This is a genomic window from Brevundimonas sp. (assembly GCF_046295775.1).
GTDB lineage: Bacteria > Pseudomonadota > Alphaproteobacteria > Caulobacterales > Caulobacteraceae > Brevundimonas.
Genome location: NZ_JBKBML010000009.1, coordinates 1 through 55,684, shown reverse-complemented (window position 1 = coordinate 55,684; position 55,684 = coordinate 1). Strand labels below are relative to the sequence as shown.

51 protein-coding genes and 3 tRNA genes (1 of these 54 cut by a window edge) are annotated in these 55,684 nt (G+C 67.3%); 27 read left to right on the top strand and 27 right to left on the bottom strand.

What is annotated here, in order from left to right:
* A protein-coding gene (locus ACK4I0_RS07505; RefSeq protein ID WP_409609548.1) for an ABC transporter ATP-binding protein crosses the window boundary here: on the bottom strand, window positions 1–1,826 show its 5' portion. The gene continues 4 nt to the left of window position 1, outside the view; only the first 1,826 of its 1,830 coding nucleotides appear in the window; its start codon is at window positions 1,824–1,826; the stop codon falls past the left edge of the window.
* A 78-nt stretch (window positions 1,827–1,904) separates the two neighbouring features.
* Here ACK4I0_RS07505 and ACK4I0_RS07500 point away from each other — a divergent pair, with 78 nt between their 5' ends.
* Complete coding sequence (locus ACK4I0_RS07500) at window positions 1,905–2,570, top strand: fused DSP-PTPase phosphatase/NAD kinase-like protein (RefSeq protein WP_409609547.1); 666 nt, start codon at window positions 1,905–1,907, stop codon at window positions 2,568–2,570.
* 3 nt (window positions 2,571–2,573) lie between these two features.
* On the opposite strand, the gene ACK4I0_RS07495 is transcribed toward ACK4I0_RS07500, so the two are convergent.
* From ACK4I0_RS07495 to ACK4I0_RS07440, 12 genes are all read right to left on the bottom strand, one after another.
* Window positions 2,574–2,795 carry a hypothetical protein gene (locus tag ACK4I0_RS07495; protein WP_409609545.1) on the bottom strand — a complete coding sequence of 74 codons (222 nt, stop codon included), beginning with the start codon at window positions 2,793–2,795 and terminating at the stop codon, window positions 2,574–2,576.
* Window positions 2,792–3,010 carry a hypothetical protein gene (locus tag ACK4I0_RS07490; protein ID WP_409609543.1) on the bottom strand — a complete coding sequence of 73 codons (219 nt, stop codon included), beginning with the start codon at window positions 3,008–3,010 and terminating at the stop codon, window positions 2,792–2,794. The genes ACK4I0_RS07495 and ACK4I0_RS07490 overlap by 4 nt, the downstream gene beginning before the upstream one ends.
* Before the next feature lie 58 nt (window positions 3,011–3,068).
* The gene (locus ACK4I0_RS07485; RefSeq protein WP_409609541.1) at window positions 3,069–3,314 is read right to left on the bottom strand and encodes a DUF4170 domain-containing protein; all 246 of its coding nucleotides are present in this window, start codon (window positions 3,312–3,314) and stop codon (window positions 3,069–3,071) included.
* An 86-nt stretch (window positions 3,315–3,400) separates the two neighbouring features.
* Window positions 3,401–4,222, bottom strand: a complete 822-nt coding sequence (locus ACK4I0_RS07480; protein ID WP_409609539.1) for a 3'(2'),5'-bisphosphate nucleotidase CysQ — start codon at window positions 4,220–4,222, stop codon at window positions 3,401–3,403.
* Window positions 4,219–5,559, bottom strand: a complete 1,341-nt coding sequence (locus ACK4I0_RS07475) for a TldD/PmbA family protein (RefSeq protein ID WP_409609537.1) — start codon at window positions 5,557–5,559, stop codon at window positions 4,219–4,221. The genes ACK4I0_RS07480 and ACK4I0_RS07475 overlap by 4 nt, the downstream gene beginning before the upstream one ends.
* Window positions 5,560–5,602: 43 nt before the next feature.
* A complete protein-coding gene (locus tag ACK4I0_RS07470) occupies window positions 5,603–6,031 on the bottom strand; it encodes an MAPEG family protein (RefSeq protein ID WP_409609535.1) in 429 nt (142 codons plus the stop codon).
* Window positions 6,028–7,857, bottom strand: a complete 1,830-nt coding sequence (locus ACK4I0_RS07465) for a M14 family metallopeptidase (protein WP_409609533.1) — start codon at window positions 7,855–7,857, stop codon at window positions 6,028–6,030. The genes ACK4I0_RS07470 and ACK4I0_RS07465 overlap by 4 nt, the downstream gene beginning before the upstream one ends.
* Window positions 7,858–7,912: 55 nt before the next feature.
* Window positions 7,913–8,251, bottom strand: a complete 339-nt coding sequence (locus ACK4I0_RS07460) for a hypothetical protein (protein ID WP_409609531.1) — start codon at window positions 8,249–8,251, stop codon at window positions 7,913–7,915.
* Between the two features lie 77 nt (window positions 8,252–8,328).
* Window positions 8,329–9,873 (bottom strand): UbiD family decarboxylase, encoded by a 1,545-nt coding sequence (locus tag ACK4I0_RS07455; protein ID WP_409609529.1) that lies wholly within the window; start codon window positions 9,871–9,873, stop codon window positions 8,329–8,331.
* Window positions 9,874–9,883: 10 nt separating this feature from the next.
* The gene (locus ACK4I0_RS07450) at window positions 9,884–10,543 is read right to left on the bottom strand and encodes a Pr6Pr family membrane protein (protein ID WP_409609645.1); all 660 of its coding nucleotides are present in this window, start codon (window positions 10,541–10,543) and stop codon (window positions 9,884–9,886) included.
* Window positions 10,544–10,574: 31 nt separating this feature from the next.
* Window positions 10,575–10,805, bottom strand: coding sequence for a ribbon-helix-helix domain-containing protein (locus ACK4I0_RS07445; protein WP_409609527.1), 231 nt, complete (start codon window positions 10,803–10,805; stop codon window positions 10,575–10,577).
* Window positions 10,802–11,215: a YbaY family lipoprotein gene (locus tag ACK4I0_RS07440; protein WP_409609525.1), complete on the bottom strand. Its 414-nt coding sequence runs from the start codon at window positions 11,213–11,215 to the stop codon at window positions 10,802–10,804. Before ACK4I0_RS07440 ends, ACK4I0_RS07445 begins: the two co-directional genes overlap by 4 nt.
* Window positions 11,216–11,318: 103 nt before the next feature.
* On the opposite strand from ACK4I0_RS07440, the gene ACK4I0_RS07435 reads away from it, so the two are divergent.
* Window positions 11,319–12,239: a DMT family transporter gene (locus ACK4I0_RS07435; protein WP_409609523.1), complete on the top strand. Its 921-nt coding sequence runs from the start codon at window positions 11,319–11,321 to the stop codon at window positions 12,237–12,239.
* On the opposite strand, the gene purF is transcribed toward ACK4I0_RS07435, so the two are convergent.
* The 3 genes from purF to radA are packed head-to-tail and all read right to left on the bottom strand — an operon-like array spanning window position 12,229 to window position 15,720.
* Window positions 12,229–13,734 (bottom strand): amidophosphoribosyltransferase, encoded by a 1,506-nt coding sequence (gene purF, locus ACK4I0_RS07430; protein ID WP_409609521.1) that lies wholly within the window; start codon window positions 13,732–13,734, stop codon window positions 12,229–12,231. The genes ACK4I0_RS07435 and purF overlap by 11 nt on opposite strands.
* A 53-nt stretch (window positions 13,735–13,787) precedes the next feature.
* Window positions 13,788–14,348: a CvpA family protein gene (locus ACK4I0_RS07425; RefSeq protein ID WP_409609519.1), complete on the bottom strand. Its 561-nt coding sequence runs from the start codon at window positions 14,346–14,348 to the stop codon at window positions 13,788–13,790.
* A gap of 4 nt (window positions 14,349–14,352) precedes the next feature.
* Window positions 14,353–15,720 carry a DNA repair protein RadA gene (gene radA, locus ACK4I0_RS07420; protein WP_409609517.1) on the bottom strand — a complete coding sequence of 456 codons (1,368 nt, stop codon included), beginning with the start codon at window positions 15,718–15,720 and terminating at the stop codon, window positions 14,353–14,355.
* A gap of 142 nt (window positions 15,721–15,862) precedes the next feature.
* On the opposite strand from radA, the gene gltX reads away from it, so the two are divergent.
* Complete coding sequence (gene gltX / locus ACK4I0_RS07415; protein WP_409609515.1) at window positions 15,863–17,212, top strand: glutamate--tRNA ligase; 1,350 nt, start codon at window positions 15,863–15,865, stop codon at window positions 17,210–17,212.
* 64 nt (window positions 17,213–17,276) lie between these two features.
* Here gltX and ACK4I0_RS07410 read toward each other — a convergent pair whose 3' ends face one another.
* Window positions 17,277–17,567, bottom strand: a complete 291-nt coding sequence (locus ACK4I0_RS07410) for a CC_3452 family protein (protein WP_409609513.1) — start codon at window positions 17,565–17,567, stop codon at window positions 17,277–17,279.
* A gap of 133 nt (window positions 17,568–17,700) precedes the next feature.
* Window positions 17,701–18,297 carry a TIGR00730 family Rossman fold protein gene (locus ACK4I0_RS07405; protein ID WP_409609511.1) on the bottom strand — a complete coding sequence of 199 codons (597 nt, stop codon included), beginning with the start codon at window positions 18,295–18,297 and terminating at the stop codon, window positions 17,701–17,703.
* Between the two features lie 77 nt (window positions 18,298–18,374).
* On the opposite strand from ACK4I0_RS07405, the gene ACK4I0_RS07400 reads away from it, so the two are divergent.
* Complete coding sequence (locus tag ACK4I0_RS07400) at window positions 18,375–19,094, top strand: hypothetical protein (RefSeq protein WP_409609509.1); 720 nt, start codon at window positions 18,375–18,377, stop codon at window positions 19,092–19,094.
* Between the two features lie 116 nt (window positions 19,095–19,210).
* On the opposite strand, the gene ACK4I0_RS07395 is transcribed toward ACK4I0_RS07400, so the two are convergent.
* A complete protein-coding gene (locus tag ACK4I0_RS07395) occupies window positions 19,211–22,612 on the bottom strand; it encodes an EAL domain-containing protein (RefSeq protein ID WP_409609507.1) in 3,402 nt (1,133 codons plus the stop codon).
* 117 nt (window positions 22,613–22,729) lie between these two features.
* Here ACK4I0_RS07395 and ACK4I0_RS07390 point away from each other — a divergent pair, with 117 nt between their 5' ends.
* Window positions 22,730–23,206 (top strand): response regulator, encoded by a 477-nt coding sequence (locus tag ACK4I0_RS07390; RefSeq protein WP_409609505.1) that lies wholly within the window; start codon window positions 22,730–22,732, stop codon window positions 23,204–23,206.
* Between the two features lie 10 nt (window positions 23,207–23,216).
* On the opposite strand, the gene ACK4I0_RS07385 is transcribed toward ACK4I0_RS07390, so the two are convergent.
* The 3 genes from ACK4I0_RS07385 to ACK4I0_RS07375 all read right to left on the bottom strand — a co-directional run bounded on the left by ACK4I0_RS07385 (window position 23,217) and on the right by ACK4I0_RS07375 (window position 26,176).
* Entirely contained in the window at window positions 23,217–23,537 is a 321-nt protein-coding gene (locus tag ACK4I0_RS07385; RefSeq protein ID WP_409609503.1) for a TonB family protein, read from the bottom strand.
* 111 nt (window positions 23,538–23,648) lie between these two features.
* On the bottom strand, window positions 23,649–25,751 hold the full coding sequence (locus ACK4I0_RS07380) for a catalase (RefSeq protein WP_409609501.1): 2,103 nt from the start codon (window positions 25,749–25,751) through the stop codon (window positions 23,649–23,651).
* Between the two features lie 350 nt (window positions 25,752–26,101).
* A tRNA-Asn gene (locus tag ACK4I0_RS07375) sits at window positions 26,102–26,176 on the bottom strand.
* A gap of 58 nt (window positions 26,177–26,234) precedes the next feature.
* Between ACK4I0_RS07375 and ACK4I0_RS07370 the strand changes: the two genes are divergently transcribed.
* Complete coding sequence (locus tag ACK4I0_RS07370; RefSeq protein WP_409609499.1) at window positions 26,235–27,053, top strand: TrmH family RNA methyltransferase; 819 nt, start codon at window positions 26,235–26,237, stop codon at window positions 27,051–27,053.
* 20 nt (window positions 27,054–27,073) lie between these two features.
* On the opposite strand, the gene ACK4I0_RS07365 is transcribed toward ACK4I0_RS07370, so the two are convergent.
* A tRNA-Cys gene (locus tag ACK4I0_RS07365) sits at window positions 27,074–27,147 on the bottom strand.
* Window positions 27,148–27,282: 135 nt separating this feature from the next.
* Between ACK4I0_RS07365 and ACK4I0_RS07360 the strand changes: the two genes are divergently transcribed.
* From ACK4I0_RS07360 to ACK4I0_RS07340, 5 genes are all read left to right on the top strand, one after another.
* Entirely contained in the window at window positions 27,283–27,909 is a 627-nt protein-coding gene (locus ACK4I0_RS07360; RefSeq protein ID WP_409609498.1) for a protein-L-isoaspartate O-methyltransferase family protein, read from the top strand.
* Window positions 27,910–28,035: 126 nt separating this feature from the next.
* Window positions 28,036–29,568: a TolC family outer membrane protein gene (locus ACK4I0_RS07355; RefSeq protein WP_409609496.1), complete on the top strand. Its 1,533-nt coding sequence runs from the start codon at window positions 28,036–28,038 to the stop codon at window positions 29,566–29,568.
* Window positions 29,569–29,695: 127 nt separating this feature from the next.
* A complete protein-coding gene (locus tag ACK4I0_RS07350) occupies window positions 29,696–30,277 on the top strand; it encodes a DUF2497 domain-containing protein (RefSeq protein ID WP_409609494.1) in 582 nt (193 codons plus the stop codon).
* Between the two features lie 102 nt (window positions 30,278–30,379).
* The gene (locus tag ACK4I0_RS07345) at window positions 30,380–33,199 is read left to right on the top strand and encodes a valine--tRNA ligase (RefSeq protein WP_409609492.1); all 2,820 of its coding nucleotides are present in this window, start codon (window positions 30,380–30,382) and stop codon (window positions 33,197–33,199) included.
* Window positions 33,196–33,927, top strand: coding sequence for a TlyA family RNA methyltransferase (locus ACK4I0_RS07340; RefSeq protein WP_409609490.1), 732 nt, complete (start codon window positions 33,196–33,198; stop codon window positions 33,925–33,927). The genes ACK4I0_RS07345 and ACK4I0_RS07340 overlap by 4 nt, the downstream gene beginning before the upstream one ends.
* On the opposite strand, the gene metC is transcribed toward ACK4I0_RS07340, so the two are convergent.
* Complete coding sequence (metC, locus tag ACK4I0_RS07335) at window positions 33,924–35,093, bottom strand: cystathionine beta-lyase (protein WP_409609488.1); 1,170 nt, start codon at window positions 35,091–35,093, stop codon at window positions 33,924–33,926. The genes ACK4I0_RS07340 and metC overlap by 4 nt on opposite strands.
* 75 nt (window positions 35,094–35,168) lie before the next feature.
* Here metC and ACK4I0_RS07330 point away from each other — a divergent pair, with 75 nt between their 5' ends.
* The 3 genes from ACK4I0_RS07330 (at window position 35,169) to ACK4I0_RS07320 (ending at window position 39,426) form a co-directional block, all read left to right on the top strand.
* Window positions 35,169–36,272: an amino acid ABC transporter substrate-binding protein gene (locus ACK4I0_RS07330; protein ID WP_409609486.1), complete on the top strand. Its 1,104-nt coding sequence runs from the start codon at window positions 35,169–35,171 to the stop codon at window positions 36,270–36,272.
* A gap of 41 nt (window positions 36,273–36,313) precedes the next feature.
* The gene (locus ACK4I0_RS07325; RefSeq protein ID WP_409609484.1) at window positions 36,314–37,642 is read left to right on the top strand and encodes a dicarboxylate/amino acid:cation symporter; all 1,329 of its coding nucleotides are present in this window, start codon (window positions 36,314–36,316) and stop codon (window positions 37,640–37,642) included.
* A gap of 62 nt (window positions 37,643–37,704) precedes the next feature.
* Window positions 37,705–39,426, top strand: a complete 1,722-nt coding sequence (locus tag ACK4I0_RS07320; protein ID WP_409609482.1) for a tetratricopeptide repeat protein — start codon at window positions 37,705–37,707, stop codon at window positions 39,424–39,426.
* A 55-nt stretch (window positions 39,427–39,481) separates the two neighbouring features.
* Here ACK4I0_RS07320 and ACK4I0_RS07315 read toward each other — a convergent pair whose 3' ends face one another.
* A complete protein-coding gene (locus ACK4I0_RS07315; RefSeq protein WP_409609643.1) occupies window positions 39,482–42,655 on the bottom strand; it encodes an autotransporter domain-containing protein in 3,174 nt (1,057 codons plus the stop codon).
* A gap of 256 nt (window positions 42,656–42,911) precedes the next feature.
* Here ACK4I0_RS07315 and ACK4I0_RS07310 point away from each other — a divergent pair, with 256 nt between their 5' ends.
* Window positions 42,912–44,159, top strand: a complete 1,248-nt coding sequence (locus tag ACK4I0_RS07310; RefSeq protein WP_409609480.1) for a glycosyltransferase — start codon at window positions 42,912–42,914, stop codon at window positions 44,157–44,159.
* Window positions 44,160–44,271: 112 nt separating this feature from the next.
* Here the strand turns inward: ACK4I0_RS07310 and ACK4I0_RS07305 are convergent.
* Window positions 44,272–44,348, bottom strand: a tRNA-Asp gene (locus ACK4I0_RS07305).
* 87 nt (window positions 44,349–44,435) lie between these two features.
* Entirely contained in the window at window positions 44,436–46,028 is a 1,593-nt protein-coding gene (locus ACK4I0_RS07300; protein ID WP_409609478.1) for an AbgT family transporter, read from the bottom strand.
* A gap of 202 nt (window positions 46,029–46,230) precedes the next feature.
* On the opposite strand from ACK4I0_RS07300, the gene ACK4I0_RS07295 reads away from it, so the two are divergent.
* The 12 genes from ACK4I0_RS07295 to nuoI form a co-directional block, all read left to right on the top strand.
* Window positions 46,231–46,608: an NADH-quinone oxidoreductase subunit A gene (locus ACK4I0_RS07295; protein WP_409609476.1), complete on the top strand. Its 378-nt coding sequence runs from the start codon at window positions 46,231–46,233 to the stop codon at window positions 46,606–46,608.
* Window positions 46,578–47,222: a NuoB/complex I 20 kDa subunit family protein gene (locus ACK4I0_RS07290; RefSeq protein WP_409609474.1), complete on the top strand. Its 645-nt coding sequence runs from the start codon at window positions 46,578–46,580 to the stop codon at window positions 47,220–47,222. Before ACK4I0_RS07295 ends, ACK4I0_RS07290 begins: the two co-directional genes overlap by 31 nt.
* Window positions 47,219–47,869, top strand: a complete 651-nt coding sequence (locus ACK4I0_RS07285) for an NADH-quinone oxidoreductase subunit C (RefSeq protein WP_409609472.1) — start codon at window positions 47,219–47,221, stop codon at window positions 47,867–47,869. The genes ACK4I0_RS07290 and ACK4I0_RS07285 overlap by 4 nt, the downstream gene beginning before the upstream one ends.
* A 29-nt stretch (window positions 47,870–47,898) precedes the next feature.
* Window positions 47,899–49,128 carry an NADH-quinone oxidoreductase subunit D gene (locus ACK4I0_RS07280; protein ID WP_409609641.1) on the top strand — a complete coding sequence of 410 codons (1,230 nt, stop codon included), beginning with the start codon at window positions 47,899–47,901 and terminating at the stop codon, window positions 49,126–49,128.
* Window positions 49,125–49,793, top strand: coding sequence for an NADH-quinone oxidoreductase subunit NuoE (nuoE, locus tag ACK4I0_RS07275; protein WP_409609470.1), 669 nt, complete (start codon window positions 49,125–49,127; stop codon window positions 49,791–49,793). The genes ACK4I0_RS07280 and nuoE overlap by 4 nt, the downstream gene beginning before the upstream one ends.
* Window positions 49,793–50,059, top strand: a complete 267-nt coding sequence (locus ACK4I0_RS07270) for a hypothetical protein (protein ID WP_409609468.1) — start codon at window positions 49,793–49,795, stop codon at window positions 50,057–50,059. Before nuoE ends, ACK4I0_RS07270 begins: the two co-directional genes overlap by 1 nt.
* Complete coding sequence (gene nuoF / locus ACK4I0_RS07265; RefSeq protein ID WP_409609466.1) at window positions 50,059–51,372, top strand: NADH-quinone oxidoreductase subunit NuoF; 1,314 nt, start codon at window positions 50,059–50,061, stop codon at window positions 51,370–51,372. The genes ACK4I0_RS07270 and nuoF overlap by 1 nt, the downstream gene beginning before the upstream one ends.
* Before the next feature lie 3 nt (window positions 51,373–51,375).
* Window positions 51,376–51,873, top strand: coding sequence for a hypothetical protein (locus ACK4I0_RS07260; RefSeq protein WP_409609464.1), 498 nt, complete (start codon window positions 51,376–51,378; stop codon window positions 51,871–51,873).
* Window positions 51,873–53,918 (top strand): NADH-quinone oxidoreductase subunit NuoG, encoded by a 2,046-nt coding sequence (gene nuoG, locus ACK4I0_RS07255; protein WP_409609462.1) that lies wholly within the window; start codon window positions 51,873–51,875, stop codon window positions 53,916–53,918. Before ACK4I0_RS07260 ends, nuoG begins: the two co-directional genes overlap by 1 nt.
* 3 nt (window positions 53,919–53,921) lie before the next feature.
* Window positions 53,922–54,998 carry an NADH-quinone oxidoreductase subunit NuoH gene (gene nuoH, locus ACK4I0_RS07250; protein WP_409609460.1) on the top strand — a complete coding sequence of 359 codons (1,077 nt, stop codon included), beginning with the start codon at window positions 53,922–53,924 and terminating at the stop codon, window positions 54,996–54,998.
* On the top strand, window positions 54,998–55,198 hold the full coding sequence (locus tag ACK4I0_RS07245; RefSeq protein ID WP_409609458.1) for a hypothetical protein: 201 nt from the start codon (window positions 54,998–55,000) through the stop codon (window positions 55,196–55,198). The genes nuoH and ACK4I0_RS07245 overlap by 1 nt, the downstream gene beginning before the upstream one ends.
* Window positions 55,198–55,684 (top strand): NADH-quinone oxidoreductase subunit NuoI (gene nuoI / locus ACK4I0_RS07240; protein WP_409609456.1); only part of this gene is annotated, 487 nt, incomplete at its 3' end. The genes ACK4I0_RS07245 and nuoI, both read left to right, overlap by 1 nt.

Sequence of the window (55,684 nt, the reverse complement as noted above, 5' to 3'; positions counted from 1 at the left end):
GTCAGGCTCGCCACGTCGTCACGCTCGCCGTCCAGAGACTGCTGCCGGGCAAGGCGGGAATAGAGGCCGCCGCGCGACACGAGGGCGTCGTGCGAGCCCTCTTCGACCACCCGGCCAGCGTCCAACACATAGATGCGATCAGCCTTGCGCACGGTCGACAGACGGTGGGCGATCAGCAGGGTGGCGCGGCCGTCCATCAGCCGCTCCAGCGCCGCCTGGACCAGGGCCTCGCTCTCGGTGTCGAGTGCGCTGGTGGCTTCGTCCAACAGCAGGATCGGCGCGTCCTTCAGGAAGGCGCGGGCGATGGCGATGCGCTGGCGCTGGCCGCCGGACAGTCGCAGGCCGGCTTCGCCCACGCGGGTGTCGTAGCCCTGCGGCAGGGCGGTGATGAAGTCGTGCGCGGCAGCGGCGCGGGCGGCCTGCTCGACCGCATCCTGGGAGGCGCCGTCACGGCCGTAGGCGATGTTGGCGGCGATGGTGTCGTCGAACAGGAAGGGCTCTTGGGTCACCAGGGCGATGTGTGCCCGCAGATCGACCAGGCTGAGATCGCGAATGTCGCGCCCGTTCAGGGCCACTCGCCCGCCGGTCACGTCGTAGAAGCGCGGCAGCAGCGACAGGACGGTGGACTTGCCTCCGCCTGACGGGCCGACCAAGGCGACCGTCTCGCCGGGTGCGACGTGAAGCGAGACGTTCGACAGCGTGACGGCCGAGCCGCCATAGCTGAAGTCCACGCCTTCCAGCGCCACGGTCGCCGGACCGGGCTGGATGCGCTCGACCGACGCCGCCTCGCGGATCTCGGGCTGGATGTCGAGGGCGCGAAACAGACGGCGCGAGGCGGCAAAGCCTTCGGACATCACGGTCGCCAGATTGGTCACCTGGCGCAGCGACTGACCGGCCAGCATGACCAGGGCGATGAAGGCGGCGAAGGCGCCGACGGTCATCTGGCCCTGGCTGGCGCTCCAGCCCGCATAGGCCATGACGGCCGCGACGATGACATAGGCGACGATGTCGCTGGCTGGACCGGCAAAGGCGCGCGAATCGGCGCCCTTGATGACGTGGCGCTGGCGCCGATCGATGACGGCGGCGACACGCGCCTCCTCGGCGGCCTCGCGGTTCTCGATCTTGATGACCCGCACGCCGTCCAGGCTTTCCATCAGGGCGCTGGAGAGGGTCTCGGTTTCTGCCATCGCCCCGCGCGCGGCCTTGCGCGACTTCTTGCCGAAACGCCGGATGATCCAGTTCACCGCCGGGATGCCCAGAAGCACGATCAGCGTCAGCGGCAGATCGATGAAGCCCATGGCGATGATGACGCCGACGAGTGTCAGGCCGTGCTGGGTGTAGTTCACGACCCCCGTGGTGAACGCCTCGCGCACCAGATTGGCGTCGAACAGCACCGATGAGACGAAGCCGCCTGAGTGCTGGCTGCGCAGTCTGGCCAGGTCGGCCCGCACCATGCCCGAGAACAACTGCTTCTGGATGTCGCCCACCACCCCGTGACCCAGACGGTTCACCAAGGCCGACTGGCCCGCCATGGCGAAGGAGCGGATCATCGACAGCACGACGATGATCAGGGGAATGATGATCAGGGCCTGGTCACGTGGGACGCTCAGCACGCCCCAAATCCGCTCCGGCTGGGGGGCTGTGGTGAACAGGATGTCGATCGCCGGTTCCAGGAACTTGAGCAGCAGCGCCGTCAGGCCGCCGGCCAGGGCCGCCAGCGCCATGGAGGCGTAAAGGGCGGTCTGATGATTGGACAGATAGTCGCGCCAGATGCGCCGCAACAGCGGGCGCAGCGGCTCTCGATCATCGTCGGCGGGCGTCGTCATCGGACGGAGGTCGGACGGCGCGGCCCCCAAGTCAAGCGCGCCGGTGACGAGGGCGGTCCGCGCCTCTATGAAGCGGACATGGGGCGATACGATCTGACCACGCGCGCCGGGCGCTTTAAGGCGCACTGGGACTATGTCTGGAAGGATCATGCCTTCCTGCGGCGCTTCTTCATGAACGCCCACTGGCTAGGCCCGGACCTGGTCAGAACCAACCAGCCGTCGCCCCGTCAGCTGGCCTATTGGAAGGCGCAGGGCGTCAAGACGGTCATCAATCTGCGCGGCGTGCGCGACGAGGCCTATTATGCGCTGGAGAAGGACGCCTGCGCCCGGCTGGGCCTGACCCTGATCGACGCGCCCCTGGACTCACGCGACCCGCCCCAGCCGGACCGGGTCAGGCGCGCGCGGGACCTGTTCCGCACCATCGAATATCCGGCCCTGATCCACTGCAAGTCTGGCGCTGATCGGGCCGGCATGATGGCGGTGCTGTATCGCCACTTCCATCTTGGCGAGCCGATGTCGATCGCCATCAAGCAGCTCGACAAGAAGTACCTGCACCACCGCGAGGGCCTTACTGGGGTGTTGGACTATACGCTGGAGAAATATCTCCACGAGGTCGAACCGACGGGCGTGTCCTTCGCCGAATGGATCGACAGCGACGCCTATGATCCCAAGGCCATCCGAGCCGAGTTCAAGGCGCAGTGGTGGGGCAGGCTGCTGACAGAACGGCTTCTGAAGCGCGAATAAGCTTCAACCCCAGGGGCCGCGTGGTCCGCGATGCTGGTCCTGATCGCTGCGTTCGCCGGCGATCTCCGCTTGCCGTCGAGCTTTGCGGTCGGCCTCCCACTGGCTGAACCAGCGCGCATAGCGACGCTCGCGGCCCAGCACCATTATCCAGAAGGCCAGCAGCAACAGCATGCTGACCAGGCCCATCATCTGCTGGGCGTCGAAGGTCTGTCCGAAAAGGGTCAAGGGCGCGGGGCTCCAGGTCGATCGGAGGGCGTATCGACGGGCTGCGGCGGGATCGGATCGACTGCCGGCTGTTCCGCCGAGTGAACGGGATCGTTCCAGGCGGTGTCCTGCTCAAGGCGCTCGTCAGGCGTACGGTCGGTTTTCCTGCGGCTGATCCAGACGATGACGCCGACGGCGACAGCGCCTAGCGCCAGGATGATCAACAGAGTTTCCATGGTCGTCTCCCTCGCGAGCCTATGTCGAAGCAGCGCGCGAGGAAAACGCCGGTTCCGCTCAGGCGTGCGGCGCGTCGCCGCGCGGGTCGATCAGCTTGTGCGCATGCAGGATGAAGAAGCGCATGTGCGCGTTGTCCACAGTCGCCTGGGCCCGCGCCTTCCAGGCCTTCTTGGCCTCATCATAGCTCCCGAAGGCGCCGACGAATTCGACCTGCGACAGGTCGCGGAAGACAGGCGTGTCCACGGCGCGCAGTTCGCCGCCGATGACGAGATGAAGCAGTTGCGGGTCTTGGGCGTCGGCCATGGACGTCTCCGAAAGGCGAGCAAAGGGTATGCGGCAGCGCATTAGGCCGTGCGGGCCTCAGGATCAACCGCACCCTTGGTCGCCGCCTACAGTCCCAGAGGGATGGAGGCGCAGCGTTTCAGGATCAGGGAATGCAGGGCGGGGGCCGAACAGACCAGACTGGCCTGGCGCGGATCGGCGCGATTGAAGCGCCACGGGCGGCCGTGATGGTCGCTGACTAGAGCACCAGCCTCCTCGGCGATCAGGGCGCCGGCGCAGACGTCCCAGTCCCATTTGGGCGACAGCGCGATGGCGGCGTCGAACGCGCCGGCGGCGACCAGGGCCATGCGGTAGGCCAGGGCGTTGCGCTTCTCCAGCCGCATGACCGGCCACGGTTCGGGCCAGTGCGGCCCCTCCATCAGCCGGGCGTCAGCCAGAACCGAGGCGTCGTCCAGCGTCTCGGTGTCCGATGCGGTGATCGGCCGGCCGTTCAGCCGCGCGCCGCCGCCCAGCACGGCTTCGAAGGTCTCGTTCAGAGCCGGCGCATGGATGACCGCCGCGACCGGCCTCCCGTCCTCGACGACCGCAATCGGAATGCACCACCACGGCTTGTTCTTCATATAGGCCACGGTGCCGTCGATGGGGTCGACGACGAAGATCCGGCGGGCTTCGAGCCGATCGGCGCTGTCGGCCGTCTCTTCGGACAGCCAGCCATAGTCGGGGCGGGCGCTCAGTAGGGCTTCGCGCAGCAACTGATCGACCGCCAGATCGGCGTTGGTGACAGGCGAGCCGCCGCTCTTGGACCAGACCTTCAGGCCCGCGTCCCGCTCGGTCAGGGCGCGTTCGCCGGCGACCAGCACTACGGTGCGGATCAGCTCCAGGTCGGCGCGTCGATCCAGCAGGTCCTGCGCGGCGGCGGCCTCGGTCATTTGCCCGCGATGGCGACCGCGTCGAACAGAAGCGACGGGCTGTTGAACGACCCGCGGAACTCCAGGTCGGAGCCGCGCTGCAGCCGGGCATAGAGGTCGATCAGCTTTCCGGCGACCGTGACTTCGCTGACCGGATAGGCGATCGCACCGTTTTCGAACCAGAAGCCCGACACCCCGGCCGACCAGTCGCCGGTGTTGGGATTCAGCGACGGCCCGAACATCGAGGTGACCAGAAGACCGGTTCCGGCGTCGCCCATCAGGGCCGCCAGGTCGCGCTCGCCGGGCTCAAGATGCAGATTGTGCGTCGAGACGCCGGGCGGACCGGCGAGGCCGCGCGAGGCGTGGCCGGTCGAGGCCAGGCTCAGCTGGGCTGCGGCGGCCGAGTTCAAAAGCCATGTGGTCAGCCGTCCATCCTGGACCAGGGCGCGCCGTTCGACCGCCACGCCTTCGTCGTCGAACGGGGTCGAGCCCATGCCGCGCGGCCGGAAGGGGTCGTCGATCAAATCGACGCCGGCTGGCAGCACCAGCTGGCCCATCCGGTCCTTCAGGAACGAGCTGCCGCGCGCGATCGACGGGCCGGAGATGGCGCCGACCATAGGCGACAACACCTGGGTCGCTACGCGATTCTCGAAGATCACGGGGGCGGTGGTCGAGGCGATCTTGCGCGGGCCCACGCGCGCCACGGCGCGGCGTCCGGCCTCGCCGCCGATCTCGTCGGCGCCGGGCAGGTCCGACAGGTGTCGGGACGAGCGGTATTCACCGCCGCGCTCCATGGCGCCGTCCTTCTCGGCGATGACCCCGGCGCCCAGCGAGAAGCCGCTGCCGCGATAGACGCCCTCGAAACCGTGCGAGGTCAGGTGACGCCAGGCGCTGGTCGACCACGAGGCGTGACCGCCCTCGGACTTGGCCACGCCTTCGACCGCCAAGGCGGCGGCCTCGGTCTCGGCGGCGGCGGCTTCAAGCTCGGCGGCCGATCGTTCGGAGGCGTCGTACAGGTCAAGGTCGGGGTAGGGGCCGTGCGCCAACCGGTCCTCGGGGGCCAGGGCGGCGTAGGGATCTTCCGGTGCGAGCCTGGCCATGGCGACCGCGCGTTCGACCAGCCGCGTGCGGGTGGCGTCAGACAGGTCCGAGGCGGACACGGAGGCCTGACGGCGGCCGATGAAGACGCGCAGGCCCAGGTCGCGCGCCTCTTCCCGTTCGACGTCCTCGAGCTGGCCATTGCGCACGCCTACCGACAGGGCCTGCCGCTCGGAGGTGACAGCCTCGGCGGCGTCGGCGCCGGCCTTCAGCGCGGACTGGATCAGATCGGACAGCAGGTCGGGGAGGGCTTCAGTCATGCCCCGATATGGCGGACGGGGCGGGGCCTCGCAACCGCGCGGCTCAGATGACGGCGAAGGCGATCAGCGCCACGGCGGCCGTGAGCAGGGCCAGCCACGTCAGCAGCATGCCCAGCACCCGGCCCAGGGACGGCCCCTTCTGAAACAGCAGGCCCGCGGCATGGACGGCCCGCCCGACCAGCAGGGTCGCGCCCAGAGCATGGATCATCCACACCGGCGAACCGACCAGGGCCAGAAGGATCAGCGCGACCAGGCCGGCCGGCACATATTCCGTCGCGTTGCCGAAAGCGCGCGCGGCCGCCGTCATCTCGGGATGGCCGCCGTCCCCGAACGCCACCAGATGCCGCCGCCTGCGCCTAACCACCAGACCGGACAGGCCCAGCAGGAACAGGATCAGAAGACCCGCCCACAGCGCCGCCGCGTGCAGCGCCAGATCGACGCCGTGGATGGCCTCCAGAACGTCGACGTTCATTGCTCGCGGCCCACGGGATACAGGCGGAACCGCTGATCGTAGAAGGGCGTGCGCTCATAGAACCAGGCGAGGCGGGCGTCGGCGTTGGCCGCGAAGTCCGGCTCGGCCGCCAGCTTGGCGTCGAACTCGGCCTTCAGCGCCGGATCGGCGTCCAGCATCCGATCGGCCAGAGGCGCGATGGCGTAGGCTTCGATGTATTCGACGCGGCTCAGCACTTCGGGGAACAGGCCCCAGGCGAAGAAGCTTTCGGTCGACTGCGGCTCCAGCAGCAGGACCACGATGTCGCCCAGCGGCTGGTCGGTCGGCACGCGAACGGAACCCTTGGGGAAGGTCCAATCCATGCGCTCGGCCTCGACGCCCGAGACGGTGACGCCGACGTGTCCCTCGTTGGCGCGCGACGCCAGACGGGGCTCCTGCAGGCGCAGCATCTCGACATCGGCCACGCGCGGCTCGGACAGAACCTCCATCTGCACACCGTGCGCGCGCAGGCGCTCGATGATGTCGGGGCGGTGGCCCGGCACCCAGTAGGCGGTCGGGCGCTTAAGCGTCAGCGTCGGGCTGGAGCCGTAGAAGGGCACCTGCCACACCTCCGGGTCGGCCTGACCGAGCCAGCGGATCTCGCGGCGACCGGACGACGGGCTGTCATAGTGATCGTACAGGATGCCCGTGAAGGCGCGAGTCGACGACGGCTGGTTGTCGGCGACGAAGTTAGTCGGGATCTCAGTGGGCCGAAGAGCCTGATCGGCGGCGATGGCGGTGCGCAGCGCGGCGCCGTCCCGAGCCAGGCGGCGCATCGATTCCTCGATCAGCACATAGGTGCCGAGCACGCGCTGCTCATAGGGTTTGAGGCTGTGGTTCTCGATCAGGACCGTGGGCACGTGGGCCGCCGAACCCCAGCCGTTGGAAAACCGCTCGCCCAGGCCGCCGTCGGACAGGCCCTTCTTCGGATCCTGATCGTCCAGGCCAAAGACCAGTTCGCCGGGGATGTGGCCCTGGGCCTCCAGCGCGTCATTCATGGCCGGCTTGAACACATCGTCCAGCCAAGCCGAAATGGCCGGGGAACGGGTGAAGGTCCCATTCTCGCCGTTGAAGCCGAAAGTGACGTCGTACTGGTAGTCCATGCCGTCGGTGACGTGGATGTCGAGATAAAGGTCCGGCCGATATTTCAGCACCAGGCCGCGCACGGCGCGCATCTCAGCCTGATCCATCTTCAGATAGTCGCGGTTCAGGTTCTGATTGGTGGCGGTGTTGCGCCAGCCCTGGATGCGTGGCCCGCGCTGATTGGGGCGCGAGTAGGCGCTGGCCCGCTCGTGACCGTCCACGCTCAGGATCGGGATCAGGATCAGGTTGACGCGGTCCAGCAGATCCGACTTGCCGTAGAAGGCCATGTCGCGCAGCAGCATCATGCCCGCGTCCTTGCCGTCGATTTCGCCGGGGTGGATGCCGGCCTGGGCCAGCAGCACCGGCTTGGACGGATCGAACTGGGCGCCGTCCTTGGAGGCGATGACGGCGTAGATCGGACGGCCTTCGGGCGAGACCCCGAACTCCTCGATGCGGATCAGGTCCGACGCCTGATCCAGTCGGTGGAACCAGGCGCGCGTGTCGGCGTAATCCGGGCTGAAGTCGAGGGCGGGGTCACGCTCGAAGTCGGTCGCCCAGCGATCACCGGGCTCACGCAGCAGGGCGCGGCTGGCTCCGTTCCATTCCGGCGCCGGCGGCAGGAAGGCCTGATCCCAAGGCGCAGCGTTGGGCACGGAATGGTCCTGGGACATGGCGGGGCTCGCTGCGAGGGCCGCGAGGGCGGCGATCAGTGACGTGAGGCGCATGCGCGCGTTCATCCGCCCTCTCGGCGCGCGTGGCAAGCCACGTCAGGTCTGAAGATCAGCCCCCCAGCTGCTGATTCAGGCGTTCGACCTCACGCTGTTCGCGCTCACGGCGCTGATTCAGTTGCGAGAGTCGACGTTCCTGAGCGGGGGTCAGAACCGCGCCGCCTTCGCGCGCGGTTTCCAGCTCCGAGATGGAGCTTTCGAGTTCCATGAGGCGATCCTCGGCCTCGTAAAGGCGGTTCTGAAGGCGCGTCTCGCGCGTCTCGCGCGGCGGCTGTGAGTTGGCGCGCGCGGCGTTGCGGCCGGCGAGGACCTGAGCCTCTGCAGTGACGGGGACGGACACGACCGGGGCGGCGAGGGTTAGAGCCAGTACGGTGGCGGCGATGCGGATCATTAAACTACTCGGCTTTGCGGCTGGGAGCGGAAGCCGAGTTCAGATTACATCGCGGTCATGTGCAAGCGCCTTTTTTGTCACAATTTCTTTTTCGAGGGCCAGATAGGGCTGGCGTCGCCGGGAAGACCCAGGCGATCCCATATCTCCGACACTCGCTCGATCACGCCCTCGTCCATGCGGATTTCCTCTCCCCATTCGCGCTTGGTCTCGGGCTCCCACTTGTCTGTAGCGTCCAGACCGATCTTGGAGCCCAGGCCGCTCTCGGGGCTGGCGAAGTCGAGGTAGTCGATGGGCGTCGACTCGATCACTGTGATGTCGCGCGCCGGGTCCATCTTGGTCGAGATGGCCCACATGACGTCCTTCCAGTCGCGGGCGTCGATGTCGTGGTCCACGACGATCACCCACTTGGTGTACATGAACTGGCGCAGATAGCTCCAGACGCCCAGCATCACGCGCTTGGCGTGGCCCGGATAGGCCTTCTTCATGGACACTACGGCGATGCGGTAGCTGCAGCCCTCGGGCGGCAGCCAGAAATCGACGATCTCTGGAAACTGCTGGCGCAGCAGGGGAATGAAGACCTCGTTCAGCGCCTCGCCCAGCACCGAGGGCTCGTCCGGCGGGCGGCCGGTGAAGGTGGTCAGATAGATCGGGTCGCGGCGCATGGTGATCGCCGTCACCTGAAACACCGGGAAGGTTTCGACCGAATTGTAGTAGCCCGTGTGGTCGCCATAGGGGCCTTCCGCCGCGTGTTCGTTCAGCAGCACATGGCCCTCCAGCACGATCTCGGCGTTGGCCGGCACCATCAGCGGCACCGTCTTGCAAGGGACCAGCTCGGCCTTGGCGCCGCGCATAAGGCCAGCGAACTGATACTCGGAAAGCGTGTCCGGCACAGGCGTGACCGCCGCCAGAATGGTCCCAGGATCAGCCCCCAGCACGACCGCGCAGGGCAGGGGCTCGGTTGGCCGGGCCTTCTTGTGCCGGGCGTAGTGCTGCGCCCCGCCGCGATGCGCCAGCCAGCGCATGATGGCCTTGTCCTTGCCCAGCACCTGCATCCGATAGATGCCCAGGTTGAAGTCGTCCTCTCGGTCGTCGGACGGCCCCTTGGTCACGACCAGGCCCCAGGTGATCAGGGGCGCCGGCTCGCTGGGCCAGCAGCCCTGGATCGGCAGGCGGGTCAGATCGATCTGATCGCCGGTCAGCACGACCTCCTGCACCGGCGCCTTCTTCACCGTCTTGGGGCGCATGGCCATGACGGTCTGCATCAAGGGCAGCATCTCCATGGCGTCGCCCAGGCCGCGCGGCGGCGTCGGATTGCGCAGGAAGGCCAGCAGTTCGCCGACCTCACGCAGCTCGGCGGCGGTGGTGCGGTTCTTCTTCTCCAGCGTCACGCCCATGGCGACGCGCTTCACCGTGCCGAACAGGTTGGCCAGGCAGGGGATGGGGCTGATCGAGCCGTCGGGCATAATCGGCTGTTCGAAGATGACCGCCGGGCCGCCGTTGCGCAGCAGCCGGGTCTGGATCTCGGTCATCTCCAGATGGGTCGAAACGGGCTCGGTGACGCGCACCAGCTCGCCCTCCGCCTCAAGAATGTCGATGAAATCGCGAAGGGACTTGTAGGCCATGGGCTGACGCTTAAGCGGCCCGGCGGTCCGTGTCACCTCGTCCAAAGACGCGATCCAGCAGGACGAGGAACAGGCCGATAACCAGGAAGACCACCAGGATCAGGCCGGCCCAGCCCGCCGTCCGCACCCAGCCCTGCTGGTCGACATTAAGAAACCAATAGGGCCGCCAGCCGCTTGTCAGGCCGTGAACCAGCGTCCAGCCGGTGTAGCCCAGCGGATAGGCGAGCCATTTCAGCGGGTCGATCCAGCACAGTCGGCCCTTGGACGTGAACAACAGCCAGTCGGCCCAGAAGGCCAGCGGCATGACGGTGTGCAGCGCCACGTCAGCGACCAGCTGCCAGCCCTGTGGATCCCAGACCCGCGCCAGCAGCAGGTGATAGATCAACCCAACGACGCCGATATAGAGCGCCACGGCGGCGCGCACGCCCTCGCTGCCGGCCCAGCGCCCTAGCCGTGTGCGTGGCCACAGCGCCGGCGCGGCCAGGGCCACGACCACCAGGACGTTGGTCAGGATGGTGAAGAAGCTGAAGAATCGAAGGGTGGCTTCGCCCCCAGCACCGGCCGGCTGGCCGCCGATCATCAGGCCATACTGCAGCGCCAAGGCGCCCGCGCCGATCAGGGCGAACAGGGTGCGCCAGGCGCGCGCGAGGCCGGGGCGGGCGATAATCATCACTGCAGCAGGCGCTCGTCCCGTGCGGCTGTCAATCTGCGGCGAAGCTTCGATCCCCGGCAGTCCATTCCAGCGCGAGCAGGCGGCAAGCCGAGGCCAGAGGTCGTCTGCCGCGGCGCTCGTCCAGGCGGATCAGCAGCGCCGAACGACCAAACCCGAGTTCAGTCCCGATCCGGTCCAGCACGGCCCAGAACTCAGGCTCCAGCGCGACCGAGGTGGCGTGCCCTGACAGCAGGACCGACCGCTTGACCAATCCGCTCAAGGGGCGCTGACGCCCACAAGAACGATGTCGACCCGATCCGGCGCACCGCGCGTCAGCACGGAATGGCGGGTGTCGGTGGTGAACCGGAGCGCGCCCGCCGGATCGCGGATTTCCGCACGCACGGCGTACTCATGGCGCGGATCGAGATCTAAAGCCGGGGTCGAAAGCTGCACGGCATAGGGCGGCCCACGCCCTTCCAGATCCACCGTCGCTTCCGCCAAAGTGCGCGACGGCGCGTCGGCCAGGCTTACGTCGTCCAGGGTCACCTTCAGCGTATGGCCCGGCGGCAGCAGGATGCGTTCACGATAGGTGACGGTGACATCCACCGTCCTCTGCTCCGGCTGGGCCGGCGGCGTGGCGGCGCATCCGGCGATGACGCCGGCGAGCGGCGCAATGAGGGCGAGACGCATGGGAGGTTCTCCTGTGGGGACAGTCTACCTTAAAACGATCTTCGTCACAGACGGATGCGAGACGTGTAGCGCGCGGCCGAAAATCGGGTGCTAGAGGCCGGTCGTGAGCACTTCGAATCGCACCGCCATGCCGGCTTCCGTCTTCGCTCTTGGGGGCGTGGCGGTTTGCGCCCTGATCTGGGGCACGACCTGGTACGCGATCACCCATCAGCTCGGCGCGGTGGACCCGGTGGTGTCCGTCGTTATGCGTTTCGGTCTCGCGGCGGCGATCCTTTTCGCGGTGGTGAAGTTCACGGGCGGGCGTATCGGCCTGACCACACGTCAGCACCTGGCCGTGCTGGGGCAGGGCGGCTTCGCCTTTTCGGTCAGCTATCTCTGCGTCTACCGCGCCGAGGAGAACATCGCTTCGGCGATTGTCGCGGTGATTTTTGCGGCCCTGGCCTTCGTCAACCTTGTGCTGTTTCGTCTGGCATCGGGCCAGAAGGCGGCGGCGTCGGCCTGGCTGGGCGCTGCGCTGGGCGTCATCGGCGTCGCGGTGTTGTCGGGCGGGGAAATCCTGCGCGCCGGGCTCAGCGAACGGGCGGCGCTGGGCGTCGGCCTTTCGATCGTGGCTGTGATCGCCTCGGCGTTCGGCAACTGGTTCGCGTGGCGTGGACAGCAGGCGGGCGCTGGCGTTTTGGCGGGCACGGCCTGGGCGATGGCCTACGGCACGGGGCTTCTGGCCCTGTTCGGGCTGGCGACCGGCGTGTCCTGGGCGGTGGAGTGGACGCCGGCCTATGTGGTCTCGCTGCTCTATCTGTCCCTGTTCGGCTCGGTGATCGCGTTCGGCCTGTATTTCACCATCGCCAGAGCGCGGGGTTATGCGCTGGCCAGCTATATCTCCGCCCTGACGCCGCCGATCGCCATGGGCGTGTCGGTGCTGTTCGAGGGCGCGCGCTTCGGACCTAGCGCGCTGGCGGGCCTGGCGCTCGTGCTGGCGGGACAACTGGCCCTGATGCGGGCCAACCGGAAGGTCAGGCGCTGACCAGCAGCGAAAGCTGGCGCGCCGACATCTCGCGCCCGCCTTCCTCGATCTCGCGATCCAGCAGTCGGGTGGGATAGTCGCCGGTGAAATAGTGGTCTGTGAACTGGGGCTGGGTCGCGTGGCGGCCGTCTTCGCCCAGCGCTCGGTAAAGGCCGTCGATCGACAGGAAACCAAGCGAATCGACTTCCAGCTCCTTGGTCATCTCCTCCAGCGTTCGGTTGGCGGCCATCAGCTGGCTGCGCTCTGGCATGTCGATGCCGTAGAAGTCCGGATACAGGATCTGCGGGCTGGCCGAGCGCAGGTGGACCTCGGCCGCGCCTGCGGCGCGTACGGCGCGAACCAGCTTCAGCGAGGTGGTACCGCGCACGATCGAGTCGTCGATCAGCACGACCCGTTTGCCAGCGAGCGCCGCCTTGTTGGGGCTGTGTTTCATGCGCACGCCCTTCTGACGCGCGCCCTGGCTGGGCTGGATGAAGGTGCGGCCCAGGTAGTGGCTGCGGATGATGCCCATCTCGAACGGGATGCCGCTTTCCTGGGCGTAGCCGAGTGCGGCAGGCACGCCTGAATCGGGCACCGGGACCACGATGTCCGCCTCGACGGCGTGTTCGCGCGCCAGAACGCGGCCCATCTCCTTGCGGACCTCATAGACGGACCGGCCGTTCACGATGGAATCGGGGCGTGAGAAGTAAACGTATTCGAACATGCAGGGGCGCGCGGCCCCGACGGCGAAAGGCTTGAGCGAGCGCAGGCCCTGATCGTCGATGACAACCACCTCGCCGTGTTCGACGTCCCGCACGAATTCGGCGCCGATCATGTCCAGCGCGCACGTTTCTGACGCCAGCACCCAGGTCTCGCCGACCTTGCCCAGCACCAGCGGACGGATTCCCAGCGGATCGCGCGCGCCGATCATCTTGCTGCGCGTCTGAGCGACCAGGGCGTAGCCGCCCTCGATCCGACCCAGGGCGTCGATGAAGCGGTCGACGATCTTGGCCTTACGGCTCCGAGCGATGAGATGAAGGATCACTTCGGAATCGGAGGTCGACTGGAAGATGGCGCCTTCGCCGACCAGTTGCTTCCGCAGAAAATGGAAGTTCGTCAGGTTGCCGTTGTGAGCGATGGCGATGCCGCCCTGGTCCAGGTCGGCGAACATCGGCTGAATGTTTCGCAGGAAGCTGCCGCCCGCTGTGGAATAGCGGGTGTGGCCTACCGCCGCCGAGCCGGGCATGCGCTGCGACAGGTCCGCGCCGCCGAAGGCTTCGCCGACCAGGCCCATGTGCCTCTCGGTGTGGAACCGGGCATCCTTGACGCTGGCGATCCCGCAAGCCTCCTGGCCGCGATGCTGAAGCGCGTGCAGGCCCAGGGCGACGATGGACGAGGCTTCGTCGGCCTCGGCGCCCCACGCGCCGCAGACGCCGCACTCAAGGCGCAGCGCGTCATCCTCGGGATCGCGCGCGTGGGCGCGGTGAACGACGGGTTCGGCGATCATGTGGTCCATCGTCGGGCTCCGATTGACCTGTTTTGGGGGCGCGAGGGCGAGGTATTCCTGGATTAGGGCCGGGGCAAGTCCGGATCGTCGGAAAAGCCGCGTCGGATCGATCCGTCGACCAGGGGGGTGACGGCGTCGACGCCCCGGCCGAGCCCCGGCAGGATCCACTGGATGGCGTGGGCGGAGCGCACGCTGAGACCATAGGAGAACGCCTCGTCCAGCCAGCGCGGAGAGCGGTCGCCGGGCAGGCCGGCCGCCACCGTCAGGTGCACCGCGCCGATCAGCAGCAGGCCCCGCGCCGCGCCGATGACGACGCCGAACAGCCGGTCGATCGCGCCCAGCGCGCCGTGCGCCTTGGCGCCCTTGGACAGGGCCGAACCGACAAGACGCAGCAGGAAATAGACGAGAAAGAAGCCGACGATCACCGCCACGACCGAGCCGATCCAGTCGGGATCGATCAGGCCGCGCATGACCGGAGCTGTGACGGGCAGGGCGATCAGGGCGACGAAGGCGGCCAGGATGGCGCTGAGCAGGCTGACCAGTTCGCGCACGCCGCCGCGAACCGCTCCGGCCGCGACCGAGGCGATCAGCACGATGGCGACGAAGAGGTCGTATCCGGTCACGGCGTCAGTCGTAGCGGTTCTGCGAGATTCGTTCGACGACTTCCGTCAGCCGCGTCATCGAGGTCAGGCTGACGCCCGGCGCCTTGACGGTCAGGGGCGGCGTAAGGGCCTGGTCGAAGCCGAGCTTCTGCGCCTCGCGCAGACGGGCCTCGGCGCGGCCGACGGCGCGGACCTCTCCCGACAGGCTGATCTCGCCAAAGGCGACGCAGCCCTGGGGCAGGGGCAGATCCACCGCCGAACTGATCAGGGCGGCCGCGGCCGCCAGGTCGGCGGCCGGTTCACTGATCCGCAAGCCGCCCGCTACGTTCAGATAGACGTCCTGGTCGCCAAAGCCGAAGCCGCAACGCGCCTCCAGCACGGCCAGCACCATGTTCAGCCGCCCTGTGTCCCAGCCGATGACGGCCCGGCGCGGCGTGCCGTAGGCGGACTTGGAGACCAGGGCCTGAATCTCGACCAGAACGGGGCGCGAGCCCTCGATGCCGGCGAAGACAGCGGCCCCCGGCGCGCGGTCCTTGCCTTCGCCCAAGAACAGGACCGACGGATTGGCGACCTCGCGCAGGCCGGCGTCGCCCATTTCGAACACGCCGATCTCGTCAGTCGCGCCGAAGCGGTTCTTGCCGGCGCGCAGGATGCGGAAGGGATAGCCGCGTTCGCCTTCGAAGCTGAGGACGGCGTCGACCATATGCTCGACCACCCGCGGGCCGGCGATCTGTCCGTCCTTGGTGACATGGCCGACCAGGACGACGGCGACGCCCTGCGACTTGGCCAGCCTTACCAGTTCGCCGGCGCAGGCGCGCACCTGGGTCACCGAGCCGGGGCCGGCCTCGTGGGCGTCGGACCACAGGGTCTGAATGGAATCGATGATGACGATGTCGAACGTCTCGCGCTTCAGCGTAGCGATGATCTCGCGAAGCGCCGTGGCCGAGGCCAGGTTCACCGGCGCGGTCTCCAGACCCATGCGCTTGGCGCGGGCGCGGATCTGCTCGATCGCCTCCTCGCCCGAGATGTAGGCCACCCTGGCCCCGCGCAGAGCCGCCTTGGCGGTGACCTCGAGCAGCAGGGTGGACTTGCCCACGCCCGGATCGCCGCCCAGCAGAAGGGCCAAGCCGGGGACCACGCCACCGCCGCAGACCCGGTCGAACTCGGTCACGCCGGTCAGGATGCGCGGCGGCTCGGGCGTGTCGGACTGCAACGTCTCGAACTGCACGCCGCGCGTTCGTCTGACCGCCGCTGGCTTCAGAGCGCCGGGCGGGGCCGAGCGGCTCTCCTCGACAATGGAGTTCCACTGTCCGCAGGCCCCGCACTGCCCGGACCATTTCCCGTGCACAGCCCCGCAGGACTGGCAGACATAGATCGCACCGTCTCTCGCCATGGGGGGTGCTTACAGCATGGCCGGGCAAGGCGTCAGCCGCCGTCTGAAGCGGTGCGTCCGATGCTGACGCAGACCTGCGTCGCTTGACTTGGCGGGACGGGGGCGCGACCTAGCCGCCTCGCATTCCAAGGTTTCCGATCCCATGACCGTCAAGGTTCGTTTCGCCCCGTCGCCCACGGGCCGGCTGCACGTCGGCAATGTGCGCACCGCCCTCGTGAACTGGATGTTCGCCAAAGGGCAGGGTGGTCAGTTCGTGCTGCGCATCGACGACACCGACCTGGCCCGCTCCACGCGCGAGTTCGAGCAGGGGATCGAGGACGACCTGACCTGGCTGGGTCTGGTCTGGGACGAACGCCACAACCAGTCCAAGCGTTTCGATCGCTACGATGCCGCGGCCGAGGCGCTGAAGGCGACCGGGCGTCTATACGCCTGCTACGACACCTCCGAAGAGCTGGATCGCCGGCGCAAGGTGCAGCTGTCGCGCGGCCTGCCGCCGATCTACGACCGCGCGGGTCTCAGCCTGACGGACCAGCAGAAGGCCGCGTTCGAGGCCGAGGGCCGCAAGCCGCACTGGCGCTTCAAGCTGGACGGCCGCCGCGTCGCCTGGGAAGACCTGTCGCGCGGCCACGCCGAGGTCGATACGGCCTCGATGTCCGACCCCGTCCTGATCCGCGAGGACGGGCTGTTCCTCTACACCCTGCCGTCGGTCGTGGACGACCTGGATATGGCGATCACCTACGTGATCCGGGGCGAGGATCACGTCACCAACACCGGGGCGCAGATCGAGATTTTCGAGGCGCTCATCGCTACGGGCTGGGCGGGCGTTTTGCCGGGCTTTGCGCATATGCCGCTGCTGGTCGGCGCCGACGGCCAGGCCCTGTCCAAACGCCTGGGCTCGCTGTCGATCGCCGACATGCGCGACCAGGGCTATGAGGCCATCGCCATCACCAGCCACCTGGGGCGGATCGGCACCTCGGACCCGCTGGAGTTCGCGACCTCGATCGAGGCGCTGGGCCAGGGCTTCGCCTTCTCCAAGATGGGTCGGTCGCCGGCGCGCTATGACACGGCCGACCTGGACCGTCTCAACGCCCAGGCGCTGCACGCCCTCAGCTATGCGGAGGCTCAGCCGCGGCTGCAGACGCTGGGTTGCGATCTCGGCGAGGCGTTCTGGAACGCCGTGAAGCCGAACCTGGGCAAGTTCGCCGAGGTCGAGCAGATGGCCGCCATCGTGCGTGGCCCGGTTGCACCGGTCATCGAAGACGTCGCCTTCGCCGAGGCGGCGCTGCGTCTGCTGCCCGAGACGCTGGACGATCAGGCGTGGAGTGTCTGGACCCAGGCGGTCAAGGCCGAGACGGGCGCCAAGGGCAAGGCCCTGTTCATGCCGCTGCGGCTGGCGCTGACCGGACAGGCGCATGGCCCCGACATGGCGGCGATCACGCCCTTGATCGGCCGCGAGGCGATCCAGAAACGGCTGCGCGGGGAGGCGGGCTGACCAAGAAAAAGGGCCGGGTTGGAATGCTCCAGCCCGGCCCCTCTGACTTCTGCGGCTTGAACGCTTAGGCGTTGCAGGCGGCCAGTTCGGCTTCGGTCAGGGCGACGCCCTTGTAGGTGAAGGCGGTCAGCTGACCCAGACGCTGAGCGACGCGGCGGCAGGCGCGCGGCGCGGGCTGGTTGGAACCGCCGGTGGCGGTGCAGGCCGAGCCTTCGCAGCGCCAGGTGGCGCCGTCGATGATGGTGCGGCCGGCCGGAGCCTTGGCGGCGTCCGCCAGGGTGGCGCTGCTGGCCGGGGCTTGAGCAAAGGCGGGAGCGGCCGCGAACAGGGCGGCGGCGACGAGAAGGGCGCGCATGAGGCGTCTCCGACAAAGAACCGGGGCGCGACAGGGCCCCACCGCGTCAATGTCCGTTTTCCAAGAAAACTGTCAAGGCGCGTTTCGAATGAAAACGCACGGACGAGACTGACCAATGGTTACTTATCGGTGATCATGTCGCAAGTGCGGCCGTATCGCGCGTCTCTGTCAAAGCGTCCAGAACGCCCGCCACATCGTCACGCACGATCCACGCGTCCATAAAGCCCGCAGGTGTCATGCCCTCGGCGACGCTGTGTCGCATCAGGGCGAAGAAGCCGTCCCAGAAGCCGTCGATGTTGAGGAAAATGACCGGCTTGGCGTGCAAGTCCAGCCGCTTCCACGACAGCAATTCGACCACCTCTTCCAGCGTACCGACGCCGCCCGGCGCGACCACGAAGACGTCGGACTGATCGTACATCAGCTGTTTGCGCTCGTGCATGGAGGTGACGACCACGGTCTCGACCTCGTCGAACAGCCGCTCCCGGCTGCGCAGGAAGGCCGGCATGATGCCGAGCACGCGTCCGCCGGCGTCATGGGCTCCGCGCGCGGCGGATCCCATAAGCCCCACGCCGCCGCCGCCGTACACCAGCCGCCAGCCTGCCTGCGCTACGCCTGCGCCGAATTCGCCGGCCGCCTGATGATAATCAGCGCGCACAGCTTCGGAGGCCCCGCAAAACAGACAGACGGACGGGCCATCGAAGGGAGCGATCGGAACAGGGGAAAGCGGCATGGGACCTCGTCGGGATGGCAGACAGCCCGCAGGTCGCGCTATCTGGCTTTGCAACAGGGCATAAAGGGTCGCGCGCCATGATGAAACGTCTGTGTCCGCTCGCCTTCGCCATGCTGGCGGCGGCCTGCTCGCCTGCTCCCGACCAGGCCGGAATGGAGGCGGTCGGCAGTCAGGCTGACGCCTGGCTGCAGCCGCCTGTTGTCGAGCAGGTGTCGCGAACGACGGCCGGCCTGTCGGTCACCGGCGTCGCTGGACCCGGCGCGCGCGTGGTCCTGCGTGGCGCCGCCGGCCAGGCGTTTGCAGCCGCAGCTGACCAGAATGGGCGATTCGACGTGCGGCTGGATCCCGGTTCGACTGACCTGATCCTGACGCCTGAGGTCCAGAACGGCCAGGACACCGCCACCTCTCCCAGCCGTCTGGCGCTGCTGGCTTCGGGCCCGGCGGCTGTGCTGACCGTCGGCGACGCCACGCGCCGCCTGGACGGTGAGCCAGGAGGGCTGGACGCGGCGGACGATGACGGTCGCCTTGTGATCCTGTCGGGCCGAACCGCAGTCAATGCAGCCGTCGTGGTCGAGATTGACGGCGAGGGTCGCGAGGTCACGGCGGATGCAACGGGTCGATGGACGCTGGCGGCGCCCGCGGGCGCCTCGGCTGTCGCCGTCGGAGGACGCGGCTATCGGTTGCCATCGCTGACCGCAGGGGACGGCGGGGTGTCGAGGGCGGGCGAGGGGTGGCTGGTTCGCTGGTCGCCGCCGGGCGAGGGAAGCCAGGCAGTCTGGCTGCCGGATCGACCTTAATCCCGCATTAACCAAAGCAGTCGAAGAGGGCGGTGTCTTCAGATTGCGTTTCGAGGACACCCACCATCACCGAACCACTTTTCAAAACCCGGCGCCGCCCGCGCCGGGATTTTTTTTTATGCGGCTTGAGCCGTCGCCGGCACGTCTTCCAGCGCGACTGGCTTCTGGAAGTGGTAGCCCTGCAGATAGTGGGCCCCGGCGATGCGCAGGAATTCGGCCTGTTCGGCTGTCTCCACGCCCTCGCAGACCACCTTCATGCCCAGCGCCCGTCCGACGCCGACGACGGCGTGGATGATGGCGGCCGAGGCCGTGTCCACGCTGCACCGCTCCACGAAGCTGCGATCGATCTTGAGGGTGGTGAACTTGAGCTCTCGCAGGGCGTGCAAGCTAGTGTAGCCTGCGCCGAAATCGTCGAGAGCCACGCCGAAACCGGCCGAGCGCAAGGCCTCGATCGAAATGCGGGCGCGGCTGATGTCCAGCATGGCCGTCTCGGTGACTTCGATTTCAAGGCGAGATGGCGGGAAGGCGCAACGTCGCGCCAGCTCGCTGACGCGCCGGGCGAAGCCAGGTTCCTGGAACTCCGAGGCGGAGGCGTTTACCGAGACGCGAAGGTCTGGCCGCGCGCGCGCCTGCGTCATTGCGCGCTCGAGCACGAAGTCGGTGAGGCGCGACACCGCACCTTCAGCCTCCAACTGAGGAATGAAGTCGTCCGGGAAGCGCCGACGACCGTCGGCCTCGGTCCAGCGCACCAAAGCCTCGACCTTGCCCGAGAAGCCCCCTGTCCGCTCGAACAGCGGCTGGTAGACGACATGCAGCGCGCCTCGGCCGAGGGCCTCCTCGACCTGCCGGGCCATTGCGGGTGTATCGGCTAACTGTGCGCTGGTCAGAGCCTTGAGCGTCGCGTCGAGCACGACCCTCAATGGCTGGGTGGAGGGCGACTGGGCGTCGCGCGCCGAGGTCTCGAGCGCCATGGCCTTTTCAGCCACGGCGCGGGCGCCCAGGCTCAGGCTCATGGACTTCAGCGCGTGGGCGGCGCGGGCCAGTTCGGACCTGTCTCCGCACGCCTCGGCCGCCTCGGCCTCCGCCATGCGCAGGGGCGCGTTCTCGAGATACAGGGACTGAACGCGCTCGACGAAGTCCGCACGGCCGGCTTCGGCCATGGCCTGAAGTTCGCCACACACGACCGGATCGAACAGGGACGGATCGATCGAGGCGGCCGGCTTGTCCGCTCCGACCGAAGGCGCCGCTGAAGCGGTCTTGGTCACTGGTTTCGGCTCGGCGGCTCGATCGGGATGAAAGCGCCCCAATACCCGACGCAGGTCGTCCAAGGTGAAGGGTTTGTGGATGACGTCATCCATGCCGCAGTCACGCCAGGCCAGGGCGCCTGCGCCGACCACATGGGCGGTCAGGGCGACGATCACGGCGCGGGGACGGCCTGTCCTGGCTTCGTCAGCGCGGATCCGCCGCGTGGCCTCGAAACCGTCCATGATCGGCATGGAGCCGTCCATGAGCACGAGGTCGAAGGTTTCAACGCTCACCCGCTCAACCGCATCCACGCCGTCGGCGGCGGTGAAGGTCTCGACCTCGAGCCGGCCAAGAGCCTCGCACGCGACCTCACGGTTGACGTCGGAATCGTCGACGACCAGCACGCGCAGGCCGGGGAAGGCGGGACCGGCGGCTGGGCGCGGCTTGATTCCGGCCAGCCTCGGTCGCTCGCCGGCGTGCAGCTGGGTCAGCACGGAGAGGATGTCGTCGCGTCGCAACGGCCTGGCCAGGACGCAGGCGTCCGGCGCCTGAGCCCGCGCCGCGTCGGCGGAATGTTCGCCGTCTCGCACGATGATGCTCGTCATGGCGTCGACGCCAGCCGCGTCGTCGACAAAGCGAGCGTCGCCCGGATCGGTCGTCCGCTGAACGCCCAGGGCCTGCAGGTAGAGATCCAGGGCCTTTCCGGTCTGTCCGGCGACCTTGATCGCCACCGCCCAGTCCTGCCGGAAGGGAAGGAGCGCCGGCGCCGCCTCAGCCGGCTGCAGCGGCACGGAGAAGGCGAAGCTCGATCCTCGAGCCAGGGCGCTGCTCAACCGCCATTCGCCCTCCATCGCCTTCACCAGGCGGTCGCAGATCGCCAGGCCCAGGCCCGTGCCGCCGTGCTTGCGCGTCGTGGTCTGATCGACCTGGGTGAAAGCCTCGAACAGGGTAGCCAGGCGGTCCTGGGGGATGCCCGGCCCGGTGTCGCGCACCGCCAGCATGATCCGCCCGGCCGCGCGCGGGTCGCGATAGGCCGCGATCAGGACACCGCCCGTGTCGGTGAACTTGATGGCGTTGTTGGCGAGATTGCTCAGCACTTGGCGCAAACGGGTCGGATCGCCCAGCACCGGGGGCAGGCGCGGATCGACGAAGACCGCCAGGTCCAGGCCCTTGGCCAGTGCCTTTTCCGAGAACAGGCTGGCGACGTCATCGGCGATTTCGGCCAGATCCATGGGAATGGATTCCAGCTCCATCTTGCCGGCTTCGACCTTCGAAAAGTCGAGGATGTCGTTGATGACGCCCAAGAGCGACCGTCCCGACTTGGCGATGACGTCGGCGTGCCGCTGCTGGCGCGCCGGCAGATCTGAGGCCGCCAGAAGGTCGCTGAGCGCCAGGATGCCGTTCAGGGGCGTCCGGATTTCGTGGCTCATCACGGCCAGGAAGTCGGATTTGGCTGCATTGGCTTGCTCTGCCGCGTCCCGCGCTACCACCAGCTCGGCCGTTCGTTCGGCCACCTGGGTCTCCAGGGTCTCCACGTGGGCGGCGATGCGGGCGTCGCGCTCGCGGATGCCATGCAGAAGACTGTCGAACCCCGAAACCAGTTCGGCCACTTCGCCCTCGGCGCGGATGTCCACGGCCGTCGAATAATCGCCGCTGCGATCGACGCCTCGGATCAGGCCGGCCAGAGCGACGATGGGGGCGGAGATGCGTCGGCTCATGCGCGCGGCGACTGCCAGACCCGCGATCAGGGCGGCCACGGCGCCGGCCAGGGTCGCCCAGATCGTCGACAGCACGCGGTCGCGCAACTCGGGCGTCTGGCCGAAGACCGTCACGCTGCCCACCGGCTGACCCTGCGCAAGAATGGGCGCGTTGGCCTCCAGCGACCCGGTGTTGAGCAAAGACCACAGCGATGGGTCGACGCCGCTTGACGTTCGCGCGTCCGTCACCAGCCGTGCGCCCGTGCCCGTTTCAGCGATAAGGTCCCCGCGGGCGTCATCGACGCGGGCATAGCTGACCCCAGGCATTTGGGCGATCGAGCGCACCGCCTGGAAGGCGCGGGCCCGATCGTTTTCGCTGACTGCCTCGACCGACAAGGAGGCGATGACGCGGGCGGTCTGGGTTAGGCGTCCGGTTTCCAGCGCCGCTTGGCGGTTCAGGTCCATCCAGGTCGAAACCAGTGCGGTGACGACGAAAGACGCCGTCAGGGCGGCCAGAACCAGCATGACCAGTCGGCGGCCGATGGAACCGGCGGGGGGCGGGCGAAAGCGCAGCAAGACCAATTCCGAAGCGGCTGATTGTGCTGATGATACGCGCCGTTAATGACCCGAGGCTTAAGCTTGAGGCCTGGTCGGGGGATCAGCAGGAGGCCGCGCGCCTCCGGGACAAACGGCATGAGTGATTTCTTCTATGTCCTGGATGAGGAGGCGCGCCTTCTCTTCGTCGATGACGATCCCATCCTGCGGGAGTTCGCTCGCGTGAACCTGGCCTCGGCCAGCGCCAGCGTCGATGTGGCGCAAGATGGCGTCGAGGCGTTACAGATGCTGGCGGCGCGCAGTTACGACCTGGTCCTGACCGATCTAGAGATGCCGCGCATGGACGGGTTCCAACTGCTGGCGGCCATCCGCGCGGACGCGGCGTTGAAGCACCTGCCGGTCGTGGTCGAAACGGGACGAGAGGACGTCGAAGCCATTGACCGCGCCTTCCGCGCTGGCGCGACGGCATTCGTGACCAAGCCGCTGAACTGGCGGCTGCTGACCTATCAGCTTCGCTTCACCCTGAGGTCGGCCAAGGCGGACCGTCAGCTGCGCGCAGCCAGCGCCCAGCTTATCGCGCGGCTGGAGGGGCGGTCGGCGAAGACCGCGGCTTGATTCGTCGGCATCAGTCGGCGGCGTCGGGCGTGAACTGAATGGTGTGGGCGAACTGAAGATCACGCGGGGGCGGCGTGACCTGGGCGTCGCGCATCAGGGCCACGGCGGCCTCGCCAAAGCCCAGGCCTGGGTGTGTTTCGCCAAGCACATGACAGTTTTCAACCCGACCGCTGATCCGCGCCGTGCATTCCAGGGTGACCGCGACGCCGGCGAGGATGGCTGCGTTTTCGCGCTTGCTCGCCACGGCAGCTGCCTTGCGAGGCTCGGCCACTGAAGGCGCCTTGTGAGCGGGCTCAGCGAAGAGGGCGGCGGCGAAGAGCAGTTCCAGCATTTCAGTCTCCTGGTCGGGAGTCGAATGGCCGGGCGCATCTTCGGTTCCGGCGCAGGGCTCTGGAATGCGCTGGACCGCCTATGAAAAACAGCCCAGCGGCCAATGCGAGCGTCAGGCGAGCATTCGCACCTTGGGCTCGCGATCCCACTGCCGAGTCCGTGCGGGTTCGATGAAGCCATCGGCCTTGCCGGACAGGTCGACCACGCCGTCGTCCGGCTCGACCCCCGCCTTGTCCAGCAAGGGTTGCGCCGCAGGGGTGTGCCCAATGGCCTTCAGGTGGCCGAAGGCGTCCTTGGCGAAATCGACCGCGGCGCCTTCCTTCATCAGCATGGCGCAGCCTTCGTCCGACAGGACGATGGCGACCGCGTCGAACAGCACAGAGGGGCTGCCCGCCAACTGGCCGTCGGCGGCCAGGGTGGAGCCGTCCTTCAGCTTGGCGCCGCCGATCTTGGGCGCAACGATGAAGACCGAGCCGCCGTCCCCTTCCACGGCCTTGCGAACCGCATCGACCACCGCGCCGTCGGACCCGTCGGCGATCAGGATGGCGACCTTGCGGCCCTCCAGAGTGTCCGGATACTTGCCGACGATGCGAAGGGCCGGCGAGGCATCCAGATCGATGGGCGCGACCGCCGGATCCGACGGCGCGGGCAGCGGCAGGTTCAGGCCGTCCGCGACCCGCTGCGCCAGGGTATCGTCCACGTTCTGGAGGTTGGACAGCACGCGCTCGCGCACATGGGCCAGCGAAACCTTGGACAGTTCGAACACCAGGGCGCTGGCCATGTGCGCCTGTTCGATCTCGGTCTGAGAGCGGAAGAAAAGCCGCGCCTGGCTGTAGTGGTCGGCGAAGCTTTCGGCGCGCAGGCGAACCTTTTCGCCTTTCTGCGGGATGGGCGCGGTGCGGAAGCCGCCCTTGGGGTCCTCGCGCGGGCCGCCGTCCTCGCGGGCGTCGGCCAGGCTGTTCGGCTCATAGTTGGCCCGACCCTTGAAGACCTGCGTCTGCATCTGGCCGTCACGCTGGAAGTTCTGGAACGGGCAGCCCTTGGCCTGGTTGATCGGCAGCTGGTGGAAGTTGACCGTGCCTAGGCGCGACAGCTGGGTGTCCTGATAGGAGAACAGCCGGCCCTGCAGCAGCGGGTCTTCCGAGAAATCGACGCCTGGCACGATGTTGGTCGGCAGGAAGGCGACCTGTTCGGTCTCGGCGAAGAAGTTGTCCGGGTTGCGGTCCAGCACCATGCGGCCAACGACGCGGATCGGGTGATCCTCCTCGGGGATCAGCTTGGTGGCGTCAAGGATGTCGAAGGGCAGGGCGTCGGCCTCGGCCTGGCTCAGCAGTTGCACGCCGAACTCCCACTCGGGGAAGTCGCCCTGGTCGATGGCTTCGAACAGATCGCGGCGGTGATAGTCAGGATCGGCGCCGGCGATCTTGACCGCCTCGTCCCAGCAGGTCGACTGCGTGCCCAGCTTGGGCCGCCAGTGGAACTTGACGAAGGTGGCTTCGCCCTCGGCGTTGATCAGCCGGAAAGTGTTGACGCCGAAGCCCTCGATCATCCGCAGCGAGCGCGGAATGGTCCGGTCCGACATGGCCCACATCACCATGTGGGTGCTCTCGGGCATCAGGCCGATGAAGTCCCAGAAGGTGTCGTGCGCGCTGGCGGCCTGCGGATAGCCGCGATCGGCCTCCATCTTCACGGCGTGGATCAGGTCGGGGAACTTGATCGCGTCCTGGATGAAGAAGACCGGGATGTTGTTGCCCACCAAGTCCCAGTTGCCTTCGGTGGTGTAGAACTTGACCGCGAAGCCGCGCACGTCGCGCGGCGTGTCGACAGACCCGGCGCCGCCGGCGACGGTGGAGAAGCGGGTGAAGACCTCGGTCTTCTTGCCGACCTCGGTCAGCACCTTGGCGGTGGTGAAGTCGGCCAGGCTTTCGGTCAGCTCGAAATAGCCGTGGGCGGCCGAGCCGCGGGCGTGAACGATCCGCTCGGGAATGCGCTCGTGGTCGAAATGCTGGATTTTCTCGCGAAGGATGAAGTCTTCCAGCAGGGTCGAACCGCGCGGGCCGGCCTTGAGGGAGTTCTGATTGTCGCTGATCGGCGCGCCGTGGTTGGTCGTGGTGCGGGTTTCAGGGGCCGAGGCGCTTTGATGCAGTTCTCCGCCATGTCCAGTTTCAGTGGTTGCAGGCGACGCGGCGTCGGTCTTGGATTGTTTGGAGGTCATCGGTGGTTGTCCTGACAAGGCCTGCGAGGGAGAACGGCGTAGTCGCGCGGCGTCGGATTGAGGCCAACGCACAGGGATTAGGTGTTCAGAGAGGCGCGACACGGATGCCTTCGGCGGCGAGGCTTCCCGCCGCGCCGGCAGCAGAACCTTAAGCCGCTCGGGCTCTGCCGGTTCCTATGTCGGCAGGCCGACATCGCAGGCTGCATCCGCTGGAGCGAATTGCTGCGTCGCCATTAGAACCCTGAACGGGGCCCGCAGAGAGAACGCGCCTGAAAACCTCAAGTGTGGCAGTGGGGAGGGGCAGGGCGTTGTCGGAGATCAAATCTCGAAAACAACAACTTATGCCCGAGTGGCTCCGCGGGTAGGATTCGAACCTACGACCAGCCGATTAACAGTCGGCTGCTCTACCACTGAGCTACCGCGGAACAGCTGCTCGGGAGGCGGGCCTATAGCAGCGGGCTTCCGGATCGTGCAACGGGAAATATGACTGAATTGAACCTGATTTCGATCCGAGACGCCGACGACCCCCGCATCGCCGCCTTTCGCGACATTCGCGAGCGCGATCTGACGGGGCGCGAGGGGCTGTTCGTCGCGGAGGGCGAGGTGGTGCTGCGCGTACTCGCGTCGGCGGGGTCGCTGTGCCGCCCGCGCGCGGTGCTGATCGCCGAGCAGCGTCTGGAGAAAGTGCGCCCGATTCTGGAGGCCCTGCCGGAAGGCGCTCCGATCCATCTGGCGCCGCAGGGCGTGCTGGACGCGATCGCCGGCTTTCACCTGCACCGCGGCATCCTGGCGGTGGGCGAGAAGCCCAAAGCGCGGTCGCTGGATTCGATCCTCGATGAAATGGGGCAGGGCGGGGTGCTGGTCGCGGCCTGCGGCATCGGCAACCACGACAACATGGGCGGCCTGTTCCGCAATGCGGCGGCGTTTGGCGCGAGCGGTCTGTTGCTGGACGACCGCTGCTGCGATCCGTTCTACCGCAAGGCCATTAGGGTTTCGGCCGGCGCCGTGCTGCGAACACCCATGGCTGTGGCGGGGTCAGGCCAAGCTATGGTCGAGGCGCTGCTCGCGCGCGGCGTCGAGGTGCTGGCCTTTACACCGGGCGCGGGTGATCGGCTGGCCGCGCTGTCGCGTTCGAACATGCCCCGGGCGATTCTGATGGGATCGGAAGGGCCGGGCCTGCCCGATTCGATCATCGCGCGCTGCCGGGCGGTGCGGATCCCCATGGCGGGCGGATTCGATTCGCTGAACGTCGCCGCGACCAGCGCGGTGGCCCTGCACCAGCTGACGCAGGTCGATCTGTAGATCTGGAGGGAAACTCGCGATGGAGGCCTGACCGGGAATCGAACCCGGGTGCAAGGATTTGCAGTCCTCTGCGTCACCACTCCGCCATCAGGCCGTCACCTCGAAAGGCGCCGCTCCATCGCGAGGCGGGTTCGCTATCAGATCGGATTGTCCCCTGCAACGCACGGACCTATAAGCGCCTTCGATTTCGCCCCTTTTTGTCGGGGGCCTGCCCAAGGACTCTGGATCGATGGATTTCGCCGCCGCGCGCAAGGTCATGGTGGACTCGCAAGTCCGCGTGAACGACGTCACCGATCGCGCCATCCAGGGGGCCATGCTGGCCGTCGAGCGCGAACGCTATTGCGCCGCTGATCGCCAGGCTTCGGCCTATGCCGACGTGACTCCGCAGATCGCGGGCGGTCGCAAGCTGATGCTGCCGCGCGATCTGTCCAAGCTGCTCCAGGCGCTGGACGCGCGCGAGGGCGAGCGCGCCCTGGCGGTCGCCGGCCCCTACGCCGCCGCCGTGCTGAGCCGCATGGGCCTGAAGGCCACCGCCCAGGATTCGGCCGAGGTGCTGGCCGTCGCGTCCGCCGCCCTTGCCGATGACGGCGTCGCGACGGTCGAGGGCGACCTGAGCCAGCCGGCGGGCGAGGGCTGGGACGTCATGATCAGCGAGGGCGCGGTCACGCATCGTCCGCAGACCTGGATCGACGCCTTGCGCGTCGGCGGGCGTCTGGCGGTGGTCGAGCGCACCGGGCCGGTGGGCAAGGCCGTGCTGTACGTGCGCGGCGAACAGGGCGTGTCGCGGCGCGAACTGTTCGACGCTGCGGCTCCGGTTCTGGACGTCTTCACCCCGGCCCCGGCCTTTGCGCTTTAGAAGCGACGGGTTCTCCTGGCGCTCGCGTGAAAAAAACTTAACTGGCGCGGAGCGAGCCTAGGCCGCAACACACGCCGGAAGAATGGGGCGCGCGATCTCTTGACCGCGCCAGGCTGAGGATTGGTCATGTTCAAACGCTCCCGCGCGCTCGCCACAGCCGCCGTGGTCGCCCTGACGATGGGCGCGGCGCCGGCCTCGGCCTGGGCCGACACGCTGCAGGAGGCCATCGCTCTGGCCTACCGCACCAATCCGACCCTGCTGGCGCAGCGCGCCAACCAGCGCGCCTTGGACGAGACCATCGTCCAGGCACGATCGGGCCTGCGCCCGACCATCACGGGCTCCGCGGGCGCGACCTACGCCCGCACCGACAGCCAGGGTGGCCAGGCGATCGACCTGGACGGCGACGGCGTGCCCGACACGGTTTCGCCGGGGGGCGTTTCCGAGAGCGAGAGCCTCAACGCCGGCGTCAGTCTGGGCCAGAACATCTGGACCGGCGGCCGCACCAGCCTGGGCATCTCCGCCGCCGAGGCCAATGTCCGCGCCGGGCGCGAGAACCTTCGCGCGGTCGAGCAGTCGGTCATGGCCTCGGTCATCCAGGCCTACGCCGATGTGGTGCGCGACGTGGAGATCCTGCGCATCCGCCAGGACAACATCACCGTCCTGAACCGCCAACTCGACGAGTCGAACGCGCGGTTCGAGGTCGGCGAGATCACCCGCACCGACGTGGCCCAGTCCGAAGCACGCCTGGCCCAGTCGCAGGCCGATCTGGCCAACGCCCAGGCGCAGTTGTCGACGTCGCGCGCCGCCTACGCAGCCGTTGTCGGCCAGGCGCCGGCGGACATGGAGGCGCTGCCGGTGCTGCCGGGCCTGCCGACTGACTTCGACGACGCCATGGCCGTCGGGCTGGCCGAGAACCCGCAGGTTCTGGCGGCTCTCTACAATCAGCGAGCGGCCGAGGCGCAGGTTGCCTTGGCGCGCGCCGAGTATCTGCCCTCGGTTCGGGCGACGGCCTCTTACGGCGGGTCCAGCAGCGACTTCGGCAGCATCGACCTGGCCGAACGCACGCAGTTTCAGGCTGGTGCGACTCTCTCCGTGCCGCTGTTCACCGGCGGGCTGAACCGGTCGCGCGTCGCCCAGGCGCTTGAGCAAGCCAACGCCGCCCAGATCGGCGTCGAAGGTCAGCGGCGCACGCTGCTGCAGAGCATTTCCAGCGCCTTTGCCCAGACGGTGTCGGCGCGATCGACGCTCCAGGCCGGCAATGAGGCGGTGCGCGCCGCCTCGGTCGCCGCAGAAGGTGTGCGCCAGGAGGCCCAGGTCGGCCTGCGCACGACCCTGGACGTCCTGAACCAGGAACTGGAGCTGCGCGCCGCACAGGTGACCTTGGCCGCCGCCCGCCGCAACGAATACGTCGCCCAAGCCCAGCTGCTGGCCGCCATGGGCCGGTTGGGCGGCCCGAACCTGGATCCCACGATCGAGGCCTATGACGCGGAGGCCAATCTGCGCCGCGTGCGCAACCGCGGCGCCCTGCCGTGGGACGGCGTGATCGAGGCGATCGACCGCATCGCGGCCCCGCCGGTGCTCCCGGCCAACGATGCGGAAGACGCTCCGATTGATCGGCAGTTGAAGGGCGACGTGGTCCGGACCGCGCCGCAAAACTGATCATCAGTCGCCTGTCAGGCGAAAAAGCCCCGTTGATTCCGGCGGGCGTTGATGCGACGACAGGACGACCGGGGGCGGGCGGCAGCGACGTTCGACGACCCGTCAGGATTCGCTGAGGATGTCCGTCATGACCGATCAGTCCGCTCAGGAACCGACGATGGAGGAAATCCTCGCGTCGATCCGCCGGATCATCTCCGAGGACGACGCTCCGGCCGAGGCGCCCGCCGGCGAAGAGCCCGCGCCCGCCGCCGAGCCTGAACCCGAACCCGCGCCTTCGCCGGCGCTGATGGACGAGACCCCCTCGGTCCAGGCCGAGGAAGAGGTGCTGGAGCTGACCGAGCGCGCCGAGCCCGAGCAGATCGGCGACCTGGATGTGGCCGAGGCCCAGCCTTTCCCGGCCGCCGAACCCGAGCCGGAGCCCGCGCCTCAGCCCGCGCCGGCCGCCAGCCCCTATGATTCCCTGGTCGGCGACAGCGCCGCCGCCAGCGCCGCCTCTGCTTTCGCCGGCCTGGCCGCCACCTTCCAGAAGCCCGAGGCCCCCGCGGCGCGCGGCCCGGACCTCAACTTCGCCAGCGGCTCGACCGTCGAGGCCATGGTCGCCGAAATGCTGCGCCCGATGCTGAAGGACTGGCTGGACGCCAATCTGCCCGGCATCGTCGAGGCCCAGGTACGCAAGGAAGTCGAACGCATCGCCCGCAACGCCGGCTGACCCTTCCTGATTGACGACGTCATGGGGCGGCTCCGCGAGGCGGGGCCGCCCTTTTCTTTTGCGCCGCTGGACAGCGGCGCCCTCATCCCCGAAACGACACCCATGCTCGACAAGACCTTTGATCCCCAGGCCGCCGAACCCCGTCTCTATGATCAGTGGGAGGCTTCGGGCCTGTTCGCCCCGCGCCAGGATACGGCGGCCCAGGCCTATTCCATCGTCATCCCGCCGCCGAACGTGACGGGCTCTCTGCACATCGGCCACGCACTGAACAACACGCTGCAGGACATTCTGGCCCGCTATCACCGGATGCGCGGCAAGGCGGTGCTGTGGCTGCCGGGCACCGATCACGCCGGCATCGCCACCCAGATGGTGGTCGAACGCAAGCTGGCGGCCGAAGGCAACGTCAGCCGCCGCGACCTGGGCCGTGACGCCTTCATCGAGAAGGTCTGGGACTGGAAGGCGGAATCCGGCGGGACCATCGTGCGCCAACTGCGCCGCCTGGGCGCCAGCTGCGACTGGAGCCGCGAACGTTTCACCCTGGACGAGGGCCTGAACGCCGCCGTCCGCAAGGTCTTCGTCCAGCTGCACAAGGACGGCCTGATCTATCGCGACAAGCGGCTGGTGAACTGGGACCCGCATTTCCAGACTGCCATTTCGGACCTGGAGGTCGAGCAGAAGGAGGTCGACGGCGCCTATTGGCACTTCGCCTATCCGCTGGCCGACGGCGTGACCTATGAGCATCCGCTTGCTTTCGACGAGGACGGCAAGGCGAGCGAATTCGAGACGCGCGACTACATCGTGGTCGCCACGACCCGCCCCGAAACCATGCTGGGCGACACCGGCGTCGCCGTGCATCCCGACGACGGGCGCTATTCGGGGTTGGTGGGCAAGTTCGTGACCCTGCCGATCACCGGCCGTCGCATCCCGATCGTCGCCGACGACTACGCCGATCCGACCAAGGGTTCGGGCGCGGTGAAGATCACGCCGGCGCACGACTTCAACGACTTCGGCGTGGGCAAGCGGGCGGGGCTCGACGCTCTGAACGTCATGGATTCCGAAGCGCGCATAACGGACGCAGACTCGCCTGAGGTGCCGGCTGAGTTTGTGGGCCTTGACCGTTTTGCGGCGCGGAAGGCCATCGTCGCCCGCGCCGAGGAAGACGGCTGGCTGAAGGAGATCGAGAAGACCCGCCACATGGTGCCGCACGGCGACCGCTCGGGCGTGGTGATCGAGCCGTGGCTGACGGATCAGTGGTACGTTGACGCCCATACGCTGGCTCAGCCCGCGCTAAAGGCGGTGGAGCATGGCGACACGGTCTTCGAACCAAAGTCCTACGAGAAGATCTACTTCGAGTGGCTACGCAACATCGAGCCGTGGTGCATTTCGCGCCAACTGTGGTGGGGCCACCGCATTCCAGCATGGTTTGGCCCTCCCGCAGGCGAAAACGGCAAATGGGAGAGTGGGCCGTTTAAAATCTTCGTTGCCGAGAGTGCGGCCGAGGCGATTGCTCAGGCCGAGGCCTTCTACGGTTGCCCAGCTACCGAAAGCGATGCTGTCGGTTGGGAGGGTGGCGAGCCGTTGGATAGCTCCGACTATCCGTACACTTCAGTTCGGCTTGCCCAGGACGAGGACGTCCTAGACACCTGGTTCTCTTCGGCCCTGTGGCCGTTCTCGACCATGGGCTGGCCCGAGAAGACCGAGGACCTGGAGCGGTTCTATCCCACCAGCGACCTGGTCACGGCGGCGGACATCATCTTCTTCTGGGTCGCCCGGATGATGATGATGGGCCTGCACTTCATGGATGAGGTCCCGTTCAAGCGGGTCATCATCAACGGCCTGGTCCGCGACGAGAAGGGCCAGAAGATGTCGAAGTCCAAGGGCAACGTCATCGACCCACTCAGCATCATCGACGAGCTGGGCGCCGACCCCTTGCGCTTCACCATGGCCATCCTGTCGGGCACGCGCGACATTAAGTTGTCGAAGCAACGCATTGAAGGCTATCGCAACTTCGGCACCAAGCTGTGGAACGCCTCTCGCTTCGCCCAGATGAACGAGGCCGCGCGCGTTGAGGGCTTCGATCCGGCGACGGTCGAGCAGACCATCAACCGCTGGATCCGCGGCGAACTGACCAAGGCCGAGCGCCAGGTGTCGGCGGCGGTGGAGGGCGGCCGGTTCGACGACGCGGCCAGCGCCCTGTACCGCTTCATCTGGAATGTCTTCTGCGACTGGTATCTGGAGCTGGCCAAGCCGGTGTTCCAGGGCGCCGACGAGGCGGCCAAGGCCGAGACCCGTGCCATGACGGCCTGGACGCTGGATCAGACGCTGAAGCTGCTACACCCGGTCATGCCCTACATCACCGAGGAGCTGTGGGCTCAGCTGGGCGGCGAGGGTCTCCTGATGGGCCAGCCCTGGCCCGAGCTGCCCGACGCCTTCATCGACGCCGGCGCCGAGGCCGAGATCGGCTGGCTGGTCGATCTGGTCACCGAGGTTCGCGCCCTGCGCGGAGAGATGAATGTGCCGCCGTCCGCCAAGCCGCCGCTGACTTTCGTCGCGTCGACCGCCGAGACAGAAGCACTGATCGTGCGCCACCGCGACCTGATCTTGACCCTGGCGCGCGTGTCGGCGGTCGAAGCGGCCCAGACCGCGCCCGAGGGGGCCGTGACCTTCATGTCGGGCGCGACAACGGCCGCCCTGTCGTTGGCCGGGATCATCGACCTGACGGCCGAGAAAGCGCGGTTGGAAAAGGAAATCGCCGCCTTCGACAGCGACATCGCCCATGTGAACAAAAAGCTGGGCAACCCCAACTTCGTGTCACGCGCCGCTGCCGAAGTGGTCGAGGAGCAGCGGACCAAGCTGGCCGAGGCGGAAGCCGGCAAGGCCAGGCTGCAGGCGGCCCTCGGCCGACTGAGCGAGATCGCTTGAAGACGCGCATCGACCAGCTCCTGGTCGCCCGCGGCTTGTTCGACACGCGCGCCCGGGCCCGAGCCGCGATCGAGGCCGGGCGAGTGATGGTTGACGGCCGTACGGTCGCCAAGCCGTCGGAGCAGGTGGCGGACGATGCGGCCATCCAAGCCGAGGCCGCGCATCGCTGGGTCGGTCGCGGCGCGCTCAAGCTGGATCACGCCCTGAACCTGTGGCCTGTTCCGGTCGAGGGCAGGGTGGTGCTGGACGTCGGAGCCTCCACCGGCGGCTTCACCGAGGTCTGCCTGGATCGCGGCGCGGCGCGGGTGTTCGCGGTCGATGTCGGATTTGGCCAGATGCATCCCTCGGTTTCCGGTGACCCGCGTGTGACGAATCTGGAGCGCACTGACGCTCGCGACCTGACGGCTCAGATCATCACCGCACCGCCAGAGCTGATCGTCTGCGACGCCAGCTTCATCAGCCTAGCCAAGGTTCTGCCTGGGGCTCTGGCCTTGGCCGCCCCGCATGCGGACCTGATCACCCTGGTGAAGCCCCAGTTCGAGCAGGACGGTCCCGGCGGCGTCGGCAAGAAGGGCGTCGTCAAGGACGCGGACGCACAGCGCGGAGCCCTCGAGGGCGCCAAGGCCTGGCTGGAGTCTGCGGGCTGGTGCGTGAAAGCCGATGCCGAAAGTCCCATTCTCGGCGGTGACGGCAACGTCGAATATCTGGTCTGGGCGTCCCGCGGCTAGAGTGCGTCGCGCCAGGCGGCGAGGCCGACCTCCAGGTCCACGATGAGATCGGCGGGATTTTCCAAGCCAACGTGCAGGCGCAGGAGTGCTCCCTCCAGCGCGGGCGGATGGGCGCGCATGGTCAGTTGCGGGGTCTCATGTGTGATTAGGCTCTCGAATCCGCCCCAGGAGTAGCCGAGACCGAACAACGAGAGGGCCGACATAAGAGCATGGGCGCTGGCCGTGTCGCCGCCCTGCATGACCACGCCCACCAGGCCGGCCGAACCTGCATAATCGCGCGTCCAGAGATCATGGCCGGGCGCGTCGGGCAGGGCAGGGTGCAGGACGCGGGCGACCTCGGGCCGAGCCGCGAGCCAGCGCGCGACCTCAAGCCCCGAGCGGCCCTGTTCGGCGTAGCGGACGGGCAGGGTGCGCAGCCCCCGAAGCGCCAGCCAGGCGTCGTCAGGCGAAACGTGCCAGCCGAGATCCTCGACCGTTTCGGCAACCACGCGAGAGATTGCTGGATCGGCGGCCGCGATCGAGCCCATTAACACGTCCGAATGGCCGGCGACGTATTTGGTGAGGGCCTGAACCGAGACATCGACTCCATGCGCCAGGGGCTTGAAGGCCAGGCCGGCCGCCCAGGTGTTGTCCATCACCGTCAGCACGCCGCGTGCGCGGCAGGCCTGGGCCAAGGCGGGCACGTCCAGCATCTCGAAGGTGAGAGAAGTCGGCGACTCGATCAGCACCAGCCGGGTGCGTTCGCCGATAAGGTCCGCCACGGCCGCGCTGTCGGCCTCGGCCGGATGGAAGCGCGTGGTCACGCCGCGCGCCGCCATGTGTCGGGTCAGGAATCGCCGGCTGGGGCCGTACAGGGCGTCGGTGGTCAGAACTTCGTCGCCGGGCTTGAGCAGCGCCAGCAGCGGCACGGTCACCGCTGAAAGACCCGAGGGGGTCAGGTGGACCTGATGGGCGCCCTCCAGGTCGGCCAGGGCGCCGCGAAGGGCACGGGCGGCCGAGCCGCCGTCCAGACCGTACACGGGGCCTAGTGATGGGTCGCGCATCCACTCCGGCTGATCGCTGAGCATGGTGGAGGCGCGCTCGATCGGCGGATTGACCGGTCGGCGGCCCGCACCCCGCTTCGTGGCCGAGGCGATCAGGCGCGTGCGGTCGGAAAGCGGCTTCATCGGGACCTTCACGGGTTGCGGCGAGGGCTCGACAAGGCTCTAAAGCGGGCGGGGGCGCAAGCGGAAGAGGGCGCCATGCGGATCAGGACGACAGGGCTGGCGGCGATCATGGCCGCGCTGGCCCTTGCAGGATGCGGCCGAGGCGAAGGTCCGGTCGAGGACGCCGCGGCGCCCGAGGGCGACGCGGCGGTGGCCGCGCGTCCGCACACGCCGGGCGACAGCGAGACCCTGCGCGCCATCAAGCAGCGCGGGCGCGTGAACTGCGGCGTCAATCCGGGGCTGATCGGCTTTGCCTACACCGACAATCGCGGCGAGTGGCGCGGTTTTGACGTGGACTTCTGCCGGGCGCTTGCCGCCGCTGTGCTGGGCGATCCACGCGCGGTGCGGTTCGTGCCGCTGAACGCCGAGCAGAGGTTCGAGGCCCTGCGCACCGGGCGGGTCGACGTGCTTTGGCGCAATACGTCGTGGACCCTGACGCGGGAGGCGGGCGACGCGCTGACCTTCGCGGGGATCAACTATTACGACGGCCAGGGATTTCTGGTCCGGCGCTCGCTGAACCTGAACAGCGCGTCCGAGCTGAATGGCGCGCGGGTGTGCGTGCAGTCCGGCTCGACCAGTGAACTGAACGTCGGCGACTATTTCCGCAGCCGGGGAATCGAATACCGCCCGGTAGTCCTGCGCACCGAGGAAGAGGCGCGTCAGGCCTATGCGCGCGAAGACTGCGACGCGCTGACGGCCGATATTTCGGCCCTGGCCGCCGCGCGGGTCAGCCTGACCAATCAACAGGCGCACGCCGTCCTGCCTGACGTCATCTCCAAGGAGCCGCTGGGCCCGGTGGTGCGGCGTGAGGACGAAGGCTGGGCCTCAATAGTCCGCTGGACGCTGAATGCGCTCATCCTGGCCGAGGAACTGGGCGTCACCGACGACAACGTCGCTCAGTTGGCGCGCGAGAGCGGCGATCCGCGCATCCGCCGCATGCTGGGCCGCGAGGGCGAGTTCGGGGCCATGCTCGGCTTGCCGAACGACTGGGCGCAGAAGGCCATCGCCGCCACCGGCAACTATGGCGAAATCTTTGACCGAAACCTGGGTTCGCAATCAACGCTCGACCTGGCGCGCGGCCTCAATGCACAATGGAACGCTCGACCGGGCGGCCTGATCTACGGCCTGCCGATTCGATAGGCGACACGACGCGCCCAAGGCGCCGACCTCTAGGGGGAAGAATGGAAACGCAAGCGAAGCGGGGCCTGCCGCTGCACTGGCTGATGCTTATCGGCTTCATGGTTGGCCTGGTGGGCGGGCTGATCGTCCACGTCGCCGTGGGCGCCGACGCGGGCTGGGTCGTCTGGCTGACCAGCAACATCACCGGACCGGCGGGTCAGATCTTTCTGAAGCTGCTGTTCATGCTGGTGTTGCCTCTGCTGTTCTCGGCCCTGGTGGTCGGGGTTGCCGAGATGGGCGACCTCAAGACGCTGGGCAACACCGGGATCAAGAGCCTGCTGTTCACGGTGGTGGTGTCTGCCATCGCCGTCGTCATCGGCCTGGTGATGGTCAATGTGTTCAGGCCGGGCGACGGCATCGACCCGACCATCGCCCAGCAGCTGCTTGCCCAAGGCGCCAGCGGCGCGGCGGCTATCGTCGGCAGTGCGCCAGAGTCGGTTCAGGCGGCGGACTTCTTCCTGGACCTGATCCCGTCGAACGTCTTCACCGCCATGGCGAACAACGAGATTCTGCCGGTCATGGTGTTCGCCCTGTTCTTCGGCGTCGGCCTGGTCATGGCCAAGAGCGCCGCCACCGACCGCTTGAAGCAGGGGATCGAGGGGGTGTTCGAGGTGATGATGAAGCTCATCAACCTCGTCATCAAACTGGCGCCCTTCGCCATCGCCGCCCTGATGTTCAACCTGGCCGCCCTGTTCGGCTGGGATCTTCTGATCGTGCTGGCGCGCTACGTGGCCGTGGCCGTGGGCGCCATGGCGATCCACATGTTCGTGGTCTATCCGATCTTCGTCGCTACCCTGGGCGGCGCGTCGCCGCTGAAGTTCTTCAAGGACATTCGCGAGGCCATCGTGGTGGCCTTTTCGACCGCCTCTTCCAACGCCAGCCTGCCGGTGTCGCTACGCGTCGCCGAGCAGAACCTGGGTCTCCCGCGCAAGATTTCGCGCTTCGTTCTGACGGTGGGCGCGACCGCCAACCAGAACGGCACCGCTCTGTTCGAGGGCGTCACGGTGCTGTTCCTGGCCCAGGTCTTCGGCGTCGAGCTGACCATCGCTCAGCAGTTCATCGTCATGCTGGTCTGCATCCTGGGCGGCGTGGGCACGGCGGGCGTGCCTGCCGGATCTCTGCCCGTGGTGGCGATGATCCTGGCCATGGTCGGCGTGCCGCCCGAAGGCATCGGCCTGATCCTGGGCGTCGACCGCTTCCTCGACATGTGCCGCACCACCCTGAACGTCACCGGCGATCTGGTGGTGGCCCAGGTAGTGTCGCGCGGTCACGAAGACGAGCCCGAAATCCCCGATGGGGAGCCGGAACCGATCGCGCCCCAGGTCGCCTGACTCCATCTTGCGACCCGGCGTCATCCAGCCCAGGATGACGCCGGAACGCGGGGAGGCGGGACATGCGATTGATGCTGCTGGCAGGGACGGCGATCGCCGCCCTGACGATCGGCCCGCAGGCCGTGGCCGACGCCACCGCTGACCGCGCCGCGCGCGATCTGATCGAGCGTCCCCAGGTCTGCGGCCGGGTCGGCTCGGCCGTTGACGCCACGCCCAGCGGCGACATGGTCATGGTCGACGGCTTCGGAACCGGCGGGTTCAAGATCGACACCGCCACTCCCGAGGCCCAAGCCTGGTTCGACCATGGAGTGAAGCTGCGCTGGGCCTTTGAGCACTCCGAATCCGTGCGGGCCTTCCGCAAGGCGAGGGCGCTAGATCCGAACTGCGGCCTGTGCGCCTGGGGCGAGGCCTGGGCTCTGGGGCCGAACCTGAACGGCGGCGGCAACGACAAGGCGTCGCTGGACGCCGCTCTGACCGCCGCGCGGGACGCGCGCCGCCTGGCTCGCGGCGCCACGCCGATGCAGAAGCGCATGATCGACGCCCTGATCCAGCGCTATTCCGGCCGCGAAGACACCCGCTCAGAGCGTTTCGCCCGCGCCATGGACCGTATCGCGCGCGCCCATCCCGATGACGTCTCGGTTGCGGCCGTAACCGCCGACGCCTGGATGCTGAACGCCGACGAATGGTGGGATAAGGACGGCAAGGCCGCCGATCCGGGCATCACCCGCGCCATGCAGATGCTGGAGCACGCCCTGTCGATCAACGCAGACGATCCGGGCGCCATCCATCTGTACATCCACCTGACCGAATGGTCCGACGATCCGCACAAGGCGATTCCGTACGGCGAGAAGCTGGCGCGGCTGGCGCCGGGAGCCAGCCACCTAGTGCACATGCCGTCGCACACCTTCTTCCGCGTCGGGCGCTATCGCGAGGCGATGATGTCCAACGTCCAGGCCGTGGCGCTGGACAAGCGCTACGACCGGCTGGCGACGCCTCCGGGCGGGGTGAAGGGCATGCCGCTGCATGGACACAACATCCACTTCGGCATGGGCGGCGCCCTGATGGCCGGCGGGGCGGAGGAGGGGCTGAAGCTGGCGGACGGTTTCCTGTCGACCTATTCCGAACTGGTGCAGCCGCCGACCCAGGGCGAGGGCGACCGGCTGCTGTGGCGTCAGATGATGGCCAACAACGCCTATGCGCTCTACGGCCGCTACGCCGATCAGGACCGCGTTGCGGCGCTGGCTGAACCGGCTGTCGAACGACCCATGATGCGCATCAGCTGGCGCTATGCGCGTGGCGAGGCCGCGGCCCGCAGAGGGGATGCCGCCGCCGTGCGCGCCGAGGCCCAGGCCATCCGCGACATACGAGTGGCCGCCGGCTTCAGCGGACCCCAGGCCGAGATGCGCGCCGCCTTCGTCGAACTGTCACAGCGTGTGCTGGAAGGCCGCGCCGCCATGATCGAGGGCAATGCGCCGGCGGCCATCGCCGCCTTCGCCCGCGCCGCCGAGATCCAGGCCATGGGCGGCTCGGAGGGCGGCGATCCGCCCATCGTCTGGTATCCGACGCGCCGCAGCCTGGCGGCGGCCATGCTGGCGAACGGCGACGCGGTCGGCGCCAAGGCCAAGATACTGGAGCTGCTGACGGACTGGCCCCGTGATCCCTACAGCTATTTCGTCCTGGCTCAGGCCGAGACCTCCATGGGTGATCCTTCAGCCGCTGAGGCCGCTTTGGCGAAAATGCGCGTGGAATGGATCGGCGACGAGATGTCTCTGGCATTGAGCTGAGACACAGACAGAGACACCGCCCGGGCCACCGGACGGCGTCTCTGCTGGATCGGTTTTAGAAGCGGAAGCTGGCGCGCAGCAGCAGGCTGTAGCGGACGTAGTCTTCCAGCAGTTCCGCGTCGGCGGTTATCGACAGCATGCCCAAGTCGTTGCCGACGTTCAGGCGGAAGCCAAGGATCGGTCCGCCGCCCTCGATGGTGGCCGGCGAGAGACGGAAGTCTGGGCCGCCCGAGGCGAACCGGGCGATGGTCTCGCCGGCGTCGACGGAGATGTTCTGGCGCCAGCCGACACGCAGCTCGGGCCGCAGCCAGCCGTTCTCGCCGAAACCATAGCCCACGTTCATCGCCGCGATGGCGGAGAACAGGTGGCCGTCCCGCTTGTCGATATCCAGGTCGAAGCCGTCACCGCCACCACGTTCGGTGTGGGCGTCTTCATTCAGCGAGAAATATTCCAGATAGACTTCCGGGCGGACGTTCACGCGACCGAAGGTGCGCTCGTAGGAGGCGCCGCCCGCTGCAGCCAAGGTGAAGCCGTGCCAGTCGGATTCGGTGCGCAGGTTCAGACCTTCGCCGACCAGCTGGCGGGTGGAGTCGAAGCTGGCGTAGCCGCCGGCCGCCCGCGCCCAAGTGGTCCAGTATTGACCCTGTGCGCGCCAATACAGGCCCAGCTCGAACAGGCTGGCGGACAGGCGCTCCTCGGCCTCGGCCTCCGGGTCTTCCAAGTCCGAAGACGTGAAGGCGGTCGAGATGCCGATGGCGCCGTAGCCCGTGCCGCGCTCGATGCCGCCGGCGAAGCCGAAGCCTTCGGAACGGAAGCCGTAGGTGTCGGTCTTGTCCTTGTCGGCGTAGAAGTTGATTTCCTGGATCCAGGCGCTGGTTTCGCCCGGCGCTGCGGAGGCGTTGCGACCGGTGAGCGCCCGCGTGACGGCGTCGACGCCCGAGGCAAGTGACAGCAGCGGTCCGCCCGAATGATCCGGCAGCATCTGCTCATAGAGATTGATGAAGCCGTCGCGATCCAGCTGTTCCAGGAAGGCGTTGCGGATGACCTCGTTGGAATAGAGCGACTGATAGAAGGAATCGAAGGCCTGGCGCTCGACGGCGATCAGATCAGCCTCGTCGGCGGTGCGCCGACGAACATCCACGAACACCTCGCCGGCTGGAATGTCCGCACCGCCTTCCACAACGAAAAGATAAGGCGAGCTGGCCTGGATCGTATTCTGATCCAGAGCGCCGATGTTCAGCGAACCCGCACGGATAAGGCTGAAACGCTGGGGATCGTCCACGAGCGAGTTGAATCGCACGCCCACAGTCGCGCCGTCGGCGATGTTCGCTGCGCCCGCCACGTCGAAACCATTGGCCACGCCAGCCTGCGGATCGACCGTCACCACCAGCTCGCCCTCAGATCCCACATTCAGGCTGCTGATCGACTGAGCTTCCGATTGAGTTGCGACCAGTCGTCCGTTGGAAATGTCGAGATCGAGCTGTCCGTCGCCGCTGTAGACGCCGCCACGAACGACAGCACCGCCCGAGATCGACAGACGATCAGCGCCATCTCCGAAATAGATGTCGCCGACGACGGAGCCATTACGGATATCCACGGTGTCGGCGCCAGACCCCAAAAGGATGGCTCCGATGGTGATCGGCTCGTTTAGGTCCGGCACGCCGTCGCCGTCGGTGTCGGCGGAGTCATCGTCATCGTCCGCTAAAACGCCATCCTGCAAGAAGCTGACGCCGGTTGTGTTGGCCCGGACGTCAACGGCGACCGCTCTGCCGGTGGCCGGCGTGCCGTCCTCGTTCGCGCCGAGGGTGGCCTGCAGAGAGCCGAAGTTGGTGATCGACGACAGAGAACCACTCAGATCCAGGATGCTGGTCGTGCTGGCGTTGCCGCCACCCGACGTGGCCAGCATGCTGCCGCGGTTTTCCAAGGACGTCAGGCTGGCGCCCTGGTCGATCAACAGGTTGACGATCCGGCTGTCGGTTTGGGTGGAGGCGCCGGCGCTGATCGTGCCGGTGTTGATCAAGGTCGGCGTGTTCGCGCCGGCCGCCAGGTGAATGGTCGTCGCGTCCGCCTCGAACGACAAAACGGCGATCGACCCTTCGTTTCGGATACCCCCTTCGATGGCGACCTGACCGCCGTTCTCAGCGCCAAAGCGCAGCGCGGTAGGAGAGACCTCGTCGTAGACCCCGAGCCCCGTGATCTGACCTCGGTTGATGAAGCCGTACGCGTTATCACCAGTTCCAGCGACGCCTAGGGTGATGTCACGATCATCCGCTCCCACCAAGATGGCAGGAGCGGCGCCGAAGCTGGTGATCGAACCGGTGCCTTCGGCCGAATCCAGAATGCCGTCTCCGTCTGCATCGGTCTGGCCTTCGACGGCCTCCGGCGGGCGGTCAACAATTACCCCGCGGGCGATATTGGCCGCCACCCGCACGGCAGGGCCGCCCTGGAGCAGGTCGTCGGGATCCAGGCCGGCGATGAACTCATCGGACCCACGCGAAGTGTAGCGATATCCCGAAGCCGAGATTTCACCCTGGATGGCCAGCCGGTCGCCGACATCGCCTCCGACCGAAATCGCAGTCGCATTGGCGCCGGAGACCGAAACGGGTCCGCTGATGTTCACTGGCCCGCTGATCGCGCCCGTGGTGCGGATGCCGATTGAATCGTCACCAACGACTCGAATGGTTCCCAGCGACTGCAGACGTCCGTCCAGATCGCTTTCAACCGAAATGCCGTAGGACTGATTGCCCTCGACCTGCATAGCAGCGCTGGCGCTCAGCAGAATGTCGCCTGTGACGACGCCGGGGCCGGTAACGCGCACGCCGTAACGTCCCGTGCCGGTGGCCCAGGGTCCGTCCAGATCGCCGTCTCCATCCGTGTCGGGATAGGTTTCGATGCTGTCCGAAACCAGGATCGAACCGCTGATGTTCAGATTGCTGGTCGAGCCGCCCTGTACGAGAATGCCGGTCGCGCCATCCGCAGCGTTGGCCATCGTGATGCTGGATCCCGAATCCAGCGTCACATCGTGATTGGAATTAACCGTCAGCGCTGTCCCGGACGTCACCGCAATAGACCCGCCGCTGGCAAGGCGAATGCTGTCCGGCCCCGTCCCCGTCGCATTGGCGGTCGTGATGGGCGTCGTGCGGGCGTTGGAGATCACCACCTGCGCCTGGGCGCCCGCAGCGATCGTCAGAGGGGCGATCGCAACGGCGGTCGCAAGAAGAATACGCATTCGGAAAGCAATCCCTGTGGCCACGCGCGCAAGGTGTGACGCCGCCCTTAACAGGGTTCGCGCCAGCATGTCCCAAGTTTCTCGAATTTGAGGCGAATGCAAGGCCGACGACGTTCGGCGGACGGTTTCAGGGCGCTCTTGAGCTTCACCTTTCGCGGGAGTAGGGCGGATCATGACTTCCGTGCTCAAAACCCGGCGACGCATCCAAAAACGACGGTCGAGCGTTGCTGCCGCCGGAGCGGATGGAACCCCAAACATGAGCATGACCGGTCTTGAGGTGCAGGAAAGCGAGCTGCGCCTGATCCGTGACGAGGACGTGGTGGAGACGCTGCGCGCGCTGAAGGTCGCCTCGGCGGTCGATGAGCGGCCGCGCCTGGTGGACACCACCATGCTGTTTGCACCGCGTTCGGGCGGGGTGAAGCGTTATCTGCTGTCCAAGAAGGCGTGGCTGGAGGCGAACCGGCCCGGCGTGGCACATACGCTGATCGTGCCCGGCGCCTCACACAAGGCAGGTTCGGGCGGCGTGGTGCGCCTGCATGCGGCCAAGCTGCCGTTTGGCGACGGCTATCGCTGGCCCAGTTCGGTGCGCAAATGGGGCGCCTGGGTGGCGGCGGCCAAGCCCAGCATCATCGAGGCGGGCGACCCATACACGCCGGGGCAGGGCGCCTTGGAGGCGGGCCAGCGCGCCGGCTGCCCCGTGGTCGGCTTCTGCCATTCGGACCCGGCGGGCCTGGCCGCGCTGCATTTTGGAGAGTGGGCCAAGAAGCCGGTCGAGAAGCGCTGGGCCAGGCTGTTCGGCCAGTTCGACCGCGTGGTGTCGCCCAGCCGCTTCATCGCGCGCCGGCTGGAGGAAGCGGGCGTTGGCAACATCGTCATCCGGCCCCTGGGCGTCGAGATCGACACCTTCCGCCCGGATCGGCGCGACCGAGACTGGCTGTTGAAAAAGCTGGACCTGCCTGACAGCGTGCGGCTGCTGTGCTTCGCCGGCCGTCCGGCGCGCGAGAAGAACATCGACGTGCTGATCGACGCGGTTCAGATGCTGGGCGATCCGTACCACCTGGTGCTGGTCGGCGCGGGCGCCGGCATGCCGGCCGAGGAGCGGGTGATCTCGCTGCCCTACGAAAAGGATCCGGCCCGAGTGGCGCGCATCATCGCCAGCTGCGACGCCTTTGTGCACGCCAATGACAAGGAGCCCTTCGGCCTGATCGTGCTGGAGGCCATGGCCTGCGGCCGGCCCGTGGTGGGCGTCAACGCCGGCGGCGTGGCCGAGACGGTCGACGAATCAGTGGGCCAGCTGTCGGCCAGCGCCGATCCGCGCGCCTATGCCGAGGCGGTCTCGGCCCTGTTCGAGCGCGACATCGATCTGATCGGCCGCAATGCGCGCGTGAAGACTGTCGAGCAGTTCGCCTGGAACCGCGTCTTCGAGGACCTGAGCATGGTCTATGGCGACCTGACGGGACAGGCGGCCTTCGTGCAGCCGGGCGAGGCATTGCCCGTTCAGTGATGCGCTCAGCGCGGAAACGAAAAAGCGCGCCCCGATCGCTCGGTGCGCGCTTTTTTCGTGGGCATTTTGGAGAGGGGAAGGGCGGTGCGCCATCCCTTCGTTTCAGAAGGAATGGCGCGAGTGACGGGGCTCGAACCCGCGACCTCCGGCGTGACAGGCCGGCACTCTAACCAACTGAGCTACACCCGCGTTTCCCGGCCGAAGCAGCGTTGCGCCCCGGCGAGGGGCGTCGTTTAGGCGGCGCCCCTTTTCACGTCAACACTCTTTTTCCCGAAATCATCGTGCGGCTTCGACAGGCGCCGCCGGGCCAACCGGATTGGCCAGCTGGGCGGCCTCGGCGGGCGTGGGCATCACGTAGTGGACGCCTGCGCCCGGGCCCAACGGAAGGTTCAGCGCCGCCCAGCTCGCGGTCAGGATCGAACCCACGATCAGGAAGGCGAGCGAGTAGGGCACCATCAGCGCCATCAGGCTGCCCAGGCCGAAGGTCTTGTCCCAGCGCTGGCAGAAGGCCAGGACGAGCGGGAAATAGACCATCAGGGGCGTGACGATGTTGGTGATCGAATCGCCCATGCGGTAGGCGGCCGTCGTCATCTCGGGGCTGATGCCCAAGAGCATCAGCATGGGCACCAATATCGGCGCCAGCAGCGCCCACTTGGCCGAGGCCGAGCCCACGAAGATGTTGATCAGGCCGCTGACGATGACGATGGCGAACAGCAGGCCGAAGGTGTTGAGGCCCGAGTTGCTGATCATCTCGGCGCCCGCGACGGCCATGATGGCCCCCAGGTTCGACCAGTTGAACATGGCCACGAAGTGAGCCGCCACGAAGGCCAGGACGACGTAGGGCGCCATGTCAGCCATGGCCTGGGTCGTCATCTTAACGATGTCGCGGTGCGACTTCACCGTGCCGGCCGCCACTCCATAGGCGACGCCGGTGGCCAGGAAGAGCGCGAAGAAGGCCGCGACCAGGGACTGATAGAAGGGCGCCAGACGCTGAGCCGAGGTTTCTCCCTCCGGATCGAACAGGGCGGCGCCAGGCGCCAGGGTCAGCCAGGCCCACAGGCCGATGACCGCCAGCAGAGCCAGGCCCGCCCAGACCAGACCCTTGCGCTCGGGCTTGGACAGTTCGCCTTCGTCCAGCTTGACCGGAGCGTCCGACGACGGGGTCCAGGCGCCCAGGCGCGGCTCGATGATGCGGTCGGTCACCCACCAGCCCAGCGGCACGAACATGCAGGTCATGGCGATGATGAACCACCAGTTGCCCGCCGGATTCATCTGCCAGGACGGATCGATCAGATGGGCCGCGGTTTCGGTGATGCCCAGCAGCAGCACGTCCAGCTGTCCCGGCATGATGTTAGCCGAGAAGGCGGCCGACACGCCGGCGAAAGCCGCCGAGATGCCCACGATCGGATGCCGTCCGGCCGCCGCATAGAGTACGCCCGCCAGCGGCACGAGCACGACGTAGCCCGCGTCCACCGCATGGCTGCTGAGGATGGCGATGAAGATAATGATCGGTGTCAGCAGCTTGGTCGGCGCCTTGCGCACCCCGGCGCGCATAGCGGCCGAGAATAGGCCGGTGCGCTCGGCGACGCCCGCGCCGAGCATGACCACCAACACATAACCAAGGGGCGCAAAGCCGGTCAGGGTCCGGGGCATTTCGACCAGCAACTGTCGCAGGTTGTCGGGCGACAGCAGGTTCTGCGCGGTGATCGGCTCCTGCGTCACAGGATTGACCGTCGACCAACCCATCCAGGCGCCCAGCACGCTGATCGCCATTAACAGACCGATCAGCCAGACGAACAGAAAGACCGGGTCGGGCAGGCGATTGCCCGTGCGCTCGACGAAGTTCAGAAGTCGGGTGCCGACGCTCATCAAAAGACCCTCAAAACAGCTTTGCCGCATAGGGCAGGGCGAAGGCGCGGGCGGCAACCGCACAGGCCGCGACAAATTGGCCTGCCGAATTGCGAACCGTTCGCACAAAAACCTTTGCGCACATGGGTTTGAACCCCGGCGGGGTTGGGTCTAGAAAGCGCCGATTCCGCCATCCCTCCCTGGCGGGCGAGGCTTGTCTCGAATGAACGAATTTCTGCTGGAATATCTGCCGATCGTGGTTTTTGCCGGGATCGCGACCGTGCTGGGCCTGGGATTCATCCTGGCTGCGTGGGTCATGGCTCCGAAAAACCCCGATGCCGAGAAGCTGTCGGCCTATGAGTGCGGCTTCAACGCCTTCGATGACGCGCGCATGAAGTTCGACGTGCGTTTCTATCTGGTGTCGATCCTGTTCATCATCTTCGATCTGGAAGTGGCCTTCCTGTTCCCGTGGGCCGTGGCGATGTTCGACCTGTCGCGCGGCGGAATGATCTTCGCCTTCTGGTCGATGATGATCTTCCTCGGCGTGCTGACCGTCGGGTTCCTCTACGAATGGAAGAAGGGAGCCCTGGAATGGGAGTGATCGCGCCTTCCACGCCCGTTCCGACCCTGCTGGGTCCCAACGGCTCGCCCCTGGTTCCCGCCGGCCAAAGCTATGGTTCCGGCGCGCGGTCGACCGTCGAGGGCTATGATCCCAAGATTCACGACAAGTTCTTCGAGGCGGTGAACACCGAACTGGGCGAGCGCGGCTTCCTGACCGCCTCCCTGGACGACGTCATCACCTGGGCGCGCACCGGCTCGCTGATGTGGATGACCTTCGGCCTGGCCTGCTGCGCCGTCGAGATGATTCAGATGTCCATGCCGCGCTTCGACGTCGAGCGCTTCGGCATGGCCCCTCGCGGCAGCCCGCGTCAGTCCGACCTGATGATCGTGGCCGGCACCCTGACCAACAAGATGGCGCCCGCCCTGCGCAAGGTTTACGACCAGATGCCGGACCCGCGCTACGTCGTGTCCATGGGCAGCTGCGCCAATGGCGGCGGCTATTATCATTACAGTTACAGCGTCGTGCGCGGCTGCGACCGGGTCGTGCCGGTCGACATCTATGTGCCGGGCTGCCCGCCGACCGCAGAAGCGCTGCTCTATGGGCTGCTGCAGCTGCAGAAGAAGATCCGCCGCACGGGGACCATCGACCGATGAGCGTTCCGGTTTCCGGCCGCGCGGCCGACATCGCCGTTTCCGAGAGCGCCCTGACGCCGCTGGGCGCCGAGATGGTCGGCGAACTGGGCGTCGAGGCGCAGGTCGCGTTCGGCGAACTGACGCTGATCGCGCCGCGCGAGCGGATCGTGGAGGTGCTGACGGCGCTGCGTGACCGCTTCGAGTTCCAGCAGCTGCTGGACGTGTGCGGCGTGGACTTTCCCGACCGCGCGGAGCGGTTCGAGGTGGTCTATCACCTGCTCAGCATGACCCGGAACGTGCGTCTGCGGGTCAAGATCTCGACCGACGAGGTCAAGCCGGTGCCCACCGCCATCGGCGTCTATCCGGCGGCGGGATGGTTCGAGCGCGAGGCGTTCGACATGTACGGCATGATTTTCTCGGACCACCCCGACATGCGCCGCCTGCTGACCGACTATGGCTTCGAGGGGCATCCGCTGCGTAAGGACTTCCCGATGACGGGCTATGTCGAGGTCCGTTATGACGAAGAGCAGAAACGGGTGGTCTATGAGCCCGTCAAACTGACCCAGGAATTCCGGAACTTCGACTTCCTGTCCCCGTGGGAGGGCGCGGAGTATCCGCTGCCGCCGCTGCCGGGCGACGAGAAGGCCGAGGCGGGGAGCAAGGCCTGATGACCGACGTCATTCACCCTTCGGCGTCCATGGACGTGGATCCGTTCGAGAACGATGGCCGCACCGCGCATGCGCGCGAGATGGACGACCGCAAGTTCACCATCAACTTCGGCCCCCAGCACCCAGCCGCGCACGGCGTGCTGCGCCTAGTTCTTGAGCTGGACGGCGAGGTCGTGACGCGGGTCGATCCGCACATCGGCCTGCTGCACCGCGGCACTGAAAAACTGATGGAGGCGCGCACCTACCTCCAGAATGTGCCGTATCTGGACCGGCTGGACTACGTCTCGCCGATGAACCAGGAGCACGCCTTCTGCCTCGCCGTCGAACGGCTGCTGGGTGTCGAGGTGCCTTATCGCGCCCAGTTGATCCGGGTTCTGTTCTCCGAGATCGGCCGCATCCTTTCGCACATGCTGAACGTGACGACCCAAGCGCTGGACGTCGGGGCCCTGACCCCGCCGCTCTGGGGCTTCGAGGAGCGCGAGAAGCTGATGGTCTTCTACGAGCGCGCCTGCGGGGCGCGCCTGCACGCCAACTACTTCCGTCCTGGCGGCGTGCATCAGGATCTGACGCCGCAGCTGATCGACGACATCGCCCGCTGGTGCGAGGAGTTCCCTGCCGCGCTGCACGACATCGAGGCGCTGGTCACCGACAACCGCATCTTCAAGCAGCGCAACGTCGACATCGGCGTGGCGTCCAAGGAAGAGGCCCTGGCCTGGGGCTTCACCGGCGTGATGCTGCGCGGGTCCGACATCGCCTGGGACCTGCGCAAGTCGCAGCCCTACGAGTGCTACGCCGAGCTGGAGTTCGACATCGCCGTCGGCAAGAACGGCGACTGCTGGGACCGCTATCTGGTGCGCATCGAAGAGATGAAGCAGTCGGTGCGGATCATGGAGCAGTGCATCCACCGCCTGCGCAACTGCCCCGGCGATCCGGTCATGGTCGAGGACAACAAGATCGTGCCGCCGCGTCGCGGCGAGATGAAGCGGTCGATGGAAGCCCTGATCCATCACTTCAAACTGTACACCGAAGGCTTCCGCACGCCGGAAGGCGAGGTTTACGCTGCCGTCGAAGCGCCCAAGGGCGAGTTCGGCGTCTATCTGGTGTCCGACGGCACCAACAAGCCGTACCGGGTCAAGATCTCGGCCCCCGGCTTCCGCCACCTGCAGGCGATGGACTGGATGAACCGCGGCCATATGCTGGCCGACGTGTCCGCCATCCTGGGCTCGCTCGACATCGTTTTCGGAGAAGTGGACCGATGAGCGTTCGTCGTCTCGCCAAGGACCAGCCCGCCTCGTTCGCCTTTTCGGCCGACACCATGGCCAAGGCCGAATGGTGGATCGCCAAATATCCCTCGGACCGTCGTCAGTCGGCGGTGATCCCGATCCTGTGGCTGGTCCAGAAGCAGGAAGGCTGGGTCTCGGAGCCCGCCATCCGCGCCATCGGCGACCTGCTGGGCATGCCGTTCATCCGCGTGCTGGAAGTCGCGACCTTCTATACGATGTTCATGCTGGAGCCGGTCGGCAAGGCTGCGCTGATCCAGGTGTGCGGCACCACGCCGTGCATGCTGCGCGGCTCGGGCGAGTTGATGAAGGTCTGCAAGTCCAAGATCGGGCCCAAGGACACGCTGTCGGCCGACGGCCGCTTCACCTGGCAGGAAGTCGAGTGCCTGGGCGCCTGCGCCAATGCGCCGATGGCCCAGATCAACGACTACTATTTCGAGGACCTGACGGCCGAGACGATGGCCCAGATCATCGACGACTTCGCCGCCGGCAAGACGCCCAAGCCGGGCAGCCGCGTGGGCCGCGCGACGTCCGAGCCCGAGGACGGGGCCCTTACCCTGACCGATCCCAAACTTTATGACGGCTCGGCCGCCAAGCCCATCAAGACGCTGCCGAACAGCGAGCCCGCCAAGGAGCCTGCCTGATGTCTCGGCCGGACTTCAATGACGAAGACGCCGTGCGGGCCTATCGCAACGAGCTGCGCGCCGTCGGCCGGCGCGAGCGCCTGGCTGGCTTCGCCCTGGTCCTGCTCGGCGCCGTGGCCATTCTGATGGTCGAGCGCGCCGGCGCCGCCGGTCCGACCGTGCAGTGGGTCGGCTACGCCAGCCTGGCCGTGGGCTGGGCCCTGATGCTGGCGGCCATCGTCCAGCGCACCCGTTATCACCGCCGTCGCATGCGTGAGGTCTCCTGATGGTCGGCATTCTTCAGGACAAGGATCGCATCTTCACCAACCTGTACGGCCTCCAGGACTGGACGCTGGAAGGGGCGAAGACGCGCGGCGCGTGGAACGCCACCAAGGACATGCTCGACCTGGGTCGGGACTGGATCATCACCAACGTCAAGAACTCGGGCCTGCGCGGACGCGGCGGCGCGGGCTTCTCGACCGGCCTGAAGTGGTCCTTCATGCCCAAGGAGGTGAAGGACCGTCCGCACTACCTGGTCGTCAACGCCGACGAATCCGAACCCGGGACCGCCAAGGACCGGGAGATCATGCGCAACGATCCGCAACTGCTGATCGAAGGCTGCCTGATCGCCAGCTTCGCCATGCAGGCGCACGCCTGCTACATCTATCTGCGCGGCGAATATGTGCTGGAACGCGAGCGCATGGAGGCGGCGGTCAAGCAGGCCTATGAGGCCAGGCTGATCGGCAAGGACAACGTCCACGGCTGGGACTTCGACGTCTACATCCACCACGGCGCCGGCGCCTATATCTGCGGTGAAGAGACGGCCCTGCTGGAATCGCTGGAAGGCAAGAAGGGCCAGCCGCGCCTAAAGCCGCCGTTCCCGGCCGGTGCGGGCCTGTACGGCTGCCCGACCACGGTGAACAACGTCGAATCCATCGCCGTCGTCGGGACGATCCTGCGTCGCGGGGCGGAGTGGTTCGCCGGCTTCGGCCGTCCGAACAACACGGGCACCAAGCTGATGACCATCAGCGGCCACGTGAACCGGCCGTGCAATGTCGAAGAGGCCATGTCGATCCCGCTCAAGCAGCTGCTGGAAGAGCACTGTGGCGGCGTGCGCGGCGGCTGGGACAATCTGAAGGCCGTGATTCCGGGCGGATCGTCGGTGCCGCTGATCACGCGCGAGATGTCCGAGACGGCGCTGATGGACTTCGATTCCTTGCGCGAAATGCGCTCGGGCCTCGGCACGGCGGCGGTCATCGTCATGGACCAGTCGACCGACCTGGTGAAGGCGATCGCCCGCATCAGCTACTTCTACAAGCACGAGAGCTGCGGCCAGTGCACGCCGTGCCGCGAAGGCACCGGCTGGATGTGGCGCGTGCTGGAGCGGATGGCGATCGGCGAGGCGGACCCGTCCGAGATCGACCTGTTGCTGGACGTAGCCGGCCAGGTCGAGGGACACACCATCTGCGCGCTGGGCGACGCGGCCGCCTGGCCGGTCCAGGGCCTGATCCGTCACTTCCGTCACGAGATCGAAGAGCGCATCGCCAACTACCGCAGCCGCCGCGCGAAATTCGCCGGCCACGCGATCGCGGCGGAGTAGCGCATGCGCCTGACCCCGGTCATCGCGATCAGCCTGATCTCTCTCGCCGCCTGCGGCGAGCGGGCCGATGTGGCTGCGCCCAGCCCGACCGAACAGGTCGCGGCCCAGGCGCCGTCGTCGGACGGCGTGACCGCTGCTCCGGTCGTGCTGAACGCCGATCAGCTTCGCCAGGTCTGCCGCGCCGCCCTGGCGGCCGTGCATGGCCAGGATCTGTCGGCCGTGCAGGTCGAGGGCCTGACCGGTCAGGTGGTCTCGCTGAGCTGGCGCGCGCCGGTTGACGGCGGGGTCAGCCGCGCCGAATGCCGGGTCGAGGGCGACGTCGTCACCTGGCGTCTGACCAACACCGCCAATCCCGATCAGGGCCGCTGGATGAACCAGTCCGGCGACCCGGTGACCCGCTTCGCCCTGGGCGGCGAGGCTGTCGCCATCACCACGACGCTCCCGGATGGGACGACCGCCACGGAACAGTACGCCGTGGCCGCTGAGCAAGAGGCCCGCTGATGCCCGTCGCCAAGGTCAACGGCGTAGAGACTGAGTTCGAGCCCGGCATGACCGTGCTCCAGGTCGCCGAGCGCGCCGGACACGAGATTCCGCGCTTCTGCTATCACGAGCGGCTGTCGATCGCCGGCAACTGCCGGATGTGCCTGGTCGAGGTGAAGCCCGGACCGCCGAAACCGCAGGCGTCATGCGCCCTGCCGGCCGCCGAGGGGCAGGAAATCTTCACCGACACGCCGATGGTGAAGAAGGCCCGCGAAGGGGTGATGGAGTTCCTGCTCATCAACCACCCGCTGGACTGCCCGATCTGCGACCAGGGCGGCGAGTGCGACCTGCAGGACCAGGCCATGGGCTATGGCCGCGACGGCTCTCGCTATGCCGAGAACAAGCGCGCGGTCGAAGAAAAGAACATGGGTCCGACGGTGAAGACCTTCATGACGCGGTGCATCCAGTGCACCCGTTGTGTCCGCTTCATCACCGAGGTGGCGGGCGTGCCCGACATCGGCATGATCTCGCGCGGCGAGAGCGCCGAGATCACCACCTATCTGGAAAAGAACATCGACAGCGAGCTGTCGGGCAACGTCAACGACCTCTGCCCCGTCGGCGCCCTGACCCACCGGCCGTGGCAGTACCACTATCGCCCGTGGGAGCTGAAGAAGACCGAGACCATCGACGTGATGGACGCGCTCGGCTCCAACATCCGCGCCGATGCGCGCGGCGCCGAGGTCATGCGCGTGCTGCCGCGCGTCAACGAGGGCATCAACGAGGAATGGCTGTCGGACCGCAGCCGCTACGCCGTCGACGGCCTGCAGGCGCGTCGTCTGGACCGCCCGTGGCTGCGCGAGAACGGCAAGCTGCGTCCGGCTTCGTGGGACGAGGCGCTGAGCGCGGTGGCCGAACGCCTGAAGGCGGCGCCGGCGGACCGCATCGGCCTGGTGGCCGGCGACCTGCAGGACGCGGAATCAATGAAGGCGGCGCTGGACCTGTTCCGCGCGCTGGGCTCGGCCAATACGGACTGCCGTCAGGACGGCTCGTGGATCGGCTACGGTCCGCGCGAAGGCTGGCTGATGAACTCAGGCATCGCCGGGATCGAGAAGGCGGACGCCGTGCTGATCATCGGCGCGGATCCGCGCGTCGAGGCGCCGCTGCTGAACGCGCGCCTGCGCAAGGCATGGCTGAAGGGCGACGCCGAGATCGCCCTGATCGGCCAACAGGTCGATCTGACCTATGATTACAACTGGTTGGGCGCAGGAACGAAGACACTGGGCAAGCTGCCCAAGGCGGCTTCGGACTGGCTGTCCAAGGCCGAGCGGCCGGCGATCATCGTCGGCGCGGGTGCGCTGGCGGGCGAGGGCGGGGCGGCGACCCTGAACGCCATCGGAACGCTGGCGGCCAAGCTGGGTGTGGTGAAGGACGGCTGGAACGGCTTCAACGTGCTGCACACCGCCGCTGCGCGCGTCGGCGGCCTGGACATGGGCCTGGTGCCCGCCGAGGGCGGCCTGTCGGCGACCGACATGGTCAAAACCGGCGCGCTGGACGTGCTGTTCCTGCTGGGCGCCGACGAGATCGACGCCTCGGCCACCGGCGCCTTCAAGGTCTATCTGGGCAGCCACGGCGATCGCGGCGCGCACGGCGCCGACGTCATCCTGCCGGGCGCGGCCTATACCGAGAAGCCGGGCCTGTACGTCAACACCGAAGGCCGGGTGCAGATGGCCGACCGGGTCGTCTTCCCCAAGGGCGACGCCAAGGAAGACTGGGCCATCATTCGCGCCCTGTCGGAGCGCGTGGGCCAGACCCTGCCTTACGACACGCTGGACCAGCTGCGCGCCAAGTTGATGGCGGACCATCCGACGTTCGGCCGCATCGACTATCTGGCCCCGGCCGGCGGCTTCGACGTCGCGGCCCTGGGCGCCAAGGGCGAACTGGGCGAGCGCGACTTCGTCTCGCCGGTGCTCGACCCCTATCTGACCAACCCGATCGCGCGCGCCAGCGCGACCATGGCCGAACTGTCCGCCCAGCGCGTGCAGCCGGTCGCGATGGCGGCGGAGTAAGCCATGGACGCTGCGACCTCCTTCTGGACCACCCCTGTCGGCTGGACGCTCGCCACCGTCGGCGGGATTCTGCTCGTCACCGTCGGCATCCTGATCTCGCTGGCCTTCCTGCTGCTGGCGGACCGCAAGATCTGGGCGGGCGTGCAGATGCGCAAAGGCCCCAATGTGGTCGGCCCGTTCGGCCTGCTGCAGTCCTTCGCCGACTTCTTCAAGTTCGTGCTGAAAGAGATCATCATCCCCGCCGGCGCGGACAAGGTGGTGTTCATCCTGGCGCCGCTGATCACCTTCATCCTGGCCTTCATCGCGTGGGCGGTGATCCCGTTCGCGCCGGGCTGGGTGATCTCGGATCTGAACGTCGGCATCCTGTACATCTTCGCGATCAGCTCGCTGGGCGTGTACGGCATCATCATGGGCGGCTGGGCTTCGAACTCGAAGTATCCGTTCCTGGGCTCGCTGCGTTCGGCGGCGCAGATGGTGTCCTACGAAGTCTCGATCGGCCTGGTGATCATCAACGTCATCCTGCTGGCCGGGACGATGAACTTGACCGCGATCGTTACGCAGCAGCAGGGCTGGATCTGGAACTGGTTCGCCTTCGGCGGCGGCGCGGCGACCTGGCCGACCATCGTCGTGATGTTCCCGATGGCGATCGTCTTCTTCATCTCGGCCCTGGCCGAGACCAACCGCCCGCCGTTCGACCTGCCCGAGGCCGAATCCGAGCTCGTGGCCGGCTATCAGGTTGAGTACAGCTCGACGCCCTACCTACTGTTCATGATCGGCGAATACGCCAACATCGTCTTCATGTGCGCCATGATCAGCCTGCTGTTCTTCGGCGGCTGGCACCCAGGCTTCCCGACCGGCTTCCTGGACAGCTGGCCGACCTTCCTGGCCAACCTGTTCTATCTCGCCGTCTTCATGGGCAAGATCATCTTCTGGTTCATCATGATCGCCATGGTGAAGGCCTTCGTGCCGCGCTATCGCTACGACCAGCTGATGCGCTTGGGCTGGAAGATTTTCCTGCCGTCGTCGCTGGTCGCCGTGGTCATCGTCTCGGCCTGGCGCGTGTTCGCGGTGGGGGCGTGATGCGAGGTCTTTTCATCGGCCTGATGCTGATCGCGCCCGTGGCGGCGTGCGCGCCCTACGAGGCGCCGCCGGCGTCGGGCTATCAGTGGCAGCAGCGTCAGGACCGCATCGAGCGCCAGTGGCGCGACGAGCAGGCCAAAAAGGCTCCGGCCCAGACTTCAACCCCGACCGCCGCTCCCCCGGCTGAGGAAACCGCGTGATGTTCACCCGTATCGTCCAGGCGACCAAGGGCGCGATGATGCTGGACGTCATCGGCGCCATCGGCCTGTCGCTGAAGTACATGGCGCGCCCCAAGGCGACCGTGAACTATCCGTTCGAGCGCAATCCGCAGTCGCCGCGTTTCCGGGGCGAGCACGCGCTGCGCCGTTATGCGAACGGCGAAGAGCGCTGCATCGCCTGCAAGCTGTGCGAGGCCATCTGCCCGGCGCAGGCCATCACCATCGAGGCCGAACCGCGCGCCGACGGCAGCCGCCGCACGACGCGCTACGACATCGACATGGTCAAATGCATCTACTGCGGCCTGTGCCAGGAGGCATGCCCGGTGGACGCCATCGTGGAGGGCCCGAACTCGGAGTTCGCCGTCGAGACCCGTGAGGAGCTGCTCTATGACAAGCAGCGCCTGCTGGACAACGGCGACCGCTGGGAGCGGGTGATCGCTAAGAATCTGGAACTCGACGCTCCGTATC

Bases quoted from the DNA above. Each gene is read 5' to 3' on its own strand.
- nuoE (WP_409609470.1), top strand. From the start codon at position 49,125: ATGAGCGTTCGTCGTCTCGCCAAGGACCAGCCCGCCTCGTTCGCCTTT.
- nuoG (WP_409609462.1), top strand. From the start codon at position 51,873: ATGCCCGTCGCCAAGGTCAACGGCGTAGAGACTGAGTTCGAGCCCGGC.
- ACK4I0_RS07410 (WP_409609513.1), bottom strand. From the start codon at position 17,567: ATGCGCGCCCTTCTCGTCGCCGCCGCCCTGTTCGCGGCCGCTCCCGCC.
- ACK4I0_RS07245 (WP_409609458.1), top strand. From the start codon at position 54,998: ATGCGAGGTCTTTTCATCGGCCTGATGCTGATCGCGCCCGTGGCGGCG.
- ACK4I0_RS07400 (WP_409609509.1), top strand. From the start codon at position 18,375: ATGATGAAACGTCTGTGTCCGCTCGCCTTCGCCATGCTGGCGGCGGCC.
- ACK4I0_RS07315 (WP_409609643.1), bottom strand. From the start codon at position 42,655: ATGCGTATTCTTCTTGCGACCGCCGTTGCGATCGCCCCTCTGACGATC.
- ACK4I0_RS07480 (WP_409609539.1), bottom strand. From the start codon at position 4,222: ATGACCGAGGCCGCCGCCGCGCAGGACCTGCTGGATCGACGCGCCGAC.
- ACK4I0_RS07455 (WP_409609529.1), bottom strand. From the start codon at position 9,873: ATGGCCTACAAGTCCCTTCGCGATTTCATCGACATTCTTGAGGCGGAG.
- ACK4I0_RS07500 (WP_409609547.1), top strand. From the start codon at position 1,905: ATGGGGCGATACGATCTGACCACGCGCGCCGGGCGCTTTAAGGCGCAC.
- ACK4I0_RS07490 (WP_409609543.1), bottom strand. From the start codon at position 3,010: ATGGAAACTCTGTTGATCATCCTGGCGCTAGGCGCTGTCGCCGTCGGC.
- ACK4I0_RS07285 (WP_409609472.1), top strand. From the start codon at position 47,219: ATGAGCGTTCCGGTTTCCGGCCGCGCGGCCGACATCGCCGTTTCCGAG.
- ACK4I0_RS07450 (WP_409609645.1), bottom strand. From the start codon at position 10,543: ATGATTATCGCCCGCCCCGGCCTCGCGCGCGCCTGGCGCACCCTGTTC.
- ACK4I0_RS07280 (WP_409609641.1), top strand. From the start codon at position 47,899: ATGGACGTGGATCCGTTCGAGAACGATGGCCGCACCGCGCATGCGCGC.
- ACK4I0_RS07465 (WP_409609533.1), bottom strand. From the start codon at position 7,857: ATGCGCCTCACGTCACTGATCGCCGCCCTCGCGGCCCTCGCAGCGAGC.
- nuoH (WP_409609460.1), top strand. From the start codon at position 53,922: ATGGACGCTGCGACCTCCTTCTGGACCACCCCTGTCGGCTGGACGCTC.
- ACK4I0_RS07460 (WP_409609531.1), bottom strand. From the start codon at position 8,251: ATGATCCGCATCGCCGCCACCGTACTGGCTCTAACCCTCGCCGCCCCG.
- ACK4I0_RS07260 (WP_409609464.1), top strand. From the start codon at position 51,376: ATGCGCCTGACCCCGGTCATCGCGATCAGCCTGATCTCTCTCGCCGCC.
- ACK4I0_RS07355 (WP_409609496.1), top strand. From the start codon at position 28,036: ATGTTCAAACGCTCCCGCGCGCTCGCCACAGCCGCCGTGGTCGCCCTG.
- ACK4I0_RS07325 (WP_409609484.1), top strand. From the start codon at position 36,314: ATGGAAACGCAAGCGAAGCGGGGCCTGCCGCTGCACTGGCTGATGCTT.
- ACK4I0_RS07350 (WP_409609494.1), top strand. From the start codon at position 29,696: ATGACCGATCAGTCCGCTCAGGAACCGACGATGGAGGAAATCCTCGCG.
- ACK4I0_RS07300 (WP_409609478.1), bottom strand. From the start codon at position 46,028: ATGAGCGTCGGCACCCGACTTCTGAACTTCGTCGAGCGCACGGGCAAT.
- ACK4I0_RS07390 (WP_409609505.1), top strand. From the start codon at position 22,730: ATGAGTGATTTCTTCTATGTCCTGGATGAGGAGGCGCGCCTTCTCTTC.
- ACK4I0_RS07295 (WP_409609476.1), top strand. From the start codon at position 46,231: ATGAACGAATTTCTGCTGGAATATCTGCCGATCGTGGTTTTTGCCGGG.
- ACK4I0_RS07345 (WP_409609492.1), top strand. From the start codon at position 30,380: ATGCTCGACAAGACCTTTGATCCCCAGGCCGCCGAACCCCGTCTCTAT.
- nuoF (WP_409609466.1), top strand. From the start codon at position 50,059: ATGGTCGGCATTCTTCAGGACAAGGATCGCATCTTCACCAACCTGTAC.
- ACK4I0_RS07270 (WP_409609468.1), top strand. From the start codon at position 49,793: ATGTCTCGGCCGGACTTCAATGACGAAGACGCCGTGCGGGCCTATCGC.
- ACK4I0_RS07320 (WP_409609482.1), top strand. From the start codon at position 37,705: ATGCGATTGATGCTGCTGGCAGGGACGGCGATCGCCGCCCTGACGATC.
- radA (WP_409609517.1), bottom strand. From the start codon at position 15,720: ATGGCGAGAGACGGTGCGATCTATGTCTGCCAGTCCTGCGGGGCTGTG.
- ACK4I0_RS07385 (WP_409609503.1), bottom strand. From the start codon at position 23,537: ATGCTGGAACTGCTCTTCGCCGCCGCCCTCTTCGCTGAGCCCGCTCAC.
- ACK4I0_RS07470 (WP_409609535.1), bottom strand. From the start codon at position 6,031: ATGAACGTCGACGTTCTGGAGGCCATCCACGGCGTCGATCTGGCGCTG.
- ACK4I0_RS07475 (WP_409609537.1), bottom strand. From the start codon at position 5,559: ATGACTGAAGCCCTCCCCGACCTGCTGTCCGATCTGATCCAGTCCGCG.
- ACK4I0_RS07440 (WP_409609525.1), bottom strand. From the start codon at position 11,215: ATGCGTCTCGCCCTCATTGCGCCGCTCGCCGGCGTCATCGCCGGATGC.
- ACK4I0_RS07360 (WP_409609498.1), top strand. From the start codon at position 27,283: ATGGATTTCGCCGCCGCGCGCAAGGTCATGGTGGACTCGCAAGTCCGC.
- ACK4I0_RS07380 (WP_409609501.1), bottom strand. From the start codon at position 25,751: ATGACCTCCAAACAATCCAAGACCGACGCCGCGTCGCCTGCAACCACT.
- ACK4I0_RS07290 (WP_409609474.1), top strand. From the start codon at position 46,578: ATGGAAGAAGGGAGCCCTGGAATGGGAGTGATCGCGCCTTCCACGCCC.
- ACK4I0_RS07485 (WP_409609541.1), bottom strand. From the start codon at position 3,314: ATGGCCGACGCCCAAGACCCGCAACTGCTTCATCTCGTCATCGGCGGC.
- ACK4I0_RS07405 (WP_409609511.1), bottom strand. From the start codon at position 18,297: ATGCCGCTTTCCCCTGTTCCGATCGCTCCCTTCGATGGCCCGTCCGTC.
- ACK4I0_RS07370 (WP_409609499.1), top strand. From the start codon at position 26,235: ATGACTGAATTGAACCTGATTTCGATCCGAGACGCCGACGACCCCCGC.
- gltX (WP_409609515.1), top strand. From the start codon at position 15,863: ATGACCGTCAAGGTTCGTTTCGCCCCGTCGCCCACGGGCCGGCTGCAC.
- purF (WP_409609521.1), bottom strand. From the start codon at position 13,734: ATGGACCACATGATCGCCGAACCCGTCGTTCACCGCGCCCACGCGCGC.
- ACK4I0_RS07310 (WP_409609480.1), top strand. From the start codon at position 42,912: ATGAGCATGACCGGTCTTGAGGTGCAGGAAAGCGAGCTGCGCCTGATC.
- metC (WP_409609488.1), bottom strand. From the start codon at position 35,093: ATGAAGCCGCTTTCCGACCGCACGCGCCTGATCGCCTCGGCCACGAAG.
- ACK4I0_RS07330 (WP_409609486.1), top strand. From the start codon at position 35,169: ATGCGGATCAGGACGACAGGGCTGGCGGCGATCATGGCCGCGCTGGCC.